The sequence below is a fragment of the Mesorhizobium sp. M0771 genome (assembly GCF_040320155.1).
Classification (GTDB): domain Bacteria; phylum Pseudomonadota; class Alphaproteobacteria; order Rhizobiales; family Rhizobiaceae; genus Mesorhizobium.
This window is the reverse complement of record NZ_JAMYPC010000009.1, coordinates 115,344-171,069: the sequence shown is the minus strand read 5'-3', so window position 1 is coordinate 171,069 and position 55,726 is coordinate 115,344. Positions and strand designations below refer to the sequence as shown.

The window sequence follows — 55,726 nt, the reverse complement described above, 5'->3', positions numbered from 1 at the left end:
TACATTGTCCTGGCATTCGTTTACAAAACAAGGACCACCCAGGCAGACCGCAGAATGCGAGGATACGTCCAATGGGTCAGTGCCTAACTCGCGTAATGCTTCTATGTTCCTGCTTTGCATAAAATTCGTGCAGTTGGATTTGGGTGCAGGTGTTCAATCAAAGCATGGGACCTGGATACCCGTGGCCACAGGCCAAGCGGTGAGGCAACGCGGCTGATCCAGGAAAATGCGATCGGGATGGCGCAGACGCACCCGCCCTGACAAACGCTGTTGCCTTGTCACGGCGTTCGACGATGGATGATCTCTTCAATAAGTTTCGCGTCGGCTTCGTACTCCGCGGCCCGCGCAGCCATTTGACTGGCCAGGCTGTGTCTTTCCCGCGCGGCTTCGCGTTTTGCCGTACGTTTCGCCAACTCAGCCCGCTGCTGGTGCGCTCTTAAAAGGCTCCAAAGAGCCTGTTCCGCATCGTCAGCCTGGGCCTGCATTAAAACGTCCGCTCCGAACGCATGTCCGGTGTGACAGCGGTAACGGGTAATCGGCCCGTCTTCTATCTCCCATAGGGGGCCATGACATTCGGGGCAGACAAATGTCGAGGGGGTGCCAAGCTGGCCTTCGGTCAATTCCATTGTGCTGTGCTCCTGAGCTGCAATCGCTGCCTCAAGGCGGATGCCGGACGGGATTTCTGGTGTCGGTCCTGCGATTTCGGAAGCAAGCCTGTGCAACAGGCCAGCCATTTCGGACAGAGGGACGCAATGGTCGATTTCCACATTCTGCAAGGCGCTCAGCGGCATGTCGGGTACTGCGGCGTCGCCGGGGTCCTGGACTACGCTGACGCCTCCGCACATCTTGATTGCGTGCAGGCCGGCGGTGCCGTCGGAGAGGCTGCCTGTGAGCACGACGCCGATCACGCTGCCGCCAAAGCTGCAGGCCGCCGATCGAAACAGGGGGTCGATGGCGGGGCGCGCCAGGTTCTCGCGCGGCCCGCGCCGCAGCAGCATATGATCGTCGTGTAACAGAAGGTGAGCTCCCGGCGGTGCAACGAAGATGTGCCCGTTTTTAACCTTCATGCCGTTGGAGGCATTTGCAACGGGCATGTTGGCAGCGCGACCGAGAATGTCGCCGAGGTAACTCGTGGGACCAACGTGCTGTACGACGAGGAGAGCCGCCGGGATGTCCGGCGAAAGATCGCGGACAAGTCTCTTCAGCGCGTCGACGCCGCCGGCCGATGCTCCGATTGTCACGATGCACCGGTTCTCGCAACCGTCGGGACGGACCTTGTCCGGCTGGCCCGCACGCTCCGAATCTGATCGTGGTGCGGCGGTGGCCATGGTTGCTTCACCCACATTCAGCACAGATGTCGATGCGAGCGCTCCGGCCAGTCCGTTGCTGGTCGGGCGCCCTGCCTTCGTCGGTGTCAGCTTCCGGCCGCATCGCGGAACATAGATGCCCGCAATGATGTCGGCTCTGTACTAACGCCTACGTGCGCGTTTGACGGCAGCCTCTGCCACGGCCGGGGCCTCCTGAATGCTTGCCGCGCCGCCGAAATCGGCGTTCTTGGTACGGCCAGCTCCCGGGCCCGCTCCTAGATCAGCGCCTGTTGTCGGATCGGAAGCCGGATCGGAAAGCGTACGGTCGGCCATCCTGGCCACCACCTTCATGTCTTTGGCCCCCAGCTTGACAGTTGCCAGGCCGTCTCCGCCGTCGACGGGCATCACCTCTTCAAGGTCATCGATCCGATCCCACTCTTCGCCGGAATTCCATGGGCCAGCGACATCGCCGTCGCCTTGAGAGGTGTTGACATACATGCTGGCGTACTTCTCTACGCCTGGGAGCTTGCCGGAAGGGAAATTGTTTTCGATCGCGTAGAGTGCTTTCTCAAACGACTTCTGGTGCGCGATCTCGCGGGTCATCAGGAAGCCGAGCGCGTCCTTGATTCCCGGGTCGTCGGTGATGTTGATGAGGCGTTCGTAAACGATCTTGGCGCGGGCTTCGGCGGCGATATTCGACCGCAAATCCACCGTAGGTTCACCGCGCGAGTCGACATAGGCCGCGGTCCAGGGAACGCCGGCTGAGTCGCACAGCGCGGGAGCGCCGCCGAACAGAATTGATTCCTTGGCTGTTGTGCCGCTGGCGCCGATCATCAGGTAAAGGTCGGCTTCCTTCATTTGGCCCTCGGCCAGCTGTGCCTTGAGCCCCTTGTTGAGCATGGTGACGATTGATCCCACCACTTCGAGATGGCTGAGTTCTTCGGTCGCAATATCGAGCAACATGTCGCGACGGCCAAGATCGTCCTCGCCAAGCCCTTGCGTGAAATAGCGCATGGCCGCTGCAAGCTCGCCATCGGCGCCGCCGAACTGTTCCATGATCATGCAGGCCAGGCGAGGATTCGGCTCCGAGACGCGAACGGTGTATTGCAGGCGCTTGTTGTGCATGAACATGGACATCTCTCCGGTTAGATCATCCGAACATCCCGGCAAGTTGATTGTTCCATCCGGCCATCGGCCAGCGAGCATTTTTACGGTAACTTCAGTGTTGAGCATCGCAGGGAGCCAGAGGCGGCATTTATTTCTCCGACCGGTGACCGGCGGCAACGAGATTTCGATCGTGCTGCGCCATCACAGCAATGAGCAAGGCCGCGGATGGGCAAGAGGTAGACAAAATCTGGAGGGATACTGGCTCGGAAAAGTGAAGCCGGGCCATATTAATACGATGTCGGTGTCGACACCTTCGGCCCGTTTCGCCGCACACCTTACGCGGCAAACGCCGGGTTTGGTCACACGGCGAGCGTCGCGGGCTGTTGCCCGTTCACTTTCGATCCAGCACCTTCCGGACTTTCTCTGCCAATTCGTCGATCGTGTAGGGCTTGGTCAAAAGTTCGGTTCCGAAATCGAGCGTGCCGTTGTGGACAATCGCATTTCGTGTGTAGCCGGTGGTGTAGAGCACTTTTAGCGACGGGTGCATTGTCTTGACCTGATCCACCAGCTCCCGGCCCGACATCTCCGGCATCACCACGTCGGTGAACAGAAGCGACGGCACTTGCCCGCTTTCGACGGCCACCAGCGCTTCGCGTGGACCTTGCATTTCCAGCACGGAGTAGCCCAATTCCCGCAGCGCTTCCGCGGCCATCAGCCGGACGCGATCTTCATCCTCGACAACCATGATGATCTCGTCTGCACAGCCGGGGTGCTCGCCTGCCACGACGTCGATTTGGCTGTCGAGCACGCCATGGTGCGAGCGCGGCAAATATATTTTCAAGGTGGTTCCGATGCCCTGCTCGGAATAGATCTTCACACTGCCGCCGGACTGGCGAACAAACCCATAGACTTGGCTGAGTCCCAGCCCGGTGCCTTTGCCGACCCCCTTGGTGGTGAAGAACGGATCGAAGGCTCTTGCGACAACATCAGCAGTCATGCCCGTTCCTGTATCGGTGACCGCTATCATCACATACTGGCCGGAGGGGATCGCGTTCTCCCTGGCATAGCGATCGTCGACGTGGGCGTTTGATGTCTCGATCGTCAGCTTGCCGCCAGCAGGCATGGCATCCCTTGCGTTGACGCAGAGGTTGAGCAGCGCGCTTTCCAATTGCCCTGCGTCGGCCTCGACATGCCATAGGCCCGCAGCGAGCACGGTCTCGATCTGGATGGTCTCGCCAAGCGTCCGGTTCAGCAATTCGCTCATGCCGGAGACGAGGCGATTTGGATTCAGCCGCTTCGGCGCCAGTGGTTGCTGGCGGGAAAAGGCGAGCAGTCGCCTGGTAAGTTCTGCGGCACGTTGTGCTCCATCGATCGCGCCGGTTACGAATTGGTGGACGTTGGTATCGCCGTTTCTGAGCTTGCGCTGCACAAGGTTCAGGCCGCCGATGATGACGGCCAGCATATTGTTGAAGTCGTGCGCGATGCCACCGGTGAGCTGTCCGACAGCTTCCATCTTCTGGGCTTGGCGCAGGTGCTCTTCTGCTCTGGCGCGTTCCGCAACTTCATCTTTGACACGTTGTTCGAGCGTGCCGTTGAGTGTCTGCAGCGCCTTGAACAGCCGGGAGTTGTCGATGGCTGTCGCGGCATGGCCGGCAAGCCCCAGCAAGGCCGCTTCTTGCTGTTCGGCGAACACGCCGGTCTCTGAATGACCAAGGAAGAGGCCGCCCAGGACCTCGCCCGAACGCGAGACGACCGGCACGGCGAGATAGGAACGCACCGGCAGATGGCCCTCCGGCATTCCCTTGCGGGGCCAGTTCTTTCCGTAACGCGGATCGGTGAGGATATCGTCGGAACGCACCACGTTTGTGCCGCGGAAAGTGGGCTCGAACACCGCGGTGTTGCGCGGCATCGGAAAGTTTTCGAAAGCAGAACGAGGTGCCCCCGAAAGGGCGTAGAGCACATAGCTGTCGCCCTTGTCGTCGATCACATTGTAGAAGAAAGCTCCAAATTGTGCGCCCGACAGCACCACGCCGGCGTCGGTTACCGTCTGGACAATTCGCTCCACGTCAAGCTCGGCCGCCACGGCTGCCGCAGTGGCGTTCATCAACTGAAGCTGATGCTCCACCCGCTTTCGCGCGGTGACATCAACCACGGTGCCGATGAAGCGGATCGCACGGCCGGACTGGAAAAGCGCTTCCCCCGTTGCGGCAATCCAGCGCTCCTTGCCATCCCGAAGGCCGATCGTCCGGTATTCGATGTCGTAGCGGGAGGGGGTGCCCGGCGCGAGCGACTGGCGTACGGCCTCGTCGGCCCGTGCGCGATCTTCCGGGTGGAGGCCCGCCAGGAAGGCGCTTTCATATGTCACCTCCGCGTCCGGCGGCAAACCAAAAAGGGCTTTGCACCGGTCGTCCCAACGCAGCACTCCGCTGATGGGATCGTAATCCCAGGTGCCAATAGCGGCCGCGTCGGTGGCAAGCCTCAGCCTCTCCTCGCTGGCCCGTGCCGCCTGTTCCGAGCGAACGCGCTCGATGTGAGCCCAGGACCGCTCCGTCACCTCGGTCAGCAAGGACAGTTCGCGTTGCGACCAGACGCGGCGCTGCTTGTCGTGGATGGCCATCAGGGCAGTCAGTCGGCCTTGTTTGACCAAAGGCATACAGATGGTTGCCGTTATCCCGATATCCTGAAAGGTCTTCGCTTCCTCGGGAGCAATTTCCTCAAGGTTGTTGTTGATGATAAGCGGCTTGTTGGCGCTGAGGTTGGTGACAGCCAGGCGACCGAAATCGGCAAGACTGTAATATCCCCTGATGCTGGGCGAGCCAGGTGCGCTCCAATCGCCGCGGATGGTGAAATGGTCTTGGTCCTGCTCCATGTCGGCGTAGGCGCAAATCGAGACGCCAAGATGTTCGCCGAGGAGCCGAGTGGTGATCTGCATGACAGCATCGGCGTCGGCCGCGAGGGCTATCTCCCTGCCGAGGCGGTCGAGAAAAGCAAGGCGTTCGGCGTTCTCACGCAGGGCCAGTTCGGCGCGAAGGCGTTCTATCGCCGTACGCGTCCGGTCCGCGACTGCCGAAATGAGGGCTACTTCCTCCGTCGCCCAGCGTCTGGGCGCGGAGTGGTTCAGGTATAACAGCGCCACCAGCCCGCCATGCTCGGTAACGGGCATGTTGATGACGGATTGGGCGCTGATGGCTTTGAGTGCCTCCGCATGGCTGCTGGTTCGCGGATCTGTCTCGGCGTTTTCAAAGACAACGGTTTCGCCTCGCTTCAAATCCTCGATATACGAGCCGTAGTTCCTGAAATTCAGCGTCCCAGCCAGGCTTTTGATGCCTGGCGCGTTCCAGTCCCTGTCGATGGTGATCGTTTCTTTCTCTAGATCGATCGTGCCGTATCCGGCTCGGCTGATGCCAAAATGGTTCCCCAGCAGTTCCGCGGCTGCGTAGGCCAGTTCTGCGGGATCCGTAATCTCGCGGATACGGTCGCCCAACGCTGCCAAAAGCTCGAAGCGCTGCAGTTCAGATCGCGGATTGCTTGAAGTGGCCCCCATTTCGCCCCCGTTTTGCCCGGACTTAAATGCAGTCTGCGGCCAAGAGTTCCCCGCAGGACGGCAGTTTGTTTGGCGGGCCGGTCAGCCGAACACGCCGCACCGCGGTCATAGGTTAATGACAGCTTGGCGCGCTGTGGCGGATAAAGGGGAAACCAGCGGGCACTTGACGAGCTCCCGCTGGCTGGGTGCCCGAACCGCACTTCACTCGTTTGGAGACGTTTTGATGCTTGACCGACCCATTCTTACGAATACGGACGCTCTCTATCCAGACGACCTGAAAACGCTTCGGTCGGTTTTCGACGCGCTGTGTGAGGAATTTGAGATTTCGTCGGACACTACCGCGGCAGAATCCATCGCGAGAGAGCTGGTCAGACTTTTCCAGACCGGGATGACGGAAGCGGCCATGCTGATGATTGCCGTGCGCGCACGTTGGCAGGGTGATTGGAAACTGGGAGGCAGCAGCGCTGCCCAGGCTTAACGGTCCCAACTCCATGGGCCTACTTTCCAAGACGCTTGAGCCGGTTGTACAGCGTGTCTTGTCTGGCGGAACAAGCTTTCGCCCCGAGAGTTGGGTTCGGCAGATGGTTTCCAACAGGCACGGCATGGCGTTCGACAGAGATGGACCGAAACTCGCGACCGGGTTGCTCGCGGCCTCATTGGCGGCGCTGGCGGCATACAACGCCATCCGCGCCAAACGTGCGATTGCCGGCCGGGCATGCGGACGTGTGATGGAGATCGATGGTCTGCGCCTGCATTTTATCGAAGCCGGAACCGGCATGCCGCTGCTTCTCCTGCATGGCAATGGATCCATGGCGGAGGATTTCAAGTCGAGCGGCATCTTCGATGAGGCGGCAAAGACCTATCGGGTGCTTGCATTTGATCGTCCCGGTTTTGGGCGAAGCTCACGGCCGCGCGGCCGGCGTTGGTCCGCTCGCGACCAAGCCGACCTTATACATGCCGCCGCCTGCGGGCTGGGTATAGAGAAATACCTCGTGCTTGGACATTCCTGGGGAGCTTGGATCGCCCTCGAATTGGCGCGCAGGCATTCTCCATCGGTCGCCGGCATCGTGCTGGTCTCGGGTTACTACTATCCGCCACCGCGGCTGGATCTTGCACTGGCCGCACTCCCTGCACTGCCTGTGATCGGCACCGCGTTTCGTCACACCTTGCTGCCGCCGCTTGTAAGGCTTGCTTGGCATTGGGCAATGGAGAAGATCTTTAAACCCGCCGTCGTCGCCGGCGAGTTCGCCGCACTTGCCAAAGATGTCGCCAGCCGCCCTTCCCAACTGCGGGCGGTTTCTCTGGAGACAGCATCGATGCTGGCCGCGTCCCTGTTGGGAAAAGCCAACTATAGGGACATTGCCGTGCCCACCGGCATCATGGCGGGATCCGGGGATCGTTTGTTCGACGCGCAACGCGATGCACGACGCTTGCACGCGGAAGTCGGTGGGTCTCTCCTCGAGGTGGTTCCGGGCGCCGGCCATATGGTTCATCAGAGCGCCCCGCAAGCAGTGGTCGGCATGGTGCACACTATTGCAGGGCGGCACGCCTTGTTCCAAGCGGGCCGTCGGCAGCGACCCAAGTCGCGTGCCGACGAGTTCAAGGTAGATCCGGCCTCGCGGGAGCCACCGGCGATAAGCGACGCCGCTTGCACGGAATGATCTCCAACGGGGCTTTCAAATGAGCGACCAACGTCCAGCCGACATGCAGTCGGTGCTCCACCAGAACATACAGGCGCTGGTCGAGCACAGGCGGCAGCAAGAAGAGCACCAAGGCGTTCAAGCGTGGGTCGCCGGCGCTGTTTCGCGCTTCGCGGGAAGCATGACTTTCGTCTATCTGCACCTTGCAATTCTTGTCGTCTGGGTCCTCGCGAACCTTGGCGCGATACCAGCCGTCCCAGCCTGGGACCCGACTTTCGTGATCCTGGCCATGGTCGCCTCGGTTGAGGCAATCTTCCTGTCTACTTTCGTGCTGATCAATCAGAACAGAATGGCCGCACACAGCGAGCGGCGAGCCGAACTGGATTTGCAGATCAGCCTTCTGAACGAACATGAAACCACGCGGCTGATCGAGATGGTGGCTGCCTTGACGGCGCGTCTGAATATCTCGACCCCGGCCGACAAAGAGCTGCCGGAACTCGCCGAGAATGTGGATCCCCAAAAGGTGATGACGCAGATCCAGCAAGCTTCTGGAGATCAGGAGAACGCTTGATCAAAGCGACCTCGCCGGCAACGGTTAAGCGTCGGCTACAACATGTAATTCAGCCTCATTGTCCAAGGCTGTCGAAGCAGCTAAGCCGGCGTCGGCGTTCTCCAGGGCGGCTTCCCGACGTCACAAGTCCGCCGCGCAATCGAGGCAGCGTAGAGCTTCGATACCAACAGGCTGCTGCGCGTCAGATGGAACCAAGTTGACGCCGAACTCGTATTAGCGGTGGCGGCTTGGGGAGATTCCGGATGAGCGAAGGTGCTGTTCTGATCGTCGAAGATGAGACAATGATCCTGCTCGACCTCGAGTCAGCTTTGGAGGAGGCCGGCTTCCAGGTCGTCGGCACTCGGAGTGCCGCCGAGGCGCTGGCGGCTTTCGACCCCGATCCGACCAAGTTCAAGGCCGTGCTCACGGACATCCGTCTGGGAGCAGGACAGTCGGGGTGGGAGGTCGCTCGGCACTTGCGAAGGTCCAACTCGACCATCCCGGTTGTCTATATCAGTGGCGACAGCGCGGTACACTGGGGAGCGGAAGGTGTGCCCAACAGCATAATGATCACCAAGCCCTTTTTTCTGCCGCAGATCGTAACTGCCGTTTCTCAACTTTTAAACGCGCAGCAAGGTGCAGAAACTCACCTCTAGGAATCGGACCGCGGCTCCACGAAACCACCGAACATTCTTTCTTCGGCCAATCGGCGCCGTCCGGCGTAAAGCGTTCGCGTCTGCTTGGGTCAAATGTCGGCGGCCTCAACCAGATGTCGACCTCAGCTCCTTTCCCTCGCCACCGGCTCGCATCCACTCGGAAGCCCTCCCGAAAGCAGGGGCGCTCATTGGTTGAGCTTTCGGTCGAGTTCATCAAGCAATGACCGATGCTCGCTGGGCATGTCCGCATCTGTCGGCAGATCCAGCAACTGGCGAAGCTGGCGACGATTGGCGTCCGATGAAATCCACTCCCGTATGAGGCGGGCTATGACCTTTTGTTGTGCCTTGCCGATTTCTTCCATGTTAGATTCCGGGCTTGTCCGTTGGACGAACTCGGCGGCTCTTTGATGGTTCCCTGTCCTGTACACAAATCGAGGCACAATCTATGGGTTAATGCATGTCGCTCAAAAGTGGCCTGGTTTTGAGACACGACATGCCAGTGGATGTTTGCAGTCCCAGTCCGCTCGCCTAACGCTGCGCGTAGAGTGCAAATTTATACGTTCGATTTTACCCGAAGCGAGAGGCTCAGCCGCAAAATCTTGGCGCCGTTTTCATCACGCACTTCGATAAACAATTGCTGCCCGTCGACGCTCTTCAGTGACTCTCTCGTGAGGTCGACAAGGCCCTCGAATCCCGCGCGGCGGACCTCTTCGAGGCCAGCGCATTCGACACCTATTTCGTCCTCGAAGATGAGATCGCCATCGCCGCTGTCGAAGAAAAATCGTGCCATCGGAGAGCTTCCGTCACTGCTAATCTGCGGGGTTCCTTTGGTGCAGGTAGGTCGTGTCGAAATCTCCTGCGTGAGTGAGGCCAGCCCAGTCCAGTGCGTGAACTTTTGATCCCGAGGTGGCAATGAGGCCTCTGCGTCGTAGTTCCTGGAGCATCCGGTTGACGTGGACCGTGGACAAACCCAGCGCATCGCCAAGGGCCGCCTGTGTAATGGGGATATCCGCCACGTGATCCTCAATGCGCCCCATGGAGCGCAAGCGAAAAATCAGTTCGCACAGGATGTGAGCCATGCGGGTGTATGCCTCGCGTCTTCCCACATTGATGACCCACTCCCTATAAATCGCGGCATCTATCAACGTCGACCGCCAAAAAGCGGTGGCGATGCGAGGGTGCTGGTCGCAAACGGCACGCAGGGTGTCATGCCGCATGAAACCTATTCGCGCCGGCGTAAGGGTCGAGAAGTTACAATCCATGACCGACAGATGCAGCCCATGCAGATCAGGAATGTCGCCGGCGACGAAGAATGATGTGATTTGTCGCTTTCCTTCGCCCGTATGTTTGGTGGAACCGACCAAGCCATCAAGAACGACAAACGAGTAAACAGGACGGTCGCCCTCACGCACCAGATCGTGGTTGGCCAAATATTCCTTCTCCTGGATCGGAATGCCTTTCAGAACGCCGATGTCGGCCTCTCGAAGATCCGAGATGGTCTGAAGCTTGCGAATGAGTACATCCGAGGATGAGGTGGGGAACAAATTGACTACCTGGCTGATGTTGGTGATCGAACTATTATCCGCGCCAAAAGTTCCGACTGGCATGGGGACATATGCGCGGCGGCAGAAGGCGCCGCCGTGCGGCATGGTCCCATGCCTGGAGCGTTTTGCCAGCGTCGAGCGTGGTTGAAGATCCCGGAATGATCGAAGCACCAGTTTTTTAGGACAGCCATAGGTGAGCAAGGCAGCAATGCATTAACCTATGACATAGGCTCGGTTAGAAATTTTCCCGCTGGGCACCCAGCCCCAGGAGTTCGCCGATCACGGCGCAGCTTTGACCCTGTCGCTCCGCCCATTCAAGGGCTGCACCCGCAGCCCGTCCTGGAACTCTTTGATGCGCCGCCAGGAACGGGGTGGCTCCGCTGACGTTGTCTCAGTGGCAAGGTGAGATTTCAGTGAACAGGCATATTTCGCGGACGGATGTCGAACAAATCGATCACACGGATGACAGCGGGTTTGCGATAGAGCACGGCGGACCGCCATCCTCAGCAATCGCGGTAGCGCTGGCCCGTGGCCTGGAGACCAGTCGGGACAAGCACATCATCCATATAGCTCCCTCGGAACGCAGTGCCGAGGAGATCGCCGGCGCCTTGCGTCAGTTCCTGCCTGACGCGGATATAATCTTGCTGCCGTCCTGGGATTGCCTGCCTTACGACAGGGTGTGGCCCACACGCGCCAATATGGGGCGAAGGCTTCGTGCGTTGCGTGAGATCGCAACGAAGCCGGATCGCCCGCGCATCGCTGTAATGTCGCTCGAAGCCATTCTGCAGCGGGTGCCGCCTGCTCCGGTCATCGCTGGCGGTTTCACAATTCTGGAGGTGGGACAAAAGCTCGACCGTGACGATTTCAGAACCAGGTCCGAAGCCATTGGCTATGTCGTCGACGAGAGGGTCGACGAACCGGGTGAGATAGCCTTTCGGGGCGATCCCATCGATATTTTTCCTGCTGGCGCGGATGGCCCCGTTCGCGTCATCGTTGATCCCGATGCCTGCATCCGGCAGCTCAAGACCTACGACCCGCTCAGTCAGCTCAGCGATCAGGTTCGAGACTCGATTACGGTCGGACCGGCATCCGAGCTGATCTTTAAAGCTGGTGAGCATCCTGAGTTGACAGCGATGCGCACGACGTCGATGGAGGAGCGCCTGGTCGCATCGTATGGCGCTATGCCATCCGTCTTCGATGCGGCATCCAGCGCTTCGATCTCCTTCCTTGAAGGGACCGACGGGCAGCCGCTCGGCAGAATTCTGGATCTGGTCGAGGATGCACGTCGTGCCAGGCAGGAGGCAGCCGGAACGAAAAAACCTTTGCCGGGACGATTTTACCTATCCCGTGAAGAGTGGGACGCTGCTCTGCTTAACCGCTGCTGCGTGAGACTAGCCGTTTCTGCCGTGGGAGTTCCCAAATTCTTCCGCCAGGCCCGACCCGGGCATGATTTCGCGGAATTCATCAGAGGGCAGACGAGTGCCGGAGTCAGAGTAGTGTTCACCGGCGATGCCTCTGAACTGCAGCGAGCAGATCGCCTGCTCGATAGGAGACTAGGCCGGCGGGCAGAGGAAGCGGCCGACTTGCCGCAAATCCTTTCGGCCGCGAGGGGCTCTGTTCTCAAGGCTGAATTCGTCCTCGACGAAGGGTTTGTCGACGCGCAATCCAATATCGCCGTGGTGGCCGCATCCGACCTGTTTGGGCCCGCGTTAAAGGCGAGCGGGAGCGCGACCACGGGCATACTCGAACCCGAGTTGCGCATTGGCGATGTCGTCGTCCATGAAGACCATGGCCTGGGCGTGCTCGCCGCGGTCGAACAGGTCGAGTTGGCTGGCCAGCAACAGGATGTCGTCAGACTGGAATATCATGGCGGGGCTTCCTTGCTGGTTCCGGTCGACGACTTTGGACGAATATGGCGCTACGGCTCGGAACCGGAGGCAGTGTCGCTTGATCGCCTCAAAGGCGAGGGCTGGCCGAAGCGACGCGAAGCTGCGTTGCGCGAGATCGACAGGCTGGCCAAACGCCTCTTGAGTCTTGCCAAAATCAGGTCCAGCCAGCCTGCCGAGATCATAAAGCCCTCCCGCACGGACTTGGCCCGTTTTGCGGCGAGATTTCCCTATACGGAGACGCCCGACCAAGCGGCCGCCATCCGCGCTGTGCTCGATGATCTTTCGTCGGGAAGAACAATGAACCGGCTCGTCTGCGGCGATGTCGGCTTCGGCAAGACAGAGGTCGCCCTGCGTGCTTGCGCCGCCGCGGCTTTCTGCGGGAAACAGGTTGCTATCATAGCGCCGACAACGGTGTTGGCACGACAGCACTATGAGACGTTCAGCCGCCGCTTCGCAGGAACCGGCCTGCAGGTCGCCCACCTTTCTAGGATGGTCGGGGCAGCGGAGGCGAGAGCGGCAAAAGAGGGTCTGCGGAGCGGCCAGGTTGCGGTCGTTGTGGGTACTCAGGCCCTGGCGTCCAGGAGCGTCACCTTCGCCAATCTTGGACTGCTGGTGATCGACGAGGAGCACCGGTTCGGGGTCAAGTTGAAGCGGGCCCTGCGGACCATGACGCCTCGCCTCCATACGCTGAGCATGAGCGCCACACCGATACCCCGGACGCTGCAATCGGCGTTGTCGGGCATCCAGGACGTCAGCGTTCTAAACTCTCCGCCCGCCAAACGACGTCCCGTTCGCACGATCTTGGCAGCGTTCGATCCAGCATCGGTGCGCGCGGCCCACCTGCGTGAATTTCACCGGGGTGGACAGAGCTTCTTCGTGGTCCCGCGAATCGAGGATATTGCCCCGGCCTGTGACCAACTGAACAGACTGGTGCCGGAACTCCGGGTCAAGACGGCGCATGGTGAAATGAAGGGGAGACAGCTGGACGAAGTCATGGTCGGATTCGCCGGCGGTGATGGCGACATTTTGTTGAGCACCGACATCATCGAGAGCGGCCTCGATGTGCCGCGGGCCAACACCATCATCGTTTGGCGCCCCGACAGGTTCGGTCTGGCGCAGTTGCACCAGTTGCGGGGCCGGGTCGGAAGGGGGGCGGTGCAGGCCGTTGCGTTTCTTCTGACCCAGCCTGGCGTTGAACTAGCCGACGGCACCAGGGCCCGGCTTTCGACGATGCTTGCGCTCGATCGGCTCGGCTCCGGCCTGGCAATCAGTCAAAGAGACCTCGACCTGCGTGGGGCCGGAGATCTTTTCGGCGAAGACCAGGCCGGGCATATGAAGCTGATCGGAGTGGGCTTGTACGAGCACTTGCTGGAGCGGGCGGTCTCGGCGGCTGGCGGAGGGGCCAACTTCAGCAAGCAACTTGCCGAGATCAATGGCTCGGGAAAGGGGGCTTTTCCCGAGAGCTATGTCGACGAGCCTACGGTGCGCGTTGGCCTCTATGCGCGGCTCTCCCGCATCCGTTCGGAGCCGGACCTCGATACATTCAGCGAAGAGCTCGAGGACCGCTTTGGAGACATGCCTGGCGAAGTAGCCCTTTTGCTGGAATTTACCAGGTTGCGAATAGCAGCGTCGGAATTGGGCGTCGGCAAAGTCGATGTGGGTCCCGAGGCCATCGCGATCACCCCTCGGAACAAGCCGTCGGCGTCCCAATGGCGGAACGGCAAGGCGTTGGGCCTGGACTACCGGAACGGCCGCCTGATTTTCAGGCCGATCCAGCCCAGCGTCTCAGGCATCGATGCGGTTCGCTTAGCGCTTGATGCCCTACGCGCAGCCCAGCCAAAGCACGAGATCTGACGAGCCTTTTGTCTCCTGGGGCCATCGGTGCGAATGGTGCACTGTGGGCGGCCGTGCGTTCGCAGGGCAGCGTTCAAGGCATGGTTCCGGCTTGATGGGGTGTCATGGCAGCCATGTTTTCATTCAGGTGGGCCATGATCCAGATAGAGCCCAGAACCACCAGCGCGACGATCAGCACGCCGAAGGCCAGCGCCAGGATGTTGTTGGTGTTGTCCGGCCCGGTGGTCAGGTGCAGAAAGAAGACAAGATGCACGCCCATCTGCGCAACAGCGAGCACCACCAGGGCCGAGATGACCGCGGGCTGGTAAATCAGATCGGTTCGCGCCGCCAGGAATGATGCGATCGTGAGCAGGATGGCCAGCCCGAAGCCGAGCACATAGCCCGAGAGGCCCCCAGCCGTTTCGTGCTCGCTTATGTGTTCCTCGCCCGGCGCTGAATCGCGGCGGTCCTGCAACTCGCCGGTCTTGCTCTCGAACTCGGTCATGACGATGCTCCCAGCAGATAGACCAGGGTGAAGATGGCAACCCAGATGATGTCGAGGGCGTGCCAGAAGAGCCCGAAGCAGTGGAGCCGCCGCAAGATGTCGGGCCGAAAGCCCTTGACCCACAGCTGCGCCATCATCGTTCCCAGCCAGAGCAGGCCGAGACCGACGTGGGCACCGTGGCAGCCAACGAGCGCAAAGAAGGCAGAAAGAAATGCGCTGCGCGAGGGGCCTGCCTGCTCGCCGATCATTGCCGCGAACTCCTGTAGTTCCAGGAACAGGAACGCTGCCCCGAGCAACCCCGTGACGAGAAGCCAGAACTGCGTGGCAGCCATTGATCTGCGACGGGTGGCGAGTGTTGCCACGCCGCCGGTGAAGCTCGAAGTGAGCAGAAGGCCCGTCTGGACCGCAACCCGTGTCGGTTCGAACAGATCCTTGCCTGTCGGTCCGCCGGCGGTTGCCTTGGCGAGCACGGCGTAGGCGGCGAAAAATGCCGAGAACATGATGATGTCGGACAGGAGAAAGATCCAGAAGCCGTAGGTCACCGTGACGAACTTTGAGGCCGGGCCGCCTTCTCCGTGGCCCGTCGCAGAGCGCACCGCATGCCGACCGGTGTGATTAAGCCGATACGGGTCCTGTGCCTGGGTGCCGGCGCTGATGTCGCCGGAGAATGCGTGATCGCTCATGCCGGGCGCTCCCACCCGCGCAGCCGGGCAAACTGGGCTGCCTTGTGGTCATGGTCGATGCGGGCGACCTCGTCGACAGGGATCTCGTAGTCTCCATGATCGCGCCAGGCGAATACGACGAAGGTTGCGTAGGCGCCGATGAAGCCGACGATCGCCAGCCACCATATATGCCAGATCAGCGCGAAGCCGATCAGTGTGCTGAAGAAGGCGGTGACGAAGCCAGTCGGGCTGTTGCGAGGCATCTCGATCGGCTCATATGCCTTTTCCTCGTCCGAGCTCTGTCCGATCCCTCGTTGCTTGATGCTCCAGTAGGGCTCTTCGTCTTCCACGTGAGGCAGCCGTGCATAATTGAAGACAGGAGGAGGAGAAGATGTCGACCACTCCAGCGAACGCCCGTCCCACGGGTCGCCGGTTTCGTCGCGAAACTTGTCGCGATGCCGGATCGAAACGAAAAGCTGTGTGATCTGCAGCGCCGCGCCGGCGATCATCACCACCACGCCGAAAGCGGCCACCACCAGCCACGGTGCCCAAAGGTCCATATCGATATGTTGCAGGCGCCGCGTCATGCCGAGCAGACCGACAATATAGAGCGGTACGAAGACCAGCATGTAGCCGGCCAAGGTGACCCAAAATGCCGCCTTTCCCCAGCCTTCGTGCAAACGGAAGCCGAACGCCTTGGGGAACCAGTAGGTGAAGCCGGCGAATGCTCCAAACAACACGCCCGAGATGATGACGTTATGGAAATGCGCGACGAGGAAAAGGGAATTGTGTAGCACGAAGTCGACCGGCGGGACGGCAAGCAGGACGCCAGTCATGCCGCCGACGGTGAAGGTGGTCACGAAAGCCAGTGCCCAAAGCATCGGCGTGTCGAAACGAACGCGCCCGCCATACATGGTGAAGAGCCAGTTGTAGATTTTCACACCGGTTCCCACGGCAATGACCGACGTGGCGATGCCGAAGGCGGCATTAACGTCCGCTCCGGCACCCATGGTGAAGAAGTGATGCAGCCAGACCATGAACGAGACGATGCAGATGAACATCGTGGCCGCGACCATCGAACGGTATCCGAACAGCGGCTTCGATGAAAAAGTCGAGAAAATCTCGGAAAAGATTCCGAAGGCGGGAAGCACCAGGATGTATACTTCGGGATGGCCCCACGCCCAGATCAGGTTGACGAACATCATCTGATTTCCACCAGCTTCGTTGGTGAAGAAGTGGAAGCCGAGATACCGGTCCAGCGTCAGCATTGCGAGCGTGGCGGTAAGGATCGGGAAGGCTGCGACAATGAGCAGGTTGGACGCGAGCGAGGTCCAACAGAACATCGGCATTCGCAGATAGCCCATTCCCGGCGCCCGCATCTTGAGGATGGTCGTCACCAGGTTGACGCCGGTGAGCAGCGTGCCGACGCCGGAGATCTGGATCGCCCACAGATAATAATCGACACCGACGCCCGGCGAGTAGGCGGTTTCCGACAAAGGGGCATAGGGCAGCCAGCCGGTGCGCGCGAACTCGCCGATCACAAGCGAGATGTTGACCAGCAGGGCTCCGGAAGCCGTCAGCCAGAAGCTGACGGAATTGAGCGTCGGAAAAGCGACATCGCGTACGCCAAGCTGCAGCGGCACGACGAAATTCATCAGGCCGATCATGAACGGCATCGCGGCGAAGAAGATCATGATCGTGCCGTGCGCGGAAAAGATCTGGTCGTAATGCTCCGGCGGGAGGTAACCCGGCCCGTGAATCGCCAGCACCTGTTGTGTGCGCATCATGATAGCATCGATAAAACCACGAAGAAGCATGAGCATCGCCAGCACAATGTACATCACGCCGATGCGCTTGTGGTCGACCGAGCTTATCCACTCGCTCCGCAGATATGGCCAGTAGCCCTTCACCGTTATCCAGCCAAGCACGGCGGCTGCTGCCAGAAAGACGCCAAGGGCTGCGCCGAGGGGGATAGGTTGATCGAAAGGAACGGCCGACCAGTCGAGCTTGCCCAGCATCGTCATTCTGCGCCTTGTGGATGATGGGTCATCGTTGCCGCCGCCGGGGGGAATGCCCTTGGGCTCACCTGTGGCTCGCCGCTGGCTGCGCTCTCAGCAGGCCCCGGACCCGGTGGGAGCGTCTGCTGAACGACCGCTTCGAACAGCCCAGGCTGGACATGACCGAAGGAAGCCGGCGCCACATTTGTGCTTTGCCGGGCGAGTTCGCGATAGGCATTGGCATTCAGCACGCCGCCCCCGCCACGCAGCGATGACGCCCAGCGGGTGAAGGCATCGGCTGAAACCGCGCTCACACTGAAATTCATATCCGAGAAGCCGTCGCCGCTGAAGTGCGCCGACTGGCCGAAAAAGCTGCCCTCGCGGTCGGCCTGCAGATGCAATTCGGTCTGCATGCCGTTCATGACGTAGACCATGCTGCCAAGCTGGGGCACGAAGAACGTGTTCATCACGCTGGCCGAGGTCAACTTGAAACGCACTGGAACACCGGCGGGGATAACCAGTTGATTGACAGCGCCCACGCCCTGCTCGGGATAGAGGAACAGCCATTTCCAGTCGAGCGCCACCACCTGAATGTCGAGCGGCGGCTGGCTAGAAGGGATCGGTTTGCGCGGATCGAGCTGATACGATCCGTAGTAGATCAGACCGCCAATGAACAGGATGGTGAGCGTCGGGATCGACCAGACGATCAACTCCACGCGTCCCGAATAGGTGAACTCCGGGTTATAGCGGGCGTTGCTGTTCGAGGCGCGGAACTTCCAGGCGAATGCCAGAAGCGCAACAAGCGTGGGAACAACGATCACCAGCATCACCGCCAGCGAGTTCAAAAGGATCGTGCGATTGCCGACGCCAATTGGTCCTTGGGGATCGAGCACTCCCCCCGCGCAACCGGGCAAGAATGCGCCTCCGAGGATACAGAGCAGTTGGCGTGTCAACTTAGGGCTGGATGGCAACAACACCGGTTCTGCAATCTCTCTTTGCGGGAACGCGTGCTAGGGGCATGCGTTCATCGGGTTTCCATCTGAGCCTCCCCATGGCGCGGAACCTCGCGGCACTTCGCAGGGTGTCGCCCCTAAGCGAGTGCCCCAACTGTCGCCGGCTGGGTTTGTTCCGCTGGACGAGTTACTCTGTCCGATGTCCCGCGTTGGACCAATCCGACCATAATTTCAGAACGATGGCGGCTCGATTGGCCTAGCTATCGGCGACGCTGGCTCGCGCACGAATTTCAATTTCGGCGGGACGGCGAATACCCTGAACCGCTCAGCCAGGTTGTCGAGAGCCTGACGCATGCCCACTCCCGCAGCAGCCGCGCCGTGCCCACTGATGACCATCTGGGGGCCCAAGGCAGCCAGATGCTTCACGGACCTTTCCGCTGCATCCCAGTCTGGCGTGAAATAGCGCGGCGGACCGTGCATCTCGAGATCCTGAATGGCGACTTCATAGACCGACTCCTGACCGGTGGTGATGAAAGCGTCTCCTACGATGAGCGAGCGGTCTTGCTCGCGCCAGAGCGAGATATGCCCAGGGGCATGTCCGGGTGTGTGCAGCCATTGCCATCCGGGCATTCCGGGGATCGATCCATCGGCGGGCAAGGGTTGCAAACGGCTGCCAAGATCGATTGGCCCGCGTGGAAAAAGCGGTGAAAGCAGCGCCATCAGTCCACCCCCAACCCAGGGATCCGGTGGCGGATAGGATGTGGTTCCGTCCAAATAGGGGTGCTCGAGTGGATGGGCGAAGACAGGCACGTCCCAGCCATTTGCGAGTTCTAGAACCGTTCCCACATGGTCGAAATGGCCATGGGTCAGGATGATTGCAGCCGGCCGTGCGTTGACGCCGAACCGCTTTTCCGCGACCGCTAGAATGCTGCTGCGAGACGTCGGCAACCCGGTATCGATCAGCACCCAGTTCCGATCTCCGCTGCCCGGTGCGCCGAAGAACACGACATTGACGATTGCTAGCCGCAAGTAACCCAGGTCCGGTGCGATGCTCCAAGCGCCGTCGCCACGATCCTCGCGCCTGGCGTGGTCGATCTCGGAAAGTCGAATCTGAACGGTCATGTGATCCCATGCCTCTGTTGTTGCCGAGCAGCCGCTCGAGTGGATGACGGCGGCTGTACATCGCCCCGAACTTGGGACGGGCCTCCTTGTTCCTCACTTGCACGCGGCGCCCGGACAGTTCACCACCGGAACAAAGGCTCTACCAATGGGTTCGGCACTACCCGGCCACGCAAGGACGAGCTGGACTGAGCAACGAACATGGGGCGCGCCCGACTGAATTCGGTATTTCGCCAACGCGGTTCCCGGTCCGGACAAGGCGGCCGAGTTCGAAGCCGATTGCCCAAAGGAGACTTCGAAAAATGAGCGAAGTGGGACGCCAGACGGAGGCCTCGGTTCCGGAAGCTTCGCGCTTCGCCAGTTTTTTCATGGCAGGCTTTGAATGCTCCTCGCACCGGCGCAAGGACGGCGTTCGCCTCGATCTTATTCGTGCGACCTCGCATAATTTGCATGCCCTGGGCGACTACCGCGGCTGCGCCGAACTCGGCCTTCGCACCATCCGCGACGGCCTGCGTTGGCATTTGATCGAAACCGCTCCCGGAACCTATGACTGGTCAAGTTGGGCGCCAATGGTCGAGGCAGCCCGATCGGCAGGTGTTCAGGTAATCTGGGACATCTTTCACTACGGATCTCCGGACCATGTCGATCAGGGCTCGCCGCATTTCATCGACGCCTATGCCTCGTTCGCGGCAGAAGCCGTCAAGGTACACCGTTCGATCACCGGAACATCGCCTCTGTTGTGTCCCATCAACGAAATCTCCTTTTTCGCATGGGCTGTTGAGGTCGGCTATTTCCCGCGTGTGGGGCCGAACAAACGTGGATGGTTCAAGCGGCACCTCGTGAAGGCCGCCATCGCGGGTGTTCGTGCAATGCGGGAGATCGATCCCGCCTGCAGATTTGTCTGGGCCGAGCCGCTTATCCATATCGCCCCTCGTGACCGGACCCGCAGCGAACGGCGCCGGGCCGAAAACGCCCGACAGGGGCAGTTCGAAGCTTACGACATGTTGCTGGGCCGCGTCGAACCTGAGTTGGGCGGGAGCGAAGATGTTGTCGATGTCGTGGGCTTGAATTTTTACCCGCACAATCAATGGTACGTAAACGGGCCGACGATTCCGATGGGACACCACGAGTACCGCGCCCTGTCGGAAATGTTGCTAGAAGTTGCTCATCGCTACGGCAAGCCGATGTTCATTGCGGAGACCGGTTCCGAGGGATCCGGCGGGCCGGCTTGGCTCCACTATGTCTGCGACGAGGTGCGTTCCGCAATCAGTCTCGGAGCGCCGGTCGAGGGTATTTGCCTGTACCCGATAACGGCCTACCCGGGCTGGGACAATTCGCGACATGCCGAGGTTGGTTTGTTTTCCGTCATCCAGGCTGATGGCAGGCGACACCTGCGCAAACCCACAGCAGATGAACTGGCCCGTCAGCAAGCTCTTCTCGTGGCGAACACGACGCCTTGAAGAGGCCTCAACGAGGGAGGGGCGGGCGAGCGTCTGTTTTTGAAACGCCGCCCGCGCCGGTGCGGTGCATCAGCTTTTTGCAGTCGCCCCAGCCTCGCGCAACCTGGCATACCGCATGGTAACGTCGCTCAGATTTTCCTTGAGCCAATTGGCCATGGCTTCCTCTTCGTTCAGGTTCTGCTTGAGGGCCCTTTCAGCATCCTGGAAGCCCCCGGCGTCGGCCAGTACCAGCAGCGAATTGTAGGCAGCAATCTCGTAGTTCTCGAATGCGAAATTCGCCAGGCTGTTCTTGATGATCTCGTCGCCAGCCATCGAATGTCCAATGGCGGCCACGCTGCCAACCATAGACAAGGCAGTGTCCTTGAGGGTGGAGTGCTCCTCGCCAAGGCCCTCCAGGACGGACTCGAGTCTCGTGATCTGGCCTTCGGTTTCCTGAATGTGCCGGCGCAAGCGATCGGCCACCTCCGGATAGTTCTCTATACGCTCGACCTGAGGCTTCATGATCGACAGCGCTTGATTTTCCATGGCGTGCGCGTTGCGCAAGCCGACGATAAATATCTCACGGCTTTCCGAGTTGAAGTTTGTATCCATCGAGTTTCTCCTTCTGATACCCGCCCGATCTTCCGTCTTGGAAGAAACTATCTTCTCGGCTCGGCCAACAACGGCTCCTCCGTGCGTGCCCAGGCCGGGAGGCTTTTTTGGATGCGCGCGAAAGTGGCCAGAGCCTGTCCGACTACCTGGTCCATGTTGTAATAGCGGTAAGTTGCAAGCCGACCGACAAACCACACGTCTGAGCAGCTTGCCGCGAGCGCTTCATAGCGCTTATAGAGCACTTCGTTTTCGGGCCGGGGCACGGGATAGTACGGGTCCCCGATGTCCGTGGGGTATTCGTAGGTCAGGCTGGTCCGCGAACTCTGCTGGCCGGTCAGATGTTTGTACTCGGTAATGCGCGTGTAATCCTCCGTCTGGGGATAATTGACCACGGCAACCGGCTGAAATTGCTCGCAATCCAGTGTAACGTGCTCGAAACGAAGCGAACGGTACGGAAGGTGCCCGAGCTGCCAGCCGAAATATTCATCGATCGGGCCGGTATAAACCATGCGCCTGAACGGTATCTTCTCACGAATTTCACGGAAGTCGGTCTGCAGCATGATCTTGATGTTTGGATGATCGAGCATGCGTTCGAACATCCGCGTGTACCCGCCGGCCGGCATTTTCTGGAAGCTGTCGCTGAAATAGCGGTCGTCACGGTTGGTCCTGGTCGGCACTCGTGCCGTGACGGATTTGCTCAGCTGACTGGGATCGACGCCCCATTGCTTTCTAGTGTAGCCGCGGAAGAATTTTTCATAGAGCTCGCGCCCCACGGTGCTGACGACGACGTCCTCAGCCGTTCGGACATCCTCCACCGTTTCGCGTCGCGACGCGAAGAAATCCTCCAGCTGTGCCGAGGTCAGGTCCAGCCCGTAAAGCCGGTTGATGGTGTCGAGATTGATCGGGATGGGAACCAGTTGCCCGTCCACGGCCGCCAACACCCTGTGCTCGTACGGCCGCCATTGCGTGAACTGCGAAAGGTGGTCCACGATCGTTTGGCTGTTGGTGTGGAAGATGTGCGGGCCGTAGCGATGGATGAGGATGCCGGCTTCATTGTAGCAGTCGTAGGCGTTGCCTCCCACATGGCTGCGGCGATCGATCAGCAAAACGCTTTCTTGACGCTGCGACGCTATCCTTTCGGCAAGCACGCTGCCGGCGAAACCCGCGCCGACGATCAGCCAATCGAACATGGCTATGCACTCCTGCGAAGGGGCACGACCTTCTTGCGTTGATAGGCGCGCTCGATGTGAGCTGCCATGGCATTCCATGTCCGTTCCCAGGACATGTCCGCAAGATAGGCATCGACTTGCTGCAGGAGCATCTGACGCGGTCGCGAAAGGACGGAGCGCAGCTTGATTTCCAGATCGTCACAGTCGGCGATTTCCACCAGCCCGGCAGCACCGTAACTGCGCACCACGTCGACGATTGCCGTCGAGATCACCGGCAGACCCGCGGCGAGGAATTCCGGCGTCTTGGTCGGGCTGATGAAACGCGTCGCCTCGTTGAGGGCAAACGGCATCCATCCGGCGTCCCAATGGCGCAAATAGTCGGGCAGATCGCAGTAGGCTTTCGGCCCAAGCCAATGAAGGTTTTCGGCTTGCGGCAGGCTTGCAGGGTCGATCTTGACGACCGGACCGAGCATGACGAAATGCACGTCCGGCATTGTCTTTGCCGCTAGCGCCACGAGACCGACGTCCAGCCGCTCGTCGATGACGCCGAAATATCCAACCCTCGGGGAAGGAATGCCCGCCTGGTCGGCTGGGTCCCTTCCTGGCTGTCTTGCGGTGTGAAAGTGCCTCACATCGATGCTGCTCGGAAATGGAAAGATGGCGGGATGGAGGTGACGCTTGGTCTCGAACAAGCTCAGACCACCGGTGAAAACGAGATCCGCGCGGCGAAGAAGCGCCTTTTCCATCTGGCCCAGCTCGGGGGGCGCATTCCTGAACGCAGAGAGTTCGTCCATGCAGTCATAGACGCATATGTCTGGGTCGAGGAATTCCGTAAAGCGAAGAGCCATTGGGGTGTAGTACCAGGCGATCAGCCGGCTATGCGGCATAGAAGCGATGGTCTGCTGCACAAATCTCCGCTGGACGGCATCTGCTTTCGCGGCCGACGTGCCAAGCGGCAGCACTGGTGTGACAATCAGAATGTTTTCCGATGCCACGCTCGTCCGCATCAGCGGCTGCGGCAATTCTTCGAAAACGGGTTCTTCAAAATAGACCACTCGCTGCTGAGCGGATGCAAGGGTGAGGAGATGCTGCGGACGCTGGTGAACAAAATTCCATCGTAAGTGGGAGAAGCAAACCAGTATATTTTCGCGACGAACATATTGACTGCCGGTTACCCCACCAAAGGCCGCTTCCATTGACATACTCCCTCTGTGACACTATTTATGTTACGATTAACATTTGTTAATCGCGAATGGAGAGAACTACTTAGTTCCAGCTCCTAACTTTCGATCAGGTGAGTTGTTCCAACTGAAATGAAGAAGGCCCGGTCGCCCGCTTGGTCCACGCACGAAGCGGGATCTGGGTGCGGAGGCGAGGGCGGCTGTCGGAACCCGGCCGCCATTGAAAGCGTGGTTGAACGAGGAATGCTGGTGGACAGCGGCATTGCCGTATTTGCGTTGAACTCGTTGGCTATAGAATGTGCCTAACATCAATGATTCGCCTGTATCTCTGCGCGTCTCCGACTGCCGAGGCGAATTCCGGGGCTGACATGAACATCAACTTTGAAACCAACGTTTTTCCACTGTTTCATCCGCAAAGCGTGGATGATCTCAAGGACCCGTGTCCTGTCTTCGATGGCCGTGTCTGGCACGTCTTCGGGTCAAGCGGCACGGTCACCACCGAGACGTGGAGAATCTTGCATGCCACGGCGCCCGATCTTTATGGGCCGTGGGCCGAGCATGAGCCGATCGAACTTCCAATCAACGGTACTGGTGTTGCGGCTCCCGGTGTGACCCACGAGTGCGGCGTCTTCCACATGTTCATCCAGACGGAATTCATGAAGTCGGGTGGCCGTTGCGAGCATGCGGTTTCCAACGACGGGTTCCATTGGGTAGTCCTCAGTCCGGCCATTCTGGCCATCCCGGACACGGAAGAGGACGGCATTTACGATCCGCATCCAGCAGTCATTGGAGGTGGGCGCTACCTGGTTTATTCGGCTATGCCAAAATTCACGAGGGTGCCTCAGCCCGACATCTATCTGGCACGTAGCCAGTCCGACTCGTGGTTCGGTCCGTGGAAGCGGATCGGCAAAATCCTCGACCACAACGATGTTCCCCACCATAACACCAGAGATGATCCCGACTACGAATGGGGCATTGAGGGCGCGCAACTGATCGAGCTGCCGGACGGCCGGGTGCTTCTCAACGCCACCTGCTTTCTTCCGAATGGCCTTCGGGGAAACCGGCAACGGGTGTTTTTTGCCATCGCCGACGAGGTCAGCGGGCCTTACGTTTCGATCGGCCCGGTGTTGGAGCCAGGTCAACCGGGCGAGAACGGCCACTCGACGGTGATGATCGATGGCAGTCAGCTTTCACTGTTCTACCAGAGCCGGGTTGCCACAACCGATCACCGATGGCGCTATGGTTTAGCCAGATGCGACGTCGCTCTCTTTTCAAAGGTCGCGTGATTTCCAGGCTGCCATTAGCGCCTTGAGGCCGATGCGCGTCATGCGGCCATGAAACTCCTGAGGGTTGAAGGTGATCCGCGTCGGTGACGGCAAGTAAAGTGTCATCCGACGCAGTAGGAGACACGACATGGCCGATGCGGATTGACGATTGCCGCGATCGCACTTGGCGGGCGGCAAGTCGGGAAGGCCGGCCCTAACTCTGTCGCTTTTAGCGAAATGACTTGAGCCGTTCGTCAATTTTCTCCGTGGCATTGATGACACCGCCAGATGCCCTGCCAATGAGCTCATAGCTATTTCTTCGGTCCCTTGACAGGGAATGTCGCGTCGCCGTCTTTTTTGCCGGAGATCACCCGCGGATCGGCGCTGGCGACGCCATCGCTTCCGCCGCCCTTGTGGTCCTTTTCCGACTGACCCTTTGCGTCCTGCTCGGGTGTCCGTTTTGATGTTCGAAGCGTCTTGTCCGCCATCATGGCCTCGCGTTTGCCATCCAAACTTCCGGCAATTTCGAAAGTTCCACCGCCGCTTAGCAGGTCGAAGGAACCAGTGAGTTGGAACGTCGTGGCGGGACGTGAGTTGTCAGCAAGGATATTCACCCGCAGGAGGACATCTTATGGCTAACCGCCGAGAGCAGCAGACGGACCTCACGCCCGCCGAGGCAACAGACCGCATCTGGGAACTCGCCGAAAACATTGACGTCTGCATGTTCGTGACCTGGGACGGCGAGTACAATCGAGCCCGTCCGCTATCTGCGCGTGTGGTCCGTGAGGAAAACGCCATATACTTCCTCGTCAATGACGACAGCGCCAAGAGCAAGCAGCTGTCGACCTATCCAAAGGTCACATTGGCCTGGAGTGACAACAGCCACTACAAATACGTCACGATGTCAGGCCCGGCCACAGTGACAAATGACAGGGAAAAGATCGCCGAGCTCTGGGAGAAAACTGACTCAGCCTGGTGGGATAATGCCGATGATCCCGAGATTCGTCTGATAACGGTGAAACCCGAGGAAGGCGAATTGTGGGACAGCCCGGGGCTAATGATGGCTACCGCAACGATGGTGTTTGCGGCCGTTACCGGCGCCAAGCCGAATGTGGGCGACAACGCAAAGGTCGAGCTCTGAGCGAGCGGCTAAACTAACCTCTGCTTTAGAGGCAGCGTCGATGAGCATTTTGGAAACCAGCAAGAAAGTGATCGAGAACGTCACCGGTTTCGCAAGACCGCGCAAGCAAGCTGTCGCCGGATTTGTGAGGCAGCGAAAGTCGAATGAGTTCTGGTTCAAGGATGATGGACTTGTACCCAATAATCCAGCATGGCCGCTCGTCGTTTATCGAGGCGCCGTCGAATTGCCCGAAGGACTTGATCCCGCAGCCGTCATGGAGGTGCTTTTCGATGCAAACGGATGGGGCGATAGCTGGCGAAACGGCATCTATGATTACGTTCACTATCATTCGCAAATACACGAGGTTCTGGGCATTGCCCGCGGAAATGCTGAAGTCCGGTTTGGGGGCAAGAAAGGACGAACGCTGTCGCTGAAGGCTGGCGACGTCGCGGTCCTCCCGGCAGGCACCGGGCACCAATGCCTCTCGGCATCCGATGATTTTTTGGTTGTCGGCGCGTATCCTCCGTTTGGGACTTATGACGAATGTAGGAGCAAGGATCAGCATAGCGATGCGCTCGCAACCATCCCCAAGGTGGGGCGTCCGCGCAAGGATCCTGCATATGGTAGCCAAGGTCCGCTTCTGAAAAGTTGGAAGCGCTAATGCATGTCGCTCAAAAGTGGCTCCGGTTTTGAGACGACGAGATGCATAAAACAAAGACCCAAAGCGCGCGTTTTCTGAGTCCGTTCAAACGCGACGCGCTTTAGTCGTCGGGGTCGAAAGCCTTGGCAACTGCGTCTTTCTCAGCCTGCGGCAGGACTGTCATTGTGAGAATGAAGGCTGACAGCAGGAGACAGACGCCATTCGTGATTATGATCGGCCACTCTGCCTTCATGATGCCGAAGGCCAGCCACAAGGCGAAGCCCAACACAGTGATGGCATACATCGGTGCGGAGATGCCGCTTGTCTCTCGTGTCCTGATGATTTTCCAGGCTTGCGGGGTGAAACTGCTCATCGAGCAGACGGTCGCGAGATAGCCGATGAGCGTGACTGTCTGCATTGAAGCGGCCCTGACCTACGTCGCAGATACGCGCTTGAGATCAGATACGCGGACCACGCCGTGCTGGCTGACAAAGGTCAGGGTGGAGTCCGTGCTCTGGCTCTGCGAAACACCGGATATGCGATGGTCGCCTGTGTCATAAATCTCCATCTTTCCATGATCGTCGATGACCAGGCGGCTTTGCTCAGGAAACGCTGCGTAGCGCATATTGTTTTGAGAACCAGCGGCAGATGGGCTCCCAAACTCCTCAGGCCACCATGAGCCGGCGTGGGCCATAGCTGCAGAACGATAGCTCGTGTCGTCGCGTTGTGGCTTGGCGGGATGATCGCGCAGGTAGGCCGAGAGCTCCGCCGCGATAGTGTTGAGCTTCGCCTTGAGGCTGTCATCGAACATGTCGCCGACCATCGTCATGCCGGAGGACCATTGTGACATTCCTCCGAAGTCGACGTGGCTGAACTGGGCCATGGTTCCACCACCACGCCGCAACGCCTCAAGGACAGCCATGACAGCGCCATCAGTGACGCCATGCTGGCGTGCAAGGCGCGCAATCAGTTCAGCTTCCTTTTGAGTGTTTGTCATCATTGCGTCCTTTGAATCGCTTGGCGCCGGCAGTCCTCATTGTTGGCGATAGACATGCGGCCAAATCTAATCACGAAGGAGCGCCACCAGGTCTTCAGGCTCCTTGCCGAGGAAGCTCAATCAAGTTCTATCCAGGCTGGCGCATGATCGCTCGGCTTGTCCCATGCACGCGTTTCGGCATCTACTCCGGCATTCTTCAGGCGATCCAATAGGGATGAACTCAGCAAGAGATGGTCCATCCGGAGCCCGGAACTCCGATCGTACCCGCCGCGGTAGGAGAAGTTCCAATAGGTGTAAATTCCCTTTTCTGGATGAATGCGACGGACGGCATCGATCCAGCCCTGAGCAAGCATTTCGGCGTACGCGCTCCGGCTCTCGGGGAAGTAAACGGCATCGCCAACCCAGCGCCCCGGCACCGCCGCGTCGATCGAGCCTGGAACGACGTTATAGTCGCCGCACAGGATGGTCGGTGAGCTATCGCCGAGCAGCACCTGGCCATAGGTGATCAAACGTTGGAACCAGCGAAGTTTGTAGTCGAACTTCGGCCCCGGCGCTGGATTGCCATTGGGCAAATACAGGCAGCCGACAACAAGCCCATTCACATCTGCCTCGATGTAGCGGCTGTGCGAATCGTCGGGATCGCCCGGCAGACCTCGACGACGTTCCAGCGGCTCAATCCCGCGAGCGAGGATTGCCACGCCATTGTAGGACTTCTGTCCGTGCCAGATTGCGCCATAGCCGGCGTTTCTAATCGCATCGACGGGATATTTTTCGTCAGAGGTCTTCAGTTCTTGAAGGCAGACGATGTCATAGCCGGTTTCGCTAAGCCACTTGAGAAGCACTGGCAGTCGGCCGTTGACGCCATTGACGTTGAAGGTTGCGATGCGGGTCATCTCGACGATTTAACGTCTTTGCGCCGCTTCGATGCGACATAGGGTCGGTAGCCAAATCTTGCCTTTTGTCATCGTCCATCTGCATTTTTGCTCGAAGCATTGGTGCTTTGACCGGAAGCAGCGGATGTCTTTGCATCTTTGGAATGCGCGGCAATCGCCGGACCCGCGCCGGTAGCTTTACGCATATCGCCGCTCCCCTTGCCGTCAGTCGATTTCTTGCTCAACAGTCCTGAGAAATATTTTCCAAAGAAGCCCATCCGACTCTCCATCTTGGCGCTCATTCGGCGCCTTTGCGGGCCCTGAACTCATCTCTGCGCTGTTCTCGCAACTGCCGAGGATCGCTGCGCGAACCACCAAGGGCGCGGCGCCTGACCAGCGCGGCCGAACACTCAAGCAGGAAACATTCCAGTCCTTTGTAGATATGCGTGATCATGTCCTTCATCTCCCGGGACCGCCTCGGCACATAGGTCGCCGAGGCGGTTGGGTAGGCGATCAATCAAGCCGCTTTCCGTTCTGCCGCTCGTTCGTTGACGCCGGCTTCACCGAGGGCAGTCAGCGCCTCGTCGGTGGCCTTCTCCTCCTCAAGTGTCGCATTGAGGAGCGCAACCACGTCATCCTTGCCGAGCGTCGTAGCCCAGGCAATCAGGGTTCCATACCTGGCAATCTCATAGTGCTCCACGGCTTGCGCGGCACCGACGAGCCCTGCATCGAGCGAAGTCGAACCCTTGTACTCCTGAAGGATTTCAGATCCTTCCTCCAGGATGCCGTCGATCGCCGGGCAGGTTTTGCCGCGCGCGGCCGCGCCGAGAATCTCGAAGACCTCCTCCAGACGTTCGACCTGCCCCTCGGTTTCAGCTAGGTGCTTCTCGAATGCTGCCGAAACTTGCTCTTCGGATGCGCCTTTGGCCATCTTCGGCAAGGCTTTCAGAATTTTCTTCTCGGCATAGTAGATGTCTTTGAGGCCATCGAGGAAAAGGTCCTCCAGGTCCTTGTTGTTGCCATTGGCTTTCTTGGCAGTGGGCATTGTGCCGTCTCCTCTGTTGAAAATTGCCCGTCGCGAGCATTTTCTTAACTCGGAAACCCGAACCCGGTTCCGGGATAATGGAGATATCTAAATTTAAAGGGTCCTGCGCTTCACTGAGAACAACGACCACGTCATTCTCGTCGAAGAGCCGCGGCGGGGCGCACGCCATCGGGCTCCCGCCAACGGTCGTGCGGTCCGACTGCAGGAGACGCAAGTTCCGCGGCGGCAGCAGAGCAGTCGGGGCAACGCCTCTCAAGCCTCCTGACCGCTCTGCAGCCGCTTGATTGCTGGCCCTGCTTGCATCCAGCAATTGGGTGATTGGACAATGCGTATGCAACCAGAATACCTCAGAATGGTTCTAGCTATGATTTGAGCGGGATGGCAGCGAGCACCGTCCAAAGGTGGCAATTTTTATGGACGTATCACTTTCGCGAACCGCAGACGACAACATCAAAACCGGCAAGAGCGGCTTGCTGCTTGTCTCGGACAATTATGACGCTTTCGCTGTGCGCGTGCTGGCGGCAAGGAGCGCTGAGCGCAGCCTCGACCTGATGTATTACCTTTGGCATGATGACCACACCGGCCGCTTGCTGCTTCGCGAGGTTTTTCGAGCTGCTGAGCGCGGTGTTCGGGTGCGCATGCTCCTTGACGACGTCAATCCGCGTAAAAATGATGCGGCATATCTGGCGCTGAACAACCATCCAAACATCGAATTGAAGTTGTTCAATCCGAGCGGTATCAGGCGCGGCCGGATCATGCGTGGTGTGGAAGTGCTGTTGCGGCTCTTTGCATTGACGCGACGGATGCACAACAAGGCTTGGATCGTTGACGACAAATTTGCCATTGTCGGCGGTCGGAATGTTGGCGATGCCTATTTCGATGCGGCAGAAACCAATTTCCGGGACCTCGATCTGCTGCTCCTGGGGCCTGCGGTACGGCAAACCGCGGCGATATTCGATGCCTTCTGGGCTTGCAATGAAGCCAAGCCAATCAAAACCTTGGGATCAGTGGCTGAGCATGAGCATGCCAAATGGCTTGAAGGAAGCGATACCGGCCCCGATCCCAAATTCTTGAACGGCATCGGCAACCGGGGCTCGATCACGGAGTTTATTGCGGCCAGCAACGACGTTCATTGGGTGGATGGCGTGCGGGTCATTTCCGATCCGCCGGAGAAGGTTCGTGGTTGGAGACGTCGCAGCTGGCTTATGAAAGAGCTGCGTCCGATCATCCAATCCACGCGCGGGTGTCTGGAAATTGTGTCGCCCTATTTCATCCCCGGCAAAAGGGGCACAGCGATCTTGCTGGACCTTGTCGGCGCCGGTGTTGACGTTTCGGTTCTGACCAATTCCCTGGCCGCCACGGACGTCGCCGCAGTCCATGGCGCTTACGCAAATTATCGCAAGCGGCTGCTGAGGAATGGCGTCAATATTTTCGAGCTTCAGCCGTTCAACCGGCGCTCCGCAATCTCGGTGTTTGGCTCGAAGGGCGCCAGTCTGCATACGAAAGCTTTCACCGTCGACGACAATATCGGCTTCGTCGGTTCCTTCAATTTCGATCCACGGTCAGTGTCCTTGAACTCGGAAATGGGCGTGCTGTTTGAGGATCCGAAATTGGTCGCCGAGCTGCGGCATCGATTCCAATCGGAAATATCTCCGGAAACAAGCTATCGGCTCGAACTGAAGCACAATGTTCTGCATTGGCATGGATGCGGCGAAGGCAAGATTCAGGACTATACGCATGAACCAGAAGCCGGATTTTTTCGCCGTATCCTGGCGGTCTTCGTCCGTCACCTCCCGATCGAATCTCAGCTCTAGCATCTGATGATGGCCGAGGACCTCGCGATCTCAGCGAATTGCCCTGCCGGGGATCGCGTGAGCGAAACGTGAAACCCTGATCTACCACGGGTCAGCCAGACCGCATCACACCCGGTTCTTCGACAACCGCGTCGCCAATCCCATGCTGTCCGGCGTCCGGATCACTCGGCAACACGTCGGAAAAATTGACTGTGGCGACCAGGTATCCGGCTTCATCGTAGACCTTGATAGTCGATCCCGATTGCTTGGTTCCTGACCCAGGATCCGCCGCCACCGCTACGCGCGCCATCTCTATTGCTCTCGGACTGGCCATCTCCGCACTCGCTAGCTCTTCCTCGAGAGCGGTAGTCTGGCCGGATACTGTCGTCTCAAAGCGGAATTTGGCATGGGCAACCTCCTGTTCCTATGCAATTCCGGTGTCCGGGTTGCGTTCCAAAGAAACAGAATTGGTGGGACGCAGCTAAGATCGCCGCGATGGCCAGACCCGTGTCGCCACGAAGGTCAGCAAACCCGTGATCACAATCCAGGCCTGCACCTCGCGTTGGATGGTTGGTCCAAGGTTCGATGTCTGTCGCGACGGGCTCTCTGCCTCCACTATCGGTTGAAGGTCGGACCGACTGCCGAGACGGACGGAATAGGCCCGCGTGAACTCGGCGCCGAGCAGGAATATCTCAGACGAATAGTAAACCCAAAGCAGCACGACCAGCAGTGCACCCGCCGCGCCATAGGAGGATGCAATCGCGCTGGTTCCGATATACCAGCCAATCAGCGACTTGCCGATGGTGAAGAGCAAAGCGGTCACTGCCGCGCCAATTGCGACATCGCGCCAAGCGAGCGACCGGTCCGGCAGGATCTTGAAGATCGCGGCAAACAGAGCGGAAATCAGCACGAATGATACAATGCCGTTTATCGACGCGAGAATGATCGTGCCGAACGGCAGATGGGCGTTGATGACAGCGCCAAGCGCGGAAATGGCGGCACTCGCCGCCAACGACACAAGCAGTAGAAATCCCAACGCTGCAACCAGACCCAGGCTGGCCGCCCGCGCCCGCACCAATCGCGACACAGACATGGGTGGTGGGTCAATCTTCCAGATTGTGTTGAGCGAAAGCTGCATTTCGCCAAACACCCCGGAGGCTGTCACGAAGAGGGTGACGATGCCCACCAAGGTGGCAACAGTGCCGGCGGTTCTGTGAGAAGCGCTTTCGATGGTGCTGCGCAGAAGGTCGCCGGTTTGCGATCCCATCACGCCTGCGATTTCGGCCGACAGAGCGAGTTGAGCTGCTTCATGCCCAAAGACAAGTCCAGCAATCGCAACAACGATCAACAAGATCGGGGCCAGGGACGTAACGGCATAGAACGCCATCGCCGCACCGTGGCTGAGGGCATTGTCGTTGATGAATCCGAGGATGCTCTCCTTGCCAAGAACCCAGGCTTCGCGTGCCACCCGCATGGGGAATTCCTTTTGCCTCAACGAGCAACCTAGTGCTGTCGGCAACGAAAGCGAGACCTGCCGCCAGTGCGCGAGGCGCGATGCCGAGACACGCCCGCTTGTCTCTGCACGAACGGCCAGAAATGTTCCATGCGGCGCCGGAACTCGCCGGGCTCGTAGTGGTTATCGGTCATCCGATTGGAGTGATCAAAAATGCCTGATAATGAAAACCGTCGCGAGACCGGCGCAACGAAGTACCCGGCTAGAACAGGTCCTGATCCTTCGGATGCGTTCTCTCAGGATGCGGCCGGCAACAAGAAACCCAAGAGTGGGGTCGGTCTGACGCGGCCAGTCAATGAGGTGGATGACAAGACGCACCAATCCGATGGCCAGAACGCCCCGGCGAGGCCGGGCGGCGGAAACACGGTCAAGCCATGAACGTTGCCAATCTTCAGCTTGAAGGGTTGATGATGGCGGTCGCGTCAATCAACAACCTGCTCGTTCACAAAGGTCTGCTGTCAATTGACGAGATCGATACCGCCCTGCGAAAGGCAGAGGCGTCCATGACAGGTGACGAGCGGACCTACGAAGACATGTCACCGGCCAACCGTGACGCGATCTGCTTCCCGATCCGGCTTCTGCAGATCGCAAACAACGCGCAAGGCGAACTGGACATCCCACCATTTTCAGAGCTTGCAAAAATGGTTGGGCAAACCAAGGAACCTTAACGTCAGCGGTGACGACACCTGTAGTCTCCGTGAAGGCCTCATTTGACGCCGATGCCACTATGAAGCGGAAAGCAGCATCGGCGTCGTCTCGGCTATGAACCGAACCAAATCTCACCCACTGCGTTGAGTCCCGGCGTTGCGTCATTAGTCGGGGCACTTCCATGAAAACGGGCGAGCTTTCAACCTACCGGGCCAAAAGGGATTTCGCGAAGACGAAAGAGCCCAGCGGCGAAAGCTCGATTGCGGGTTCGAATCGACTTCGGTTTGTCATCCAAAAACACGCGGCCACGCGGCTGCACTATGATCTTCGCCTCGAGCTTGGCGGGGTCTTCAAATCATGGGCTGTGACCAAAGGTCCATCACTGGATCCTCACGACAAACGACTTGCCGTGGAGGTTGAGGACCACCCGCTGGAGTACGGCGACTTCGAAGGCACAATTCCCAAAGGACAATATGGTGGCGGCACGGTGCAGTTGTGGGATCGCGGATATTGGGAACCGGAAGGCGCCATGTCTCCCGAAAAGGCGTTGGAAAAAGGCGACCTGAAATTCACGCTGCAGGGCAAGCGCCTGCATGGAAGCTTCGTCCTCGTGCGCATGAAGCATGACCGCAATGGCGGGAAGCGGACCAACTGGCTGCTGATCAAACACCGCGACAAATACGCGACAGAGGGCAATGGCGATGCGGTGCTGGCTCAAAACCGATCCGTCGCCTCCGGTCGGAGCATGGAAAGGATTGCAGCGGGAAAGGGGGCAGGTCCGAAGCCGTTCATGATCAAAGGTTCATCGTCGGCCGATGCGGATGCCGTTTGGGACAGCAAGCGCGGCCATGCCGACAAGCGCGCCGCCAAGTCGGCAAAGCCTGCTCCGCGGCCGAAGCGAGCCGCTGGTGCCTCAGCGGCGAAGATGCCCGACTTCATCCCACCACAGCTTTGCGCAACGCTTTCCCGGCCGCCGGCCGGGACGAACTGGGTTCACGAAATCAAGTTTGACGGTTATCGCGTCCAGTTGCGCGTGGAAGACAAGGACATCGCCCTTAAGACCCGCAAGGGTCTTGACTGGACGGAGAAATTTGGCGCCATCGCAAAGGAGGCCGCCAGCCTCCCCAACGTCATCATCGACGGCGAGATCGTAGCGCTTGGCGAGAACGGCGCGCCCGATTTTGCCGCACTGCAGGCGGCGCTGTCGGAGCGCCGGACGAAAGACCTGATCTACTTTGCTTTTGACCTGCTCTTCGCAAATGGCGTCGATCTGCGAAAGATGCCTCTCTCACAACGGAAGGAACGTCTGAGCGAGATGCTCGGCGAAGTCGATCGCGGCGCGCAAAATCTCATCCGCTATGTCGAGCACTTCAGCAATGGCGGCGACGCGGTGCTGCGTTCTGCCTGTCGCCTTTCGCTTGAGGGGATTGTCTCCAAGAGGGCCGATGCAACCTATGTTTCGGGGAGGACCGACACCTGGGCCAAATCGAAATGCCGCGCCGGGCATGAGGTGGTCATCGGCGGCTGGTCGACGACCAACGGCAAATTCCGGTCATTGCTCGTCGGCGTCAATCGCGGTGAACATTTCGCCTATATCGGCCGTGTGGGGACCGGATTCAGCGAGGCAAAGGTCAAGCAGCTGATGCCCAGGCTGCAGGAGATGAAAGCCGCGACGTCGCCGTTTACCGGCGATGGCGCACCGAAAAGGAATTCAACCGTCTTCTGGACGAAGCCGGAATTGGTCGCGGAAATCGAGTTCGCCGGCTGGACCGGGGGTGGCAATATCCGGCAGGCCGCCTTCAAAGGCCTGCGTGAAGACAAGCCCGCAAAAGACGTCGAGGCCGAGCGTCCAGCTGATCCTCAAGAGACGCCGATTGCCGACCCTGCCAAGGTGACTGGCAAGACAGGAAAAAGCCCGGTTGTCATGGGCGTCATCATTTCCAAGCCGGACAAGCCGCTTTGGCCGAATGCCGGCGACGGTCAGCCCGTCGACAAGCTCGATCTTGCAGAATATTTCGAGACCGTTGGCCCCTGGATGATCAGACATATCAAAGGTCGTCCCTGTTCACTCGTGCGCGCGCCGGATGGCTACGCCGGCGAGCAGTTTTTCCAGCGCCACGCAATGCCAGGCACATCCAATCTGCTGGAACTGGTAAAAGTCTTCGGCGATCACAAACCGTATCTGCAAATCGACCGCGTCGAGGGTCTGGCCGCGATCGCCCAGATAGGCGGCCTTGAGCTTCACCCCTGGAATTGCCAGCCGGGTCATCCCGAAATACCTGGCCGACTTGTCTTCGACCTTGACCCCGGTCCGGAAGTCCCTTTTGCGAAGGTGGTCGCGGCAGCCAAGGAAATGCGCGATCGTCTCGAAGATCTGGGCTTGGCGAGCTTCTGCAAAACCACGGGCGGCAAAGGCTTGCATGTCGTGACGCCATTGACGGCCCAACGCAGCAAGACGATATGGGCCGAGGCCAAGGCCTTCGCAAAGGCCGTCTGCATGCAGATGGCGGCAGACAGCCCCGATCTCTACCTCGTCAACATGGCCAAGAAGCTGCGGACATCCCGGATTTTTCTCGACTATCTCAGGAATGATCGCATGGCGACAGCCGTCGCCCCTCTCTCCCCTCGCGCCAGGGAAGGCGCGACTGTATCCATGCCGCTGACCTGGAGTCAGGTGAAGGCGGATCTCGATCCGAAAAAATACACCGTTCGCACGGTTCCGGGCCACCTCAAAAAGACCATCGCCTGGGCTGACTACGATGATGGCGAACGGTCGATCAGCAGTGCCATCAAACGGATTGGTTCAGCAAAGCTCGCCGCATGACGACGTCGGTTCGCGCAAGAACGCCATGACAGCTGCGGCTACCGCCTCGGCTGCTTCTTCGGCCATATGATGTCCGCTTTCGATCGGTTGGCCCTTCAGTTCGGTGGTCCAGGGTCGCCAAACATCGAGCACGTTGCCGTAGAGTGCCTCAAGGTCATCGCGGGCGGACCAGAGCGCCAAGGTCGGGCACGCGACCCGGCGACCAGCTTTCCTGTCATCGATATCGTGCAATTGATCGATGGCCAGACCTGCCCGATAGTCTTCAAGCATGCCGTGAACAACATTCGGATCGTGGATTGCGTCCTTGTAGTCGACATAGGCCTCAGCCCCCATGGACTCGGCTGAGCCGCCATACCACGCGTCAGGATCGGCCATGATTGCGCGTTCGGGCTTGTCCGGCTGTGCAAAAAAGAACCAGTGCCACCAGAGCTTCGCAAAGCGGGCGTCGCAGCGTTCGAGGGCTTCCAGGATAGGGACGCTATCCATGACGATCAGATGGCTGATCGCTGACGGGTGATCCATCGCTGCTCGGAACGCTGTGTAGCTGCCGCGGTCATGGCCTGCGATCGCAAACCGGCCAAAGCCGAGATGTCGCATGAGAGCGATGCAGTCCCTGGCCTTGGCACGCTTGGAGGATCCAGCATGGTCTACGGCGTCCGCCGGTACCGAGGACCGGCCAAAGCCCCTCAGATCGGGGCAGACAACTGTGTGGTCGGCGGCGAGAAGTGGGGCTACCCGGTGCCAGGTAACGTGCGTCCGAGGATGGCCATGCAGCAAAAGAAGCGGCGGGCCTGAACCTCCATACCTGACTCTCAGTGAGGACTCGGGCAGATCCACGGTCTCTAGCTTGAATCCTTCAAACATCCGCTTCTTTGTCGTCAGACTGTGAAAACAAGTCCCGCATGTCCATCTTCAACCCACCCCGGTGAAATTGGTTTCGGGCATTTGTCCGTTTGGACATTTCTCTCATTCCAATGGTTCGGCCGCCGTTCAGGATCCGCCAGCCCTGGCGCTGACGCCCGGATCCAGCCTCCTGCCTCACCGGTCTCTGGGATTGCCCTGGGTGGGGTCGCGCGCCCGGGTGTAGCCCTCGACGCGAGGCAAACCGTCATCCATCCTGATAAACGGCAGCCGCATTTCCCAACAGGCTTGAGCTTGGGGATGGAACTTCTCGGGCGCGTCCATGAATCCGATCGAGATGTAGAACTCGTTTGGCAAGCCTTCATCGGTGTACCCAATCGAGGTGCCACATTCCGAACAGAAGGAGCGCACGACGCCCCTGGTTTTCGAGAATGTTTTTGGTTTTGGGCCGAGCCAATGGACCTGATCTGGACGATAGCCAATCCAGATCGTCAGTGGGCTGCCGATCGCTCGTCGGCAGTCATCGTCGTGGTCGAAACAAATCCAAAAGGGATCGCCACTGAATTCAGCTGTGATGGCTCCGCAAAAGCAATGCCCTCGATCAATCCGGGCCGGTTTTCTGATCGTCGTTCGTGGTTTGTCGTCCATGGTAGTCTTCCGGCCAGCTTGGTGGCGTAACGCCGCGAACGGCAAGCAGTTCCTTTGGACGTCACAGAGCCGCAGATGCGCGCAACTTGCACGTTGCTCGTCAATATCATTTGAGGCAGATCAGGCCTTAGTTTGTTGGGAACATTTTTTCAGGTCCGCACTTTGTTCGCCGTCTGACCAAAGGAGGCGACCTTGAAAACACGACGCATCGACAGGGAAAAGATCGAGAGGGCGGATCGAGAAGCCAAGTTGCTGTTGGAAGCGGAGCGGCATGCCAGGGAAGCCAAGACGGCGCGGCTTAGAGAACAGCGACAGTTGTTGGAGGCATCGATAGCGCAGACCCCGCCGGCGCCCGTAGCCGCAAAGCAGCCGCCCCGCCAACGAAAGCCGACGCGCAAGGTAATCGAGGTGGACTGACCGTTTGGTCAGTTGGGGCTTTTGCCAAGGTGGGGAGTTGATATGACAGGGCAGGGGATCCGGCAGCATGAATACCAAAGCGGTAAGTCCGGCCGTCGCCAAAGCGGCTGCTCGGCGTGCTGGATCGGGGTCTCATCACCGGTGCGTCCGACGACGATCCTGCGAGAGCCGCTGAAAAAGGCGCCGAGCGGGCCGAGAATGTGATCCAGCGAGTCCGGCTGGACACTTACGTCGGGAACAATCGCACGCGCGGACCGTTCCCCAAGCGATCTTCACGCTCAGGATTTGCTCTTGTTGCAGCGACCGGATGAAATTTTCAACGAGGCCTCGCAAACGGTTGGTGATCCCCTTGAGCGCGACGCCTTAGGTGGGGAGGCTGAGCTAACTGGCGATCGCGCCATCCCGCGTCGTCTGGTTGTCGTCTCGAATAGGCTGGGGAGCATTCGCGATCTGTCGCAAGCCGGCGGACTTGCTGTAGGCATCGGGGATGCGTTGGCCGAGCGTGGAGGCCTGTGGCTAGGAGCAAGCGCTGAGTATCAGGACTACGCCGCGAGCGACGAACCGCTGATCCGCTTGGAACGCGTGGGAAAGATCGAGACGGCTGCGCTTACCCTGCCCTATGAGGAGTATTCGCTCTATTACAATGGCTATGCCAACAGCACGCTGTGGCCGCTTTTTCATTACCGACTCGACCTGGTGAACCACCGGGCAGAGTTTCTACACGCCTACCGGCAGATCAATGCGCGGTTCGCGAAGGCGCTCGCAGGACTGCTGTCGGGCAACGACGACCTGGTGTGGGTTCACGACTACCACCTTATCCCCTTGGCCGCCCAGTTGCGGCGGCTGGGAGTCCGGAATCGGATCGGTTTCTTTCTTCACATACCGTTCCCGCCGCCTGACCTGTTTGTAGCCACGCCCGACCATGAAGAACTCATCGATGACCTGCTTCAATATGACGTCGTGGGGTTCCAGACCGAAACGGACGTGGGGAATTTCCGGCGCTCAGTGCAGGCGGCCAACTCCATTACTTTTGATATCAATGGTTCGGCTGAGATGAACGGCCGCACGGTGTTGTCGAGGTGTTTTCCGATCGGCATCGACGTCGATTCAATCGCACGCATGGCCAATGAGGCGGCGGAGGATGTGCAGATCGATTCCATGCGCCGCCAGATTCTGGGTCTCAAGCAAATCATCGGCGTCGATCGGCTGGACTACTCCAAGGTCTTCCCGGCCGCATGGAGGCTTTCGCGCGTCTTTTGGAAAGGCATCCGGAACACGAGCGGGCGGCAACCTATTTGCAGATTGCGTCGCCGACGCGCGAGGAGGTCAGCGCCTATGCCGACATCCGGGCCCAGCTTGAAGCAACCGCCGGCGCGGTCAACGGAAGATACGCGGATTTGGCTTGGACCCCGATCCGCTACATCCACCGTGCCGTATCACGCTCTCGGCTTGCTGGCCTGTTGCGCGCTAGCCAGGTCGGATTGGTCACGCCCCTGCGTGACGGAATGAACCTCGTCGCCAAGGAATACATAGCCGCGCAGGACGAAGCCGACCCCGGAGTGCTGATTTTGTCGCGTTTTGCAGGTGCGGCTGAAGAACTTGCCGAATCCTTGATCGTGAACCCGTATGCGGTCGACGAGGTTGCCGATGCGATCGCAAAAGCGCTCGCGATGCCGCTTGAGGAAAGAATTGCAAGGCATAGTGCACTGCTCAAGCGCATCAGGCGCAATGACGCAGCAGAATGGCGGCGGATTTCTCGCCACGCTCGCGGGCGAGAACTAGCGCCTGGCATCGATGCCTGAATCCGTCCGTGTGTCACGCGTCCCACACGGTCATAGCCCGGCAATAACCCGGCTGGCCTAGCAGTTCGAAAGGCCTTGAAGCTGATCATGTACCTTGTCAGCCCGCATCAGAAACTTTTCGCTCGTTGCCGGAAGCGCGATAGCCCGCCTCAATCGGTGGACTATCGAAGGTTCCACGGAACACACCGCCGGTCCGGTCGTTTGGGCTCTGATAGGAGATCTGCGATGACAAGGAACCCCACGCGAAAGGACAGTGATCTCTCTGAAAAAGAGGCAATCAAGTTGGCCGAAGTCACCGACGTGTCACCCGGGCAGGCCAAAGAGCTTGCAGCCGAGCACGGCAAAGACGGCGCCAAGAAGGAAGCAAGAAATTACAAGGCGGAGGGCTGACTATGGCGGCCAGTGGATCCGCAAACGACAGAGACGCACGAGCCACCCTCTACGCACAAGGAGTAATGGAAGCCGAGCGTAAAGCGCGGGAAGAGAAAACGGCGCGATTGCGCAAAGCCCGTTTGGCGCATGAGGCGGTCAATCCGCCTGCACCCGAGCAGAAACCGGCAGTGCCGGAAACGCCAAAGCGGGTCGCCAAACCAGGCAGCCGAAAAGCTGGAGAAGATTAGCTTCAGCTTTCTTCAGCTGTGCCGGTGGCCGGCGCCGGGGAAGAGCAGACCGTGCGGTCGATCTGCACGATAAATTTGTACTTCATCGAACGACACAAAGGAGTCCAGTGATGACGGAGCATGTGTCCCGGAAGGAAGAACAGCGTGGCACCCGAAATGTACTCGGGTGGGGCGTCGTCATTGCGGCTGTGATCTTCGTCGCACTGCTAGCCTTCTTTGTGTTCATACCCCTTTCAGGCGGATCGTGGCAGACATCGCCAGTAAAGCGCACCCCGGAACAGAACCAAGGCGGCAATGCCCCCGCCGAGACATCACCCGCGCCCGGCGTTAAAAAGAACCCGCAAGAAAATACCGAGATGCCAGGGCAGCAGTGATCGACCTTGGGCTGCGACCCAAGTTGGCCCTGATCTTCCTGGTCTCATCGGCGTCATGATGGGATCAGGGCCTTCTGGGCGCAGGAACCGCTGAGCTATTGAGACTGGGGTTTCGCCCACATCGAGCGCAGAAAGATTACCGCAGCAGCATCGGTCTGGCGAACGAGGCGATGACGCCATCGTGGAACTCGAGGCACATCAAGATGCCTAGCTGCAGGCCGTTCAGTTGGGATTTTTCAGCTGCTTTGACAACAGCAGTTGCTGCTGCAGCTCAAGGGCGAGCTTCAACAGCCGTTCAGGTGTTTCCTCTTCCGCGATTTCGTCGAGCAGCGCTGCGAGTGCGTCGCCCTCAACAGGATCGCGGAATGAGTCAGGTTTGGTTTGCGGAGGTTTGGCCACGAGGATTTCTAGCAGGAATGCGGCCGTATTTGCAAGACGAAGCGAAGCACTCTTGGCGGAGGGTACTGGGGTGGGGGGCGGTCGACGGAGCGGTCTGCGGCAAACTGTCGGACAATCTTAATTCATAATGCCAGACCTGTCGTTGCGGAGCACCTCCTCCATGAGCGTGTTGAGCCATTCGCTCAAGGGAAGGTCATGCCGCGTCGACAACCGCTCCTCCAGCGCCGCCTTCAATGTCCGTTCGACGAGGCGATCGGCCGCCTGTGGGTCGCCCAGCAGCAGCCGCGCGGACAGCCTCAGTTTTGGAAGAGCGCGGAAAACGTTGTCTTCACCAAGCGCTGTTGATTGCGCGGCGAGGATCCCGGCAACCGTCCTGAACCCGGCCGGCTTGGAGAGGTTTTGGGTGTATCGGAACCGCTCCGGCAGGGTGATCTGATCGTTTCCGGAGAAGAATACGAACGGGATGCCTCTGTCCGTCAGCTCGTCGGCGAGGGGAAAAACAGTCTCACCGTTGAGGTCGATGTCCAGCACCGCCCCATCCGCTGAATCGATATATCGTCGAGCCCGGCTGACTGACGACACCGGCCCCAAAACGGTCGCCCCACAATCGCTGAAATAAGAGGCAAGTTCGCTTGCCAGCAAGAATTCGTCCTCGACGAGCAGAATTCGCATGCCTAATAACATAGCAGCCCTCCGGGCTTTAAACGGCGGTCGCGTCCATCGGTTCCGTGGCGATCGGCGGTGCGGGATGGGAATTCGACCAGGAACGGTTTACACATTGGATCGAAATCAGCGCTGCCGCGTTGCATTTCACTGAAGCAGGACAATTGATGCAAAAGCTGCCGAGGTTCCCCATAGTCGGTATTGGCGCCTCTGCGGGCGGCATTGCCGCCATGGAGGGATTTTTTCGCGGGATGCCGTCTTCGAGCGGGATGGCGTTCGTGATCGTCACGCATCTTAGCCCCGAACGGGAAAGTCTGCTGCACGAAGTGATTGCGCTTTACACCGGAATTCCGGTTCGTGTCGCTGAAGATGGAATGGGTATCCATCCTGACACCGTCTACGTGATGCCGCACAACGCGATCCTCACCATCGAAAATTCCAGCCTAAAGCTGCGCCAACCGAATTCCGTGTCCAGGGAGCGCAAGCCCATCGATATCTTTTTCAGCGCGCTGGCCGAGGATCAGGGCGAATACGCCGTCGGCGTCGTCCTGTCGGGCGGCGATTCCGACGGTACGTTGGGCATCAAGGCAATCAAGGAGAATGGCGGCCTGACGCTGGCGCAACTCTCCGACGAGTCGGGTCCGAGCAATCCCGACATGCCGCGCAGCGCGATCAGTTCCGGTCTGATCGATATCGCCATCCCAGCCGATGAGATGGGTGCGAAACTCATGGAATTTGCCCACAGCTTTGAACTGCTCGACGAGCTTGAAGCTGACGATGGCAAGGCCAGTGCTTTGAAACTCCGCAAGGGCCAGGAGGAAATCTACGCGATCCTGCGCAGCCATTCGGGACATGATTTCTCGGGCTACAAGGCCAAGACGTTCTTGCGTCGCGTCAGGCGACGCATGCAAATGACGCAGAACACCGCGATCGATGCCTATATAGAGTTGCTTCGTTCAAATGCGGAGGAAGTGCGGTCGCTGTTTCGCGACCTGCTGATCAACGTGACAAATTTCTTCCGCGACACGGACGCTTTCAAGACCCTGGAAGAAACCGTCATCCCCAAACTTTTCGAAGGCAAGGACGCCAACGATACGATCCGCGTCTGGGTGCCCGGCTGCGCAACCGGCGAGGAAGTCTTCTCGATCGGAATGCTGATGCGCGAGCATATGGATACACTTTCGGCTGTGCCGCGCATCCAGATTTTCGCCACGGACATCGATGACGCGGCGCTGGGCATCGCACGTTCGGCGCGCTATCCGGAGTCATTGCTTGCGGGCGTTTCGCCTGGACGTCGCGAACGCTTCTTCAGCAATGACGGCACAAGTTTCATCTTGAGCAAGAGCGTACGTGATCTCTGCATCTTCTCGGCGCACAGCGTCATCCGCGATCCACCCTTCTCGCGCATGGACATGGTGTCGTGCCGGAACCTCCTGATCTATTTCGGCCCCGATGTGCAAAAGCAGGTTATTCCGACCTTCCACTATTCGCTGAAGCCCGGTGGCTATCTGTTCCTTGGCACCTCCGAAAGCATAAGCCAGCATGCCGACCTGTTTGCACCGGTCGACAAGAAACAACGGATCTTCAAGGCACGAGAACATTCGGCGCCGCCGCGGCTGCCGATCTTGTTGAATGCTGCGCCTGCAACCAACTTTTCCAGCGCCAATGACACACATGCCCGCCGCGGCTTGTCTTATTCCCTAAGGCAAACCGTTGAAGCGCAGGTTCTCGAACGCTTCGCTCCGGCTCACGTCGTCGTCAATGGTGATGGAGATGTCGTCTATTACTCGGTCCGAACCGGCAAATATCTCGAGCCGCCGCAAGGGGTGCCGAGCAGACAATTGCTCACAATGGCACGCAGCGGCCTGCGTCTGGAATTGCGCGGCGCTTTGCGGGAAGCCGCCGAGGGCCGGCGCACGGTTGTGCGCGAAGCGATAGCCATTGAAGAAGATGAAGATCGTGTCCAATTCGTCACATTGACGATCGAGCCCTTGACTGATCGCGGCAGCGGCGAGCCGCTGTTTCTCGTCCTGTTCGAGCCGGTGGGCCAGCCGCAGCCGCGGCTGGAGGCTCTAAAGGTTCGACAGCCGGTGGCATCTGGGATTGCTGATTTCGAACGCGAGCTCCGCGATACGCGCGAGCGCCTGCAATCGACGATCGAAGAATATGAGACCGCGTTGGAGGAGTTGAAATCTTCCAATGAGGAACTCGTCTCGGTCAACGAAGAAGCCCAGTCCTCCAATGAGGAGCTCGAGGCCTCCAAGGAAGAAATGCAGTCCCTCAATGAGGAATTGAACACCATCAATGCCGAACTGGTTTCCAAGATCGAGGATCTCGATCGTGCCAACAGCGATCTGAAGAACCTGTTCGAGAGCACACAGATCGCGACTGTTTTTCTCGATACCAAGCTGGTTATCCGCAGCTTCACGCCGGCGGCGTCTTCGTTCTTCAACTTGCTGCCGACCGACATCGGAAGACCGCTGACCGATCTTGCCAGCCGGCTCGATTATCCGCACCTGCGCGACCATATTGCCCAGGTTTTCAGGGCCGGCGAGATGATCGAGCACCAGCTGCCGCGCGATAGCAACGGCATCCACTATCTCGTGCGGCTGATCCCCTACCGCGACAGCGCGCGGAAAATCCAGGGCGTGGTGGTGACCTTTGTCGATGTGACGACCATGGCTGAAGCCGAAGCCCACCAGCGGGTATTGATCTCGGAACTCAACCATCGGGTCAAGAACATGCTGGCTGTTACGGTCAGCATTGCCAGTCAGACCCTGAAAAATGCTCCCTCTTCGGAGGCTTTCGCCGAAGCGCTCATCGGTCGCCTGCGCGCCATGGCGCGGGCCTACGGAGTGCTCTCGCGCGAAAGCTGGAAAGAGGTCTCGGTCGAGGAAATCGTGCGGCAGGAAGTCGAGCCGTTCGGGCTGGAACGCATCAACACCACAGGCGAGGACATTCGGCTCAAGCCTCAGCAGGGCCTGTCGCTTGGCATGGTGATCCATGAACTTGCCACGAATGCTGGAAAATATGGCGCCTTGTCCGTGCCAAACGGCGTGGTGTCCGTGACTTGGTCGGCGTCGGATCACGGTTTTCAGCTCGAATGGTTAGAAAGCGGCGGTCCCGCTGTCAGTCCGCCTGAGAAGACGGGATTTGGTCTTTCGCTGGTGAAGGGCGAAATTGAGTATCGGCTTGGCGGAAATTTTGAAACATCTTTCGGTTCCGATGGTTTGAGCTTGCGGATTGAGTTTCCGTTTGATCATCGGGAGAGCGAAACGTGACTGCATCTCGTATCCTTGTCGTCGAAGATGAATGGCTGGTCGCGGAGGAGCACCGCGCAATCCTGGAAGAGGCCGGCTTCGCCATCGCCGGGCCAGTGCCGTCCGTTGCTCGCGCGAAAAAGCTGATCGAGAGTGAAGTCATATCTGCTGCGGTCCTGGACATTGGTCTCGGCGGCGAGACCAGCGCTGCCCTTGTCCCTCTTCTAGCGCAACGCGGAATTCCGTTTGTTTTCGTCAGTGGGTACACGGCATCCGACATCCCGCAAGATTTGCGTCATCACAAGATGCTGTCAAAACCCGTGTGGGCTGCCGCGCTGTTCGAGGCCGTGCGAAATATGCTCGGTGTTCAACCGACAGCTTTGGCAAGACACCAGGACAGCGGAACGGTGCCAACCCAACGAGAAGCCCGATAACTGCACAAAGACACTGGTTTTTCACCAGAGATGCGACGACATTCGGGTCCAGGCCCGAGCCGGCGTCGCCGGCAAGTGCCTGCGATCCGGCCGGCACGATTGGCATGCTCGCGGTCTGGCGTACTCCAGCGCTGGGCGAAAGTTCGCCACCGCGCGACGATTGGTCAGCCGTGTGAGCTTATCAAACAACGGGCAGTTCGCCCTCGGTTTTCCTCGCGTCGAATAGGACGCCAAGGCCGTAAGTGACGGCGCCAGCGGCAATCATCTCTGCCAACGCTGCGCTCGACACCGGGCAATGCGGCATGACAGCCTTGATCGCGAGTTCGGCATTCGCGATCGACACGAAATCGTGCCGTCGCTTACGGGTCTCCAGATATTGTTCGATCAACATCTGCAGTCGCCTTCTTTCTATATCATCGCCAGCCATTGGTTCCTCCTGTAGACAGACTGAAAGCCCACCACGCCTAAGGAGCGGTGGGCCTGGCGGCCCTTTTTGAGGACCGTGGACTCTAGTGAGGCGGGCAGCGTTGCTGACCAGGATGTCGAGACCGCCGAGGGGCGTTGCTGCTTCATCGACCAGCTTTCTGCAAAAGGCCTCATTGCGGATATCGCCGGCAAGCCTTTTGACCTGCCGCTTTTATTAGGTCCACCAGTTCGTCGGCGTCTTCCTGTTCTTCGGGGAGGTAGCCGAAAGCAACGTCCGCACGCTCGCGCGCGAATGCAATCGCCGCCGCACGACAGGTTCCGGAATCGCCGCCGGTTATCAGCGCTTTGCGACCGGCAAGCCTGCCTGGTCCCTTGTAGGTCGTTTCGCCGTGATCCGGGCGCGGCACCATCTTGCTGGCCAAACCCGGCCACTTCTGTTCCTGTGGCTTGAAAGACGGCTGGGGATATTGCGTCACCGGATTCTGTTTGAGCATCGGGCTCGCAGGGCCTGCTTTAGCAGGCACTGTTCCCGTATCGGCTGACGCCGTGGAAGCATAAGCGGCGAGAATTCCTCCCGCCATGCTTCCAGCGACAAGTCTACGCGCTGCGTCTGGTACATTGTCATGCTGGTCGTGGTTCATCATGGGCTCGCTTTGACGGCAGGTGACCGTTACGGAAGTGGCACCTAACCGGCCGTCGACGCGAATGTTCCCTTGTGATTGCAGTGAGGTGTCGCTCGCCTTGCCCGTCTCGGCCGTGAGGCCGCATCACCACTTTGACACAACCTCCTGATTGTAGCGGAACGTCTTGTACAGACCGGCCCTGCTTCCAGATCGGCCGGTGGGTAATCAGAAAGAGGGATCGATTTCGTCGTTCTGGACCATCGCCAATAAAGGTTCCAGGTAGCGTTGCGTATGCGTCTGGCCCATCCGGAAAGCCAGTCCCTTATTCATCGCCGCCAAACGGGATGTGATCGACCAGACCAACATAGACGCCGGGAACCGAGATGGTGCCGCCCCTCGCGGCAGCGATAGATTGCCTCGCGCAGCACATGCGGCCTTGGGAATGCCAGCCCTTTTGATGACGCGAATATTGGCTCAGTCGCTGGACGCCGACCCCGGCTCGGCCATCCTACGGTGCTGTTCGGCCAAGGTGCCTGCCGGCGTGACATGCGCGGCGGCGACCTGCAGCTTGTTTTTCCAACCGCTGACGACCTGTTCATCACCGGCCATCATCGCCTCGTAACCCGTCTTGGCGACATCGGCCGGATTGTCCTTTTCATCGGAGCCGACCTTGGTATCCATCATTTCAGCGCGCTCGAAGAATCGCGTCTGCGTGGGGCCAGGCATCAGCACGGTGACCGTCACGCCGCTATCTTTCAGCTCATGGCGGAGCGCGATCGAGAAGGAATCGATGAACGCCTTCGTGCCGTTGTAGACGGCCTGGAATGTGCCGGGCATGAAGCCGGCGATCGATCCGGTGAACAGGATGCGCCCGCGGCCTCGCCGGGCCATCTTGGCGCCGAGCTCATGCGCCAGATAGACCGTTCCGGTGACATTGGTGTCGATGATCCGGCGGACTTTTCGCCAGTCCTGGTCGACGAAGCCGTTGCCGAGCCCGCGTCCCGCATTGAGAAACAACAGGTCGATATCGCGATCGCCGATTTGGGAGATCAACCGATCGGCGCCCTCGACGGTCGCCAGATCGGCCTCAATGGCTTCGACCGTTACATTGTGGGTCTCAAGTGCCTCTGCCGCCTGCCGGATAGCCGGCTCGTCGGCGGCGATGATCAGGTCGTAGCCGTCTTTAGCGCACAGCTTTGCGAGTTCCCTTCCGATGCCACTCGAGGCGCCGGTCACCACAGCGAGTTTGGCGTCCGTCATCATATCCTCCATCTTCGTGCGATCGGAACCACGAGCGGGCACAATTGTTCCGCGGCGTTTGGGCTGGATTGATCGTGCGCTGTCATGACGGTCAGGCGACGGTCGTCATCGCGGTCGTTGCGCGCATTCATGGATGGGCCGTTGCGACAAAAACCGTTCTACGCCATGAGAACTCGCGATGGCCTACCTTCAAAAAGGCCCCCAAACGCATGGATTGAGTACTCAGAACGGATCAGTTGAAGTTGGAACAAGTGGCCCGGTTGCAAGTTCGAACCGTGCAGCGTTGTTGCCCTCCCATGTTGATGCTGCGCGATCGGGTCATCCCCTCAGCCCGATCTGCCCGCGCTTCTCCGCGCCAAAGAGAAGCGCGGGCCCCCTCTTTTAACGGCTGTCCGGGATGTTGGACTAGCCGACCTCACAGGCTCGTCGTCGGTTTCGTTTGACGAGCTCTCCGAGCGCTCTAGATCATTGATGCCGGACGCAGTTGGTTCGGGCCGGGGAGGAAATCCGCGTGGCGCATCCAACGCGCGCTGTACCCCATAACGACCGTCATTTTCCGGTTGGCTGCCTGTGCTTGCTTCTGATTCTAGCCGGGTTGGCCGGATGCTCGTCTTCCAATCAGGTGGCGCAGCAATCACGAACAGCGGCCTCCGCGGCACAGACCGTATCGATGGTGCTGGATGCCTGGGTGGAGGGAGCGGCACCGTCCGCCTATGCCACGGCCGCACTGCACTCGGTCGGAAAAACGCTGGCCGATGTCGAGGCGCAAATTCGATCGGCCGAGACCGCTGAACCAGCCGGGCGAGCAGGACTGACGGCAGCAGTCAACAGTTTGTCGGTGGCGGTGGCGCATGCCGAGGCGGGATTGCGGGTGAACAATCGCACTGAGGTGGAAAGCGCACAACAGGATCTTCGGGCGGCCATGCGCTCGCTCGCCGCCGCTTACACCAGCGCTTTCGGACCAAAGCCGTGAAGAAGCTTCTGGAAATATCGCTTGGCGTCGTCACCAGTGTCGGAGGTTTCCTCGAAGTCGGGTCGATGGCTACGGCGGCGCAGGCGGGTGCCGCCTTCGGATTCCAGCTAATCTGGGCCATAGTTCTCGGCACCATATGCATCATCTTTTTGGTTGAAATGGCCGGTCGGTTCGCCGCGATGAGCCATCACACGATCTCAGAGGGCATTCGTGAAAGATTTGGGTTCAACGTCTTCCTATGGCCGTTGCTCGTCGTCCTTCTCGTCAATTTCATGGTGCTGTCCGCTGAGATCGGCGGTGTGGCCATCGCACTCGAACTTGCCACCGGCATAGGCTTCCAGTGGTGGGCACTGCCGGTGTCGTTGCTGGCATGGCTGCTGCTGTGGAAAGGCACGTTTGGCTTTATCGAGAAAGGCGTTTCGGTCCTCGGCCTCGTGACGCTGTGCTTCGTGGTTGGTGCGGTGATGTTAAAGCCCGACTGGACAGCGGTCGCTGGCAGCGCCGTGCCTTCGCTGCCGGCTCACGATGCCATCAATTACTGGTTCATGGCGGCCAGCATTCTCGGCGCCTCGATATCGCCTTATCTTTTCATGTTTTATTCCTCGGGAGCTATCGAGGACAAGTGGGATGAAAGCCACCTTGGGGCCAATCGTGCCATCGCCGGGCTGGGCATGACCTTCGGTGGGACCATTTCGATCGGCGTGTTGATCATCGCTGCTCTCGTTCTCGCGACGCACGGCATCGACCAGGTGGACGACTATCACCAACTGCCGTTGATGCTGATCCCTATATTCGGCTTCTGGGGGTTCGTTCTATTCGTTGCCTCGCTAGCCATTGCCTGTTTCGGCGCCGCACTCGAAGTCGGGTTGCAACAGGCATATCTGGTGGCACAGGGCTTTGGCTGGACCTGGGGCGAGGATCGCAAGCCGCGCGATGATCCGGGCTTCAGTGCCGTCTATACGGCATCATTGTTTTTGGCCGCCATTCCGATCATGCTTGGCCTCGACCCACTGAGGCTGACCATCTTTTCCATGGCGGTAACGGCGGCGAGCCTTCCGCTGACGGTAGTTCCATTTCTCTTCCTGCTGAATGACGAACGCTATGTCGGCGAACATCGCAACGGCATCATTTCGAATGCCGCCGTTGTCTTCATTATCGCGCTTGCCTTCGTGCTCGCCGTGGTGACAATTCCGCTGCAGATATTCGGAGGCACATGATGGAATTGATGCGTGATCTCCTGGACAAGCAGGTGTTCGACCGCCGGCGGGTCAAGATCGGCAAGGTCGACGGAGTGGTGGCTGAGTTGCGGCTGGGCAAACCACCAAGGATTGTCGCGATAGAACTCGGCTCCATCACTTTGGCGCGCCGCCTTGGCGCGCGGCCCGGGGAATGGATGGCGCAACTGACGACGAGGGTGGGTGGCAAACGCCACGCCGTGCCACACAGGATTGCGTGGAAAAAGGTGCAGGACAACGGGCTCGACATCGAATGTGACATCGAGGTGGGCGAGACGTCGATTTTCGCCTGGCAGGACTGGTTGCGCGATCATGTCATCGGGCGCATCCCAGGAGCGTGATGATGAGGACAGTCAACCTCGAACATCTTGCCGGGCGACGCGTGCTCTCGCAGCGCGGAAAGAGCATCGGTCACATCGAAGAGATTCTCGCCGAACAGCGTGGCGACGAGCTCGTCGTTACTGAATTCCACGTTGGCATCTACGCCGCGTTCGAGCGTCTGTCGGCTTCGACCATCGGCATCGCGATGCTCGACCTCTTTCGGCTGCGCCGCCGCGACGGCCTGTACCGCATTCCCTGGGATAAACTCGATATCTCCGATCCGGCGCGACCGCGGCTGCTATGCCCGATGACCGAGCTTCCTGGATGGAAAGGGCAAAAGGACCTTCGGGAGTAGATGGCTACGGCTCGGGAGGGCTAAGGCGCCGGCATTTTGCCGGCGAACAGCCGTTCGTGCAGATGGCGCCTCCGCAAAGATTGCTGCAGGTTCTTGCGAAGGAAGATGCGGGCATGTCCTGGAATAACGAATTCGACTTTGCCGAATTCCTCAAACCCATGAAGCCGGTAGAATTGAGGCGCCTGGAAACTGCTCGTCTCGACGACGGCTCTCTTGCATCCGCGCCTAATGGCTTCCTCCTCAATCGCCATAAGAAGCTGTGATCCATAGGATCGGCCACGCAATTTTTCAGGCAAGAAGAACATGTCGAGAAACAGGAGCCCCAGTTCCGTTCTGCCCCAAATTCCACCCCAGATCTTTCCCGAGGGGTCGGTAAGCTCCGCGCCGATCACTGCCCGGTCATCGATTCCGGTTTGTTCGATGTTGTGTCGATAGAGCGCAGCGGCCGCCTGCGTTCGTGCATCCCCGTTGTGAGCCAGAGCGATTGTAAATCCTTCGGATCGAGCCGGCATGCGTTCTGCTCCTGCGTCGGAATGGTCTTGAGATTCAACCGTCAGACTAACATCAAGGCGGCCGGTTCGCTCGCAGCTCTGATCGCCGCTTCTGTTGTAACCCGTATTGCCCACATTCCGCATCGCGATCCGCGTCGGATGCATGCAGCCGCGCCCAACATATCGCTTTGGTGTTGAACAAAGCCCATCCTGCCCTTGTCAGGTCTCATCACAATTCGTGCGCCGTCAAGAGTATCCACCTCGACGAAGGCTGCTGCGGATCACAATCCATTACGCCGGGAACAATGAGAAAAACCTGTCGTTGGGAAAGCGATCGCAATTCGGCGATTCAAACACGGAGACTCCAATGTTGAAGAAAATTCTAGCCGCGTCGGTGCTAACTATTGCCTTGGCCGGTTCCGCCTTGGCGCAGACAAATGGAACGGGTGCTGGCGGCACGGCTGGCACGGGTAATGGAACTGGTACTGGAACTGTTGGCAGCGGCGGCGCCGCTGGCAATGGCACTGGCAGCGGGAATGCGGCCGTGCCAACCGATCCGAATTCCACAAACTCGACTACAAAATCGAACGGCATGACCGACCGTTGCAAGGACGCCGCAGGCAATGACATCGATAACAACACTGCAAGTGGCGCAACGACCTCGACCGTGCAAAATTGCAACAAGTAGCCGATGGACCTAGCGGCTTCGGCCGCCCGAAGGCCCGCCATCAAGACAATGGCGGGCCTCCGAATACGTGCCTCGCATGCTGCCTGGATACATAGGAGCACATGTGTCCAAAGAGACCCGGCGGGCCAAACTCGATCGCTTAGCAGCCTCGATTCCGAAGCACGAATTCGAATTCCTAATGAAGATTGCAAAGCTAAGCCGTCATGACCTACTTGGCCTGATCGCTAAACACGATGGCGGCAGGGACAAGGTCTATAGGGACCTTGCGGCCCACTTGGCAGCAACTGAGGCCGCCCCGGAGCCCGTACATGAGGCGGCAGCTGACGACGGCCAAACAGCTGGAGCATCTCCAGCCACGAACTCGCCCGCCGGCAAGTGGCGGCGAAGATCATTTCGGTGCCAGCCCTGACGCTCCACGGAAGCGACGACCGTGTCGTCCTTCCAAAGTCTTCGAATGGGCTGGACGAGCATTTTACCGCGCCTTACTGACGAGTACTGCTGGATACGGCAGGCGGTAGGCGCTTTAAGGCCGGCTGCCATTCAGCTCATCGGACATGCCGGAACCTGAAGCGCCGCCGCGCATTTCGTCTCTAGGCATGACCGATCTTGCGGTAATCGCCAGGGAGAAATCCAAATGCAAACTTCAGGCGCAACTTCACAACACCACCTTGGCCGATTGGCCATAGAACCGTTTTCCGGCACGGTGACGGTGCGGTTTTCCGACGCCATCGTCGCAGCTACGGAGCGGGCGAAGGTCCTGCGTGAAGACGGGCACGAGCCCGTTTTCTATATCCCCTTCGAGGACATCTATTTCGATCTTTTCGAAAAGACCGACACCACCACCCGGTGCCCGCTCAAAGGCACCGCAAGCTACTGGCGTGTCCACGCCGTCGGCAGTTCTTCCGATGATTTCATGTGGGCCTACGAAACGCCCGATGCGGCTGCTCTGGCTATTGCAGGTCACGGCGCTTTCGATCCGGAAAAGGCCCGTATCGATGTCGACCCTGCCGAGGACAAGCGACACACGCCACATATCGTCGAATAGGTTTCATCAGCCAGAGTCAATCACGGTAACGACAGGCGCGATGAGCATTTTCTACCAGGCGGCAAAGATTGCGGAGGAGGTTCACGCGTCGCAGCGCGATAAGACCGGGCGGCCCTACATCGAGCATTGCCGCCGTGTCGTCGACGCTGTCGAGACAATCGATCAGAAGACTGTTGCCTACCTTCATGACGTTCTGGAGAAAGGCGAGGGCTGGACCCGCGCCAAGCTCGAGGAAGCAGGCTTCGGACCGACAATTACCGCGGCGGTCGATGCCATGTCGCGCAGGCCGGATGAGGAGTATTTCGCCTTTGTCCGGCGGGCTGCGTCGAACCCAGTGGCGCTCCCCGTAAAACGCGCCGATCTGGAGGACAACATCTGGCAGTCGAGGCAGGTCGGAGCGTCGGCGGCCAAATATGAAGAGGGCCTTCGCATACTTGACCAAGAGTTCTCCCGACAATAGTGCGCGCCCGGCGCTGGCATTGCATCTGCCGAAGCAGCCATCGCCTGCGAGAGCTTGCGGCGCACAGCACGTTTCGGCTCTCCTGGCCGTCAGTTTTTCCGCGCCGGCGTGCCCCTGAGGGTCCTCGCCTGGACCATGGAACGTGTGTTCGGGTCAAAGCTCCTCCGGAGATGGACCGCAGCGTCCCGAAAAGGAGTAACGGCCGGCTCGGAATCAGGAACTCCTCCGGCACCGGTGCGTTGACCAGCAAGCCGTGACGAGTTCCCGGCCTCCGCGGGTGGCGGGCAAGCCGCCGCCGAACCCGAACTTCTGCACAATGAAAGGTAAGGCCATGGGCTTCTTTTCGAAGGACATCAAGACACTCGACGATCTCTTCGTGCACACGCTGCGCGACATCTATTACGCCGAAAAGCAGATCGAGAAAGCGCTGCCGAAGATGATCGGCAAGGCAACCGATCCGCAATTGAAGGCCGGATTCGAAAAACACCTCGAGCAGACCAAAGGCCATATCGAGCGCGTCGAACAGGTGTTCGAATTGCATGGCGTCAAGGCCAAGGAGGTCAACTGCCCGGCGATAGACGGCATTCTGGAGGAAGCCGACGATGTGAGCGGCGACGTCGACGACAAGGAGGTTCTAGACGCGGCGCTGATAGCGTCGGCGCAGGCGGTCGAACACTATGAGATGACCAGATATGGCACGCTCATCGCCTGGGCCAAGCAGCTTGGCCGCAGTGACTGCGCCAACGTATTGGCCAAGAACCTGAAAGAAGAGCAGGCGACCGATCGCAAGCTCACCGAAATGGCGGAAAGCAAGATCAACATGCAGGCTGCCGAGTAGACCGTCCCAGGTCATGATGAGATTGGTTGAAATCTCATCATGACCTAACCCTGTTGGAGCATGATTTTTTCCAAAGCCGGCACCAGTGCTGCGTTGAGTCGATCTCCATCGTTGTCCACGGAACTTTCATGACGGGCGAATCTGCCATCTCTCGCGATCTGCCGACGAGTGTAAAATCGTCTTTCGGCGTGGCGTTGAGCACGGCGCCGATGGAAGCAAAGGCTGCCGACACGTTGCCGGCCGATGCTGGCCGATGGCAATACGAACCCAAATGGGACGGGTTCCGCTGCCTGGCCTTTAAATCCGGCGCGGCCGTGGAGTTGCGTGCAAAATCCGGCAAGCCGTTAGGGCGGTATTTCCCGGAAGTCGTCGCGATGTTGCATGAACTGAAAACAAAAGAGTTCGTGGTCGATGGTGAGATCGTCATCGAAATTGCAGGCTCTCTTTCTTTCGACGCCTTGCAGATGCGGCTGCATCCGGCGGAAAGCAGGATCCGGAAACTGTCGGTCGCGACGCCGGCAAAGCTGATCCTCTTTGACATGTTGGCGACCTCCGAGGGCGCCTTGATGCAGCAGCCGCTCTCGGTTCGGCGCGCTGCACTCGAACTGTTCGTAAAGTCGGCCGCGCGAAAGGATCTCGAACTGTCTCGGGCGACGCGTGATTTGGCGGCGGCAGGCAGATGGCTTGGCCAATCCGGACAAGGTTCGACCGACGGGGTCGTTGCCAAGCTTCTCGATGACGAATATCGACCCGGCGAGCGCGCCATGGTCAAAGTCAAGCGCCTGCGCACGGCCGATTGTGTCGTCGGAGGGTTCCGCTACCTGGCGAATTCGCGTGAAGTCGGCTCCCTGTTGCTTGGCCTGTACAATGACCAGGGGCAACTCGACCATGTCGGGTTCACTTCGACGATCGCCCGGGAGGACAGGGCCAAGCTTACGCGACAACTTGAAGCTTTGCGATCGGCTCCTGGCTTCACGGGAAAAGCGCCGGGCGGTCCCAGTCGGTGGAGCACGGAAAGAAGCGGACAATGGGAGCCATTGCGGCCCGAACTGGTGGCGGAGGTGCGGTTCGATCATGTCACCGGCGATCGTTTCCGTCATGGCACCAAA

Annotated in this window: 56 protein-coding genes and 2 pseudogenes (2 of these 58 only partly in view); 27 read left to right on the top strand and 31 right to left on the bottom strand. The window is 59.3% G+C overall.

Features of this window, described 5'->3' with window-relative positions; all coding sequences use genetic code 11:
* The 4 genes from NKI05_RS16315 to NKI05_RS16300 all read right to left on the bottom strand — a co-directional run.
* On the bottom strand, nt 1–5 hold the beginning of the coding sequence (locus NKI05_RS16315; RefSeq protein WP_031202575.1) for a heme-binding protein. It extends 778 nt beyond the left edge of the window; 5 of the gene's 783 nt are visible here — the first part of the coding sequence; it begins with the start codon at nt 3–5; its stop codon lies off the left edge, out of view.
* A 273-nt stretch (nt 6–278) separates the two neighbouring features.
* Nucleotides 279–1,328, bottom strand: coding sequence for a chemotaxis protein CheB (locus NKI05_RS16310; protein WP_023815899.1), 1,050 nt, complete (start codon nt 1,326–1,328; stop codon nt 279–281).
* A gap of 141 nt (nt 1,329–1,469) precedes the next feature.
* Entirely contained in the window at nt 1,470–2,438 is a 969-nt protein-coding gene (locus NKI05_RS16305) for a manganese catalase family protein (protein WP_023681124.1), read from the bottom strand.
* Between the two features lie 367 nt (nt 2,439–2,805).
* Entirely contained in the window at nt 2,806–5,958 is a 3,153-nt protein-coding gene (locus NKI05_RS16300; protein WP_023815898.1) for a GAF domain-containing hybrid sensor histidine kinase/response regulator, read from the bottom strand.
* Between the two features lie 223 nt (nt 5,959–6,181).
* Here NKI05_RS16300 and NKI05_RS16295 point away from each other — a divergent pair, with 223 nt between their 5' ends.
* The 4 genes from NKI05_RS16295 (at nt 6,182) to NKI05_RS16280 (ending at nt 8,804) form a co-directional block, all read left to right on the top strand.
* Nucleotides 6,182–6,436 (top strand): hypothetical protein, encoded by a 255-nt coding sequence (locus tag NKI05_RS16295; protein WP_023696347.1) that lies wholly within the window; start codon nt 6,182–6,184, stop codon nt 6,434–6,436.
* 13 nt (nt 6,437–6,449) lie between these two features.
* Entirely contained in the window at nt 6,450–7,619 is a 1,170-nt protein-coding gene (locus NKI05_RS16290) for an alpha/beta fold hydrolase (protein ID WP_245261362.1), read from the top strand.
* Between the two features lie 19 nt (nt 7,620–7,638).
* Nucleotides 7,639–8,169, top strand: coding sequence for a DUF1003 domain-containing protein (locus tag NKI05_RS16285; protein WP_023681128.1), 531 nt, complete (start codon nt 7,639–7,641; stop codon nt 8,167–8,169).
* Between the two features lie 242 nt (nt 8,170–8,411).
* Nucleotides 8,412–8,804, top strand: a complete 393-nt coding sequence (locus tag NKI05_RS16280) for a response regulator (protein ID WP_023714651.1) — start codon at nt 8,412–8,414, stop codon at nt 8,802–8,804.
* Nucleotides 8,805–8,989: 185 nt separating this feature from the next.
* Here NKI05_RS16280 and NKI05_RS16275 read toward each other — a convergent pair whose 3' ends face one another.
* The 3 genes from NKI05_RS16275 to NKI05_RS16265 form a co-directional block, all read right to left on the bottom strand.
* On the bottom strand, nt 8,990–9,166 hold the full coding sequence (locus tag NKI05_RS16275) for a hypothetical protein (RefSeq protein WP_023687819.1): 177 nt from the start codon (nt 9,164–9,166) through the stop codon (nt 8,990–8,992).
* 191 nt (nt 9,167–9,357) lie between these two features.
* Nucleotides 9,358–9,594, bottom strand: a complete 237-nt coding sequence (locus NKI05_RS16270; RefSeq protein WP_023668023.1) for a DUF6894 family protein — start codon at nt 9,592–9,594, stop codon at nt 9,358–9,360.
* A 19-nt stretch (nt 9,595–9,613) separates the two neighbouring features.
* Nucleotides 9,614–10,549 carry a Crp/Fnr family transcriptional regulator gene (locus NKI05_RS16265; RefSeq protein WP_245260109.1) on the bottom strand — a complete coding sequence of 312 codons (936 nt, stop codon included), beginning with the start codon at nt 10,547–10,549 and terminating at the stop codon, nt 9,614–9,616.
* A gap of 212 nt (nt 10,550–10,761) precedes the next feature.
* On the opposite strand from NKI05_RS16265, the gene NKI05_RS16260 reads away from it, so the two are divergent.
* On the top strand, nt 10,762–14,091 hold the full coding sequence (locus NKI05_RS16260) for a DEAD/DEAH box helicase (RefSeq protein WP_023815897.1): 3,330 nt from the start codon (nt 10,762–10,764) through the stop codon (nt 14,089–14,091).
* Between the two features lie 73 nt (nt 14,092–14,164).
* Here the strand turns inward: NKI05_RS16260 and cyoD are convergent, their stop codons facing one another.
* The 5 genes from cyoD to NKI05_RS16235 all read right to left on the bottom strand — a co-directional run bounded on the left by cyoD (nt 14,165) and on the right by NKI05_RS16235 (nt 19,309).
* Nucleotides 14,165–14,575 carry a cytochrome o ubiquinol oxidase subunit IV gene (gene cyoD / locus NKI05_RS16255; RefSeq protein ID WP_023668026.1) on the bottom strand — a complete coding sequence of 137 codons (411 nt, stop codon included), beginning with the start codon at nt 14,573–14,575 and terminating at the stop codon, nt 14,165–14,167.
* Complete coding sequence (locus NKI05_RS16250; protein WP_023815896.1) at nt 14,572–15,258, bottom strand: cytochrome (ubi)quinol oxidase subunit III; 687 nt, start codon at nt 15,256–15,258, stop codon at nt 14,572–14,574. Before NKI05_RS16250 ends, cyoD begins: the two co-directional genes overlap by 4 nt.
* Entirely contained in the window at nt 15,255–17,255 is a 2,001-nt protein-coding gene (gene cyoB, locus NKI05_RS16245; protein ID WP_032894457.1) for a cytochrome o ubiquinol oxidase subunit I, read from the bottom strand. Before cyoB ends, NKI05_RS16250 begins: the two co-directional genes overlap by 4 nt.
* Nucleotides 17,256–17,257: 2 nt before the next feature.
* Nucleotides 17,258–18,223: a ubiquinol oxidase subunit II gene (cyoA, locus tag NKI05_RS16240; RefSeq protein WP_081732326.1), complete on the bottom strand. Its 966-nt coding sequence runs from the start codon at nt 18,221–18,223 to the stop codon at nt 17,258–17,260.
* Between the two features lie 195 nt (nt 18,224–18,418).
* Complete coding sequence (locus NKI05_RS16235; RefSeq protein WP_023668030.1) at nt 18,419–19,309, bottom strand: MBL fold metallo-hydrolase; 891 nt, start codon at nt 19,307–19,309, stop codon at nt 18,419–18,421.
* Nucleotides 19,310–19,608: 299 nt separating this feature from the next.
* On the opposite strand from NKI05_RS16235, the gene NKI05_RS16230 reads away from it, so the two are divergent.
* A complete protein-coding gene (locus tag NKI05_RS16230; RefSeq protein WP_023739556.1) occupies nt 19,609–20,766 on the top strand; it encodes a hypothetical protein in 1,158 nt (385 codons plus the stop codon).
* Between the two features lie 69 nt (nt 20,767–20,835).
* Here the strand turns inward: NKI05_RS16230 and NKI05_RS16225 are convergent, their stop codons facing one another.
* Genes NKI05_RS16225 through NKI05_RS16215 form a run of 3 tightly spaced genes read right to left on the bottom strand, consistent with a single transcriptional unit; the run spans nt 20,836 to nt 23,722 of the window.
* Entirely contained in the window at nt 20,836–21,357 is a 522-nt protein-coding gene (locus NKI05_RS16225) for a ferritin-like domain-containing protein (RefSeq protein ID WP_023687824.1), read from the bottom strand.
* A 47-nt stretch (nt 21,358–21,404) separates the two neighbouring features.
* Nucleotides 21,405–22,547 carry a UDP-galactopyranose mutase gene (gene glf, locus NKI05_RS16220; RefSeq protein WP_023815893.1) on the bottom strand — a complete coding sequence of 381 codons (1,143 nt, stop codon included), beginning with the start codon at nt 22,545–22,547 and terminating at the stop codon, nt 21,405–21,407.
* A gap of 2 nt (nt 22,548–22,549) precedes the next feature.
* Nucleotides 22,550–23,722 (bottom strand): glycosyltransferase family protein, encoded by a 1,173-nt coding sequence (locus NKI05_RS16215; RefSeq protein WP_031205617.1) that lies wholly within the window; start codon nt 23,720–23,722, stop codon nt 22,550–22,552.
* Nucleotides 23,723–24,075: 353 nt separating this feature from the next.
* Here NKI05_RS16215 and NKI05_RS16210 point away from each other — a divergent pair, with 353 nt between their 5' ends.
* On the top strand, nt 24,076–24,993 hold the full coding sequence (locus NKI05_RS16210) for a glycoside hydrolase family protein (protein ID WP_023700021.1): 918 nt from the start codon (nt 24,076–24,078) through the stop codon (nt 24,991–24,993).
* A 290-nt stretch (nt 24,994–25,283) separates the two neighbouring features.
* Here the strand turns inward: NKI05_RS16210 and NKI05_RS16205 are convergent, their stop codons facing one another.
* Complete coding sequence (locus NKI05_RS16205; protein WP_155929678.1) at nt 25,284–25,586, bottom strand: hypothetical protein; 303 nt, start codon at nt 25,584–25,586, stop codon at nt 25,284–25,286.
* Between the two features lie 17 nt (nt 25,587–25,603).
* On the opposite strand from NKI05_RS16205, the gene NKI05_RS16200 reads away from it, so the two are divergent.
* A complete protein-coding gene (locus NKI05_RS16200) occupies nt 25,604–26,113 on the top strand; it encodes a pyridoxamine 5'-phosphate oxidase family protein (RefSeq protein WP_023739555.1) in 510 nt (169 codons plus the stop codon).
* A 40-nt stretch (nt 26,114–26,153) separates the two neighbouring features.
* On the top strand, nt 26,154–26,753 hold the full coding sequence (locus tag NKI05_RS16195) for a cupin (protein WP_023739554.1): 600 nt from the start codon (nt 26,154–26,156) through the stop codon (nt 26,751–26,753).
* A 100-nt stretch (nt 26,754–26,853) separates the two neighbouring features.
* On the opposite strand, the gene NKI05_RS16190 is transcribed toward NKI05_RS16195, so the two are convergent.
* The 5 genes from NKI05_RS16190 to NKI05_RS16170 form a co-directional block, all read right to left on the bottom strand.
* A complete protein-coding gene (locus tag NKI05_RS16190) occupies nt 26,854–27,150 on the bottom strand; it encodes a SemiSWEET family sugar transporter (protein ID WP_023687830.1) in 297 nt (98 codons plus the stop codon).
* A 15-nt stretch (nt 27,151–27,165) separates the two neighbouring features.
* Nucleotides 27,166–27,729: a hypothetical protein gene (locus NKI05_RS16185; RefSeq protein WP_027048655.1), complete on the bottom strand. Its 564-nt coding sequence runs from the start codon at nt 27,727–27,729 to the stop codon at nt 27,166–27,168.
* Nucleotides 27,730–27,845: 116 nt separating this feature from the next.
* Complete coding sequence (gene xth / locus NKI05_RS16180) at nt 27,846–28,622, bottom strand: exodeoxyribonuclease III (protein ID WP_023815890.1); 777 nt, start codon at nt 28,620–28,622, stop codon at nt 27,846–27,848.
* 68 nt (nt 28,623–28,690) lie between these two features.
* Entirely contained in the window at nt 28,691–28,903 is a 213-nt protein-coding gene (locus NKI05_RS16175; RefSeq protein ID WP_245259911.1) for a hypothetical protein, read from the bottom strand.
* A 215-nt stretch (nt 28,904–29,118) separates the two neighbouring features.
* Nucleotides 29,119–29,646, bottom strand: coding sequence for a YciE/YciF ferroxidase family protein (locus NKI05_RS16170; RefSeq protein ID WP_023681150.1), 528 nt, complete (start codon nt 29,644–29,646; stop codon nt 29,119–29,121).
* Nucleotides 29,647–30,059: 413 nt separating this feature from the next.
* Between NKI05_RS16170 and NKI05_RS16165 the strand changes: the two genes are divergently transcribed.
* Complete coding sequence (locus tag NKI05_RS16165; RefSeq protein WP_023700029.1) at nt 30,060–31,460, top strand: phospholipase D family protein; 1,401 nt, start codon at nt 30,060–30,062, stop codon at nt 31,458–31,460.
* A 91-nt stretch (nt 31,461–31,551) separates the two neighbouring features.
* Here NKI05_RS16165 and NKI05_RS16160 read toward each other — a convergent pair whose 3' ends face one another.
* Together NKI05_RS16160 and NKI05_RS16155 are read right to left on the bottom strand one after the other, a co-directional pair.
* Entirely contained in the window at nt 31,552–31,749 is a 198-nt protein-coding gene (locus NKI05_RS16160) for a hypothetical protein (protein ID WP_023700030.1), read from the bottom strand.
* A 171-nt stretch (nt 31,750–31,920) separates the two neighbouring features.
* A complete protein-coding gene (locus tag NKI05_RS16155; RefSeq protein WP_023700031.1) occupies nt 31,921–32,913 on the bottom strand; it encodes a YihY/virulence factor BrkB family protein in 993 nt (330 codons plus the stop codon).
* A gap of 192 nt (nt 32,914–33,105) precedes the next feature.
* Between NKI05_RS16155 and NKI05_RS16150 the strand changes: the two genes are divergently transcribed.
* The 3 genes from NKI05_RS16150 (at nt 33,106) to ligD (ending at nt 36,424) form a co-directional block, all read left to right on the top strand.
* Nucleotides 33,106–33,330, top strand: a complete 225-nt coding sequence (locus NKI05_RS16150) for a hypothetical protein (RefSeq protein WP_155921617.1) — start codon at nt 33,106–33,108, stop codon at nt 33,328–33,330.
* On the top strand, nt 33,327–33,620 hold the full coding sequence (locus NKI05_RS16145) for a hypothetical protein (RefSeq protein ID WP_023687836.1): 294 nt from the start codon (nt 33,327–33,329) through the stop codon (nt 33,618–33,620). The genes NKI05_RS16150 and NKI05_RS16145 overlap by 4 nt, the downstream gene beginning before the upstream one ends.
* A gap of 161 nt (nt 33,621–33,781) precedes the next feature.
* The gene (gene ligD, locus NKI05_RS16140) at nt 33,782–36,424 is read left to right on the top strand and encodes a DNA ligase D (protein WP_352792653.1); all 2,643 of its coding nucleotides are present in this window, start codon (nt 33,782–33,784) and stop codon (nt 36,422–36,424) included.
* On the opposite strand, the gene NKI05_RS16135 is transcribed toward ligD, so the two are convergent.
* Together NKI05_RS16135 and NKI05_RS16130 are read right to left on the bottom strand one after the other, a co-directional pair.
* Entirely contained in the window at nt 36,404–37,288 is an 885-nt protein-coding gene (locus tag NKI05_RS16135; protein WP_023736055.1) for an alpha/beta fold hydrolase, read from the bottom strand. The genes ligD and NKI05_RS16135 overlap by 21 nt on opposite strands.
* Before the next feature lie 174 nt (nt 37,289–37,462).
* The gene (locus tag NKI05_RS16130) at nt 37,463–37,933 is read right to left on the bottom strand and encodes a GFA family protein (protein ID WP_050594101.1); all 471 of its coding nucleotides are present in this window, start codon (nt 37,931–37,933) and stop codon (nt 37,463–37,465) included.
* Nucleotides 37,934–38,125: 192 nt separating this feature from the next.
* Between NKI05_RS16130 and NKI05_RS16125 the strand changes: the two genes are divergently transcribed.
* The 3 genes and pseudogenes from NKI05_RS16125 to NKI05_RS16115 all read left to right on the top strand — a co-directional run bounded on the left by NKI05_RS16125 (nt 38,126) and on the right by NKI05_RS16115 (nt 41,146).
* Nucleotides 38,126–38,350: a hypothetical protein gene (locus tag NKI05_RS16125; RefSeq protein ID WP_023668054.1), complete on the top strand. Its 225-nt coding sequence runs from the start codon at nt 38,126–38,128 to the stop codon at nt 38,348–38,350.
* Between the two features lie 285 nt (nt 38,351–38,635).
* Nucleotides 38,636–40,152 (top strand): annotated as a pseudogene (locus NKI05_RS16120) (alpha,alpha-trehalose-phosphate synthase (UDP-forming)).
* A gap of 730 nt (nt 40,153–40,882) precedes the next feature.
* The gene (locus NKI05_RS16115; protein ID WP_023681159.1) at nt 40,883–41,146 is read left to right on the top strand and encodes a hypothetical protein; all 264 of its coding nucleotides are present in this window, start codon (nt 40,883–40,885) and stop codon (nt 41,144–41,146) included.
* 222 nt (nt 41,147–41,368) lie between these two features.
* Here NKI05_RS16115 and NKI05_RS16110 read toward each other — a convergent pair whose 3' ends face one another.
* Nucleotides 41,369–41,545 carry a hypothetical protein gene (locus NKI05_RS16110; RefSeq protein ID WP_023681160.1) on the bottom strand — a complete coding sequence of 59 codons (177 nt, stop codon included), beginning with the start codon at nt 41,543–41,545 and terminating at the stop codon, nt 41,369–41,371.
* A 117-nt stretch (nt 41,546–41,662) separates the two neighbouring features.
* Complete coding sequence (locus NKI05_RS16105; RefSeq protein WP_050588792.1) at nt 41,663–42,217, bottom strand: response regulator; 555 nt, start codon at nt 42,215–42,217, stop codon at nt 41,663–41,665.
* 158 nt (nt 42,218–42,375) lie between these two features.
* Between NKI05_RS16105 and NKI05_RS16100 the strand changes: the two genes are divergently transcribed.
* Entirely contained in the window at nt 42,376–45,489 is a 3,114-nt protein-coding gene (locus NKI05_RS16100; protein WP_352792687.1) for a CheR family methyltransferase, read from the top strand.
* A complete protein-coding gene (locus NKI05_RS16095) occupies nt 45,486–45,902 on the top strand; it encodes a response regulator (RefSeq protein ID WP_352792649.1) in 417 nt (138 codons plus the stop codon). The genes NKI05_RS16100 and NKI05_RS16095 overlap by 4 nt, the downstream gene beginning before the upstream one ends.
* Nucleotides 45,903–46,083: 181 nt before the next feature.
* On the opposite strand, the gene NKI05_RS16090 is transcribed toward NKI05_RS16095, so the two are convergent.
* The 3 genes and pseudogenes from NKI05_RS16090 to NKI05_RS16080 all read right to left on the bottom strand — a co-directional run bounded on the left by NKI05_RS16090 (nt 46,084) and on the right by NKI05_RS16080 (nt 48,223).
* Nucleotides 46,084–46,329 carry a hypothetical protein gene (locus tag NKI05_RS16090; protein WP_023725497.1) on the bottom strand — a complete coding sequence of 82 codons (246 nt, stop codon included), beginning with the start codon at nt 46,327–46,329 and terminating at the stop codon, nt 46,084–46,086.
* A 90-nt stretch (nt 46,330–46,419) separates the two neighbouring features.
* Nucleotides 46,420–46,822 (bottom strand): annotated as a pseudogene (locus NKI05_RS16085) (SDR family NAD(P)-dependent oxidoreductase); the annotation flags it as partial.
* A 603-nt stretch (nt 46,823–47,425) separates the two neighbouring features.
* Entirely contained in the window at nt 47,426–48,223 is a 798-nt protein-coding gene (locus NKI05_RS16080; RefSeq protein ID WP_023696321.1) for an SDR family NAD(P)-dependent oxidoreductase, read from the bottom strand.
* 499 nt (nt 48,224–48,722) lie between these two features.
* Here NKI05_RS16080 and NKI05_RS16075 point away from each other — a divergent pair, with 499 nt between their 5' ends.
* Genes NKI05_RS16075 through NKI05_RS16060 form a run of 4 tightly spaced genes read left to right on the top strand, consistent with a single transcriptional unit; the run spans nt 48,723 to nt 51,095 of the window.
* Entirely contained in the window at nt 48,723–49,184 is a 462-nt protein-coding gene (locus tag NKI05_RS16075; protein ID WP_050586847.1) for a hypothetical protein, read from the top strand.
* The gene (locus tag NKI05_RS16070) at nt 49,181–50,401 is read left to right on the top strand and encodes an NRAMP family divalent metal transporter (protein ID WP_352792647.1); all 1,221 of its coding nucleotides are present in this window, start codon (nt 49,181–49,183) and stop codon (nt 50,399–50,401) included. The genes NKI05_RS16075 and NKI05_RS16070 overlap by 4 nt, the downstream gene beginning before the upstream one ends.
* Nucleotides 50,398–50,760: a hypothetical protein gene (locus tag NKI05_RS16065; RefSeq protein ID WP_245261918.1), complete on the top strand. Its 363-nt coding sequence runs from the start codon at nt 50,398–50,400 to the stop codon at nt 50,758–50,760. Before NKI05_RS16070 ends, NKI05_RS16065 begins: the two co-directional genes overlap by 4 nt.
* Nucleotides 50,761–50,762: 2 nt before the next feature.
* Nucleotides 50,763–51,095, top strand: coding sequence for a hypothetical protein (locus tag NKI05_RS16060; RefSeq protein WP_023681169.1), 333 nt, complete (start codon nt 50,763–50,765; stop codon nt 51,093–51,095).
* A 20-nt stretch (nt 51,096–51,115) separates the two neighbouring features.
* On the opposite strand, the gene NKI05_RS16055 is transcribed toward NKI05_RS16060, so the two are convergent.
* On the bottom strand, nt 51,116–51,751 hold the full coding sequence (locus NKI05_RS16055; protein ID WP_352792644.1) for a GNAT family N-acetyltransferase: 636 nt from the start codon (nt 51,749–51,751) through the stop codon (nt 51,116–51,118).
* A gap of 202 nt (nt 51,752–51,953) precedes the next feature.
* On the opposite strand from NKI05_RS16055, the gene NKI05_RS16050 reads away from it, so the two are divergent.
* The 5 genes from NKI05_RS16050 to NKI05_RS16030 all read left to right on the top strand — a co-directional run.
* On the top strand, nt 51,954–52,274 hold the full coding sequence (locus tag NKI05_RS16050) for a hypothetical protein (protein ID WP_031195797.1): 321 nt from the start codon (nt 51,954–51,956) through the stop codon (nt 52,272–52,274).
* A gap of 634 nt (nt 52,275–52,908) precedes the next feature.
* Complete coding sequence (locus tag NKI05_RS16045) at nt 52,909–53,319, top strand: DUF427 domain-containing protein (protein WP_023725490.1); 411 nt, start codon at nt 52,909–52,911, stop codon at nt 53,317–53,319.
* Between the two features lie 40 nt (nt 53,320–53,359).
* A complete protein-coding gene (locus tag NKI05_RS16040) occupies nt 53,360–53,779 on the top strand; it encodes an HD domain-containing protein (RefSeq protein WP_023681173.1) in 420 nt (139 codons plus the stop codon).
* A gap of 331 nt (nt 53,780–54,110) precedes the next feature.
* Nucleotides 54,111–54,617, top strand: coding sequence for a YciE/YciF ferroxidase family protein (locus NKI05_RS16035; RefSeq protein WP_023668075.1), 507 nt, complete (start codon nt 54,111–54,113; stop codon nt 54,615–54,617).
* Between the two features lie 128 nt (nt 54,618–54,745).
* Nucleotides 54,746–55,726 carry the 5' portion of an ATP-dependent DNA ligase gene (locus tag NKI05_RS16030; protein ID WP_023815880.1) on the top strand. Its footprint extends 66 nt past the window's final position, so the window shows 981 of its 1,047 coding nt (coding positions 1–981); it begins with the start codon at nt 54,746–54,748; its stop codon lies beyond the right edge, outside the window.

Excerpts from the sequence above, each read along its gene's own strand:
- NKI05_RS16310 (WP_023815899.1), bottom strand. The coding sequence starts at position 1,328 with ATGGCCACCGCCGCACCACGATCAGATTCGGAGCGTGCGGGCCAGCCG.
- NKI05_RS16305 (WP_023681124.1), bottom strand. The coding sequence starts at position 2,438 with ATGTTCATGCACAACAAGCGCCTGCAATACACCGTTCGCGTCTCGGAG.
- NKI05_RS16300 (WP_023815898.1), bottom strand. The coding sequence starts at position 5,958 with ATGGGGGCCACTTCAAGCAATCCGCGATCTGAACTGCAGCGCTTCGAG.
- NKI05_RS16295 (WP_023696347.1), top strand. The coding sequence starts at position 6,182 with ATGCTTGACCGACCCATTCTTACGAATACGGACGCTCTCTATCCAGAC.
- NKI05_RS16290 (WP_245261362.1), top strand. The coding sequence starts at position 6,450 with ATGGGCCTACTTTCCAAGACGCTTGAGCCGGTTGTACAGCGTGTCTTG.
- NKI05_RS16285 (WP_023681128.1), top strand. The coding sequence starts at position 7,639 with ATGAGCGACCAACGTCCAGCCGACATGCAGTCGGTGCTCCACCAGAAC.
- NKI05_RS16280 (WP_023714651.1), top strand. The coding sequence starts at position 8,412 with ATGAGCGAAGGTGCTGTTCTGATCGTCGAAGATGAGACAATGATCCTG.
- NKI05_RS16275 (WP_023687819.1), bottom strand. The coding sequence starts at position 9,166 with ATGGAAGAAATCGGCAAGGCACAACAAAAGGTCATAGCCCGCCTCATA.
- NKI05_RS16270 (WP_023668023.1), bottom strand. The coding sequence starts at position 9,594 with ATGGCACGATTTTTCTTCGACAGCGGCGATGGCGATCTCATCTTCGAG.
- cyoD (WP_023668026.1), bottom strand. The coding sequence starts at position 14,575 with ATGACCGAGTTCGAGAGCAAGACCGGCGAGTTGCAGGACCGCCGCGAT.
- NKI05_RS16250 (WP_023815896.1), bottom strand. The coding sequence starts at position 15,258 with ATGAGCGATCACGCATTCTCCGGCGACATCAGCGCCGGCACCCAGGCA.
- cyoB (WP_032894457.1), bottom strand. The coding sequence starts at position 17,255 with ATGCTGGGCAAGCTCGACTGGTCGGCCGTTCCTTTCGATCAACCTATC.
- NKI05_RS16235 (WP_023668030.1), bottom strand. The coding sequence starts at position 19,309 with ATGACCGTTCAGATTCGACTTTCCGAGATCGACCACGCCAGGCGCGAG.
- NKI05_RS16230 (WP_023739556.1), top strand. The coding sequence starts at position 19,609 with ATGAGCGAAGTGGGACGCCAGACGGAGGCCTCGGTTCCGGAAGCTTCG.
- NKI05_RS16225 (WP_023687824.1), bottom strand. The coding sequence starts at position 21,357 with ATGGATACAAACTTCAACTCGGAAAGCCGTGAGATATTTATCGTCGGC.
- glf (WP_023815893.1), bottom strand. The coding sequence starts at position 22,547 with ATGTTCGATTGGCTGATCGTCGGCGCGGGTTTCGCCGGCAGCGTGCTT.
- NKI05_RS16215 (WP_031205617.1), bottom strand. The coding sequence starts at position 23,722 with ATGGAAGCGGCCTTTGGTGGGGTAACCGGCAGTCAATATGTTCGTCGC.
- NKI05_RS16210 (WP_023700021.1), top strand. The coding sequence starts at position 24,076 with ATGAACATCAACTTTGAAACCAACGTTTTTCCACTGTTTCATCCGCAA.
- NKI05_RS16200 (WP_023739555.1), top strand. The coding sequence starts at position 25,604 with ATGGCTAACCGCCGAGAGCAGCAGACGGACCTCACGCCCGCCGAGGCA.
- NKI05_RS16195 (WP_023739554.1), top strand. The coding sequence starts at position 26,154 with ATGAGCATTTTGGAAACCAGCAAGAAAGTGATCGAGAACGTCACCGGT.
- NKI05_RS16190 (WP_023687830.1), bottom strand. The coding sequence starts at position 27,150 with ATGCAGACAGTCACGCTCATCGGCTATCTCGCGACCGTCTGCTCGATG.
- NKI05_RS16185 (WP_027048655.1), bottom strand. The coding sequence starts at position 27,729 with ATGACAAACACTCAAAAGGAAGCTGAACTGATTGCGCGCCTTGCACGC.
- xth (WP_023815890.1), bottom strand. The coding sequence starts at position 28,622 with ATGACCCGCATCGCAACCTTCAACGTCAATGGCGTCAACGGCCGACTG.
- NKI05_RS16175 (WP_245259911.1), bottom strand. The coding sequence starts at position 28,903 with ATGAGCGCCAAGATGGAGAGTCGGATGGGCTTCTTTGGAAAATATTTC.
- NKI05_RS16170 (WP_023681150.1), bottom strand. The coding sequence starts at position 29,646 with ATGCCCACTGCCAAGAAAGCCAATGGCAACAACAAGGACCTGGAGGAC.
- NKI05_RS16165 (WP_023700029.1), top strand. The coding sequence starts at position 30,060 with ATGGACGTATCACTTTCGCGAACCGCAGACGACAACATCAAAACCGGC.
- NKI05_RS16160 (WP_023700030.1), bottom strand. The coding sequence starts at position 31,749 with ATGGCGCGCGTAGCGGTGGCGGCGGATCCTGGGTCAGGAACCAAGCAA.
- NKI05_RS16155 (WP_023700031.1), bottom strand. The coding sequence starts at position 32,913 with ATGCGGGTGGCACGCGAAGCCTGGGTTCTTGGCAAGGAGAGCATCCTC.
- NKI05_RS16150 (WP_155921617.1), top strand. The coding sequence starts at position 33,106 with ATGCCTGATAATGAAAACCGTCGCGAGACCGGCGCAACGAAGTACCCG.
- NKI05_RS16145 (WP_023687836.1), top strand. The coding sequence starts at position 33,327 with ATGAACGTTGCCAATCTTCAGCTTGAAGGGTTGATGATGGCGGTCGCG.
- ligD (WP_352792653.1), top strand. The coding sequence starts at position 33,782 with ATGAAAACGGGCGAGCTTTCAACCTACCGGGCCAAAAGGGATTTCGCG.
- NKI05_RS16135 (WP_023736055.1), bottom strand. The coding sequence starts at position 37,288 with ATGTTTGAAGGATTCAAGCTAGAGACCGTGGATCTGCCCGAGTCCTCA.
- NKI05_RS16130 (WP_050594101.1), bottom strand. The coding sequence starts at position 37,933 with ATGGACGACAAACCACGAACGACGATCAGAAAACCGGCCCGGATTGAT.
- NKI05_RS16115 (WP_023681159.1), top strand. The coding sequence starts at position 40,883 with ATGACGGAGCATGTGTCCCGGAAGGAAGAACAGCGTGGCACCCGAAAT.
- NKI05_RS16105 (WP_050588792.1), bottom strand. The coding sequence starts at position 42,217 with ATGCGAATTCTGCTCGTCGAGGACGAATTCTTGCTGGCAAGCGAACTT.
- NKI05_RS16100 (WP_352792687.1), top strand. The coding sequence starts at position 42,376 with ATGCAAAAGCTGCCGAGGTTCCCCATAGTCGGTATTGGCGCCTCTGCG.
- NKI05_RS16090 (WP_023725497.1), bottom strand. The coding sequence starts at position 46,329 with ATGGCTGGCGATGATATAGAAAGAAGGCGACTGCAGATGTTGATCGAA.
- NKI05_RS16080 (WP_023696321.1), bottom strand. The coding sequence starts at position 48,223 with ATGGAGGATATGATGACGGACGCCAAACTCGCTGTGGTGACCGGCGCC.
- NKI05_RS16065 (WP_245261918.1), top strand. The coding sequence starts at position 50,398 with ATGATGGAATTGATGCGTGATCTCCTGGACAAGCAGGTGTTCGACCGC.
- NKI05_RS16060 (WP_023681169.1), top strand. The coding sequence starts at position 50,763 with ATGAGGACAGTCAACCTCGAACATCTTGCCGGGCGACGCGTGCTCTCG.
- NKI05_RS16055 (WP_352792644.1), bottom strand. The coding sequence starts at position 51,751 with ATGCATCCGACGCGGATCGCGATGCGGAATGTGGGCAATACGGGTTAC.
- NKI05_RS16050 (WP_031195797.1), top strand. The coding sequence starts at position 51,954 with ATGTTGAAGAAAATTCTAGCCGCGTCGGTGCTAACTATTGCCTTGGCC.
- NKI05_RS16045 (WP_023725490.1), top strand. The coding sequence starts at position 52,909 with ATGCAAACTTCAGGCGCAACTTCACAACACCACCTTGGCCGATTGGCC.
- NKI05_RS16040 (WP_023681173.1), top strand. The coding sequence starts at position 53,360 with ATGAGCATTTTCTACCAGGCGGCAAAGATTGCGGAGGAGGTTCACGCG.
- NKI05_RS16035 (WP_023668075.1), top strand. The coding sequence starts at position 54,111 with ATGGGCTTCTTTTCGAAGGACATCAAGACACTCGACGATCTCTTCGTG.